General features: G+C 57.4%; 48 protein-coding genes and 1 pseudogene (1 of these 49 running past the window's edge). 28 read left to right on the top strand and 21 right to left on the bottom strand.

The genetic code is table 11. From position 1 onward, the window contains the following. Positions 1-100: the start of an ABC transporter ATP-binding protein/permease gene (locus tag NKH70_RS23080; protein ID WP_352719467.1), read on the bottom strand. The gene continues 1790 nt to the left of window position 1, outside the view; the window shows 100 of its 1890 coding nt (coding positions 1-100); it begins with the start codon at positions 98-100; its stop codon lies off the left edge, out of view. A 639-nt stretch (positions 101-739) separates the two neighbouring features. Here NKH70_RS23080 and NKH70_RS23075 point away from each other — a divergent pair. Beyond that, the gene (locus tag NKH70_RS23075) at positions 740-1174 is read left to right on the top strand and encodes a hypothetical protein (RefSeq protein ID WP_352977218.1); all 435 of its coding nucleotides are present in this window, start codon (positions 740-742) and stop codon (positions 1172-1174) included. 6 nt (positions 1175-1180) lie between these two features. On the opposite strand, the gene NKH70_RS23070 is transcribed toward NKH70_RS23075, so the two are convergent. After that, positions 1181-1858, bottom strand: coding sequence for a DsbA family oxidoreductase (locus NKH70_RS23070; protein WP_352977219.1), 678 nt, complete (start codon positions 1856-1858; stop codon positions 1181-1183). A 23-nt stretch (positions 1859-1881) separates the two neighbouring features. Next, positions 1882-3696: pseudogene (locus NKH70_RS23065) on the bottom strand (extracellular solute-binding protein). A 231-nt stretch (positions 3697-3927) separates the two neighbouring features. Between NKH70_RS23065 and NKH70_RS23060 the strand changes: the two are divergent. Next, positions 3928-4557: an invasion associated locus B family protein gene (locus NKH70_RS23060; protein ID WP_352977221.1), complete on the top strand. Its 630-nt coding sequence runs from the start codon at positions 3928-3930 to the stop codon at positions 4555-4557. A gap of 122 nt (positions 4558-4679) precedes the next feature. Here NKH70_RS23060 and hspQ read toward each other — a convergent pair whose 3' ends face one another. Further along, positions 4680-5003, bottom strand: coding sequence for a heat shock protein HspQ (gene hspQ, locus NKH70_RS23055; RefSeq protein WP_023675043.1), 324 nt, complete (start codon positions 5001-5003; stop codon positions 4680-4682). Positions 5004-5225: 222 nt separating this feature from the next. After that, on the bottom strand, positions 5226-6434 hold the full coding sequence (locus NKH70_RS23050; protein WP_352977222.1) for a UbiH/UbiF family hydroxylase: 1209 nt from the start codon (positions 6432-6434) through the stop codon (positions 5226-5228). A 103-nt stretch (positions 6435-6537) separates the two neighbouring features. Here NKH70_RS23050 and NKH70_RS23045 point away from each other — a divergent pair, with 103 nt between their 5' ends. The 8 genes from NKH70_RS23045 (at position 6538) to NKH70_RS23010 (ending at position 14759) form a co-directional block, all read left to right on the top strand. Further along, complete coding sequence (locus NKH70_RS23045) at positions 6538-7434, top strand: DUF2182 domain-containing protein (RefSeq protein WP_352977223.1); 897 nt, start codon at positions 6538-6540, stop codon at positions 7432-7434. Between the two features lie 13 nt (positions 7435-7447). Continuing rightward, the gene (locus tag NKH70_RS23040) at positions 7448-8062 is read left to right on the top strand and encodes a DUF1326 domain-containing protein (RefSeq protein ID WP_352914710.1); all 615 of its coding nucleotides are present in this window, start codon (positions 7448-7450) and stop codon (positions 8060-8062) included. Further along, positions 8059-8874 carry a phosphatidylcholine synthase gene (gene pcsA / locus NKH70_RS23035; RefSeq protein ID WP_352719475.1) on the top strand — a complete coding sequence of 272 codons (816 nt, stop codon included), beginning with the start codon at positions 8059-8061 and terminating at the stop codon, positions 8872-8874. The genes NKH70_RS23040 and pcsA overlap by 4 nt, the downstream gene beginning before the upstream one ends. Before the next feature lie 18 nt (positions 8875-8892). Beyond that, entirely contained in the window at positions 8893-9870 is a 978-nt protein-coding gene (locus NKH70_RS23030; RefSeq protein WP_352977224.1) for a quinone oxidoreductase family protein, read from the top strand. 152 nt (positions 9871-10022) lie between these two features. Continuing rightward, complete coding sequence (locus NKH70_RS23025; RefSeq protein WP_502908388.1) at positions 10023-11615, top strand: ABC transporter ATP-binding protein; 1593 nt, start codon at positions 10023-10025, stop codon at positions 11613-11615. Continuing rightward, positions 11612-12724 (top strand): ABC transporter permease, encoded by a 1113-nt coding sequence (locus NKH70_RS23020; RefSeq protein WP_352977226.1) that lies wholly within the window; start codon positions 11612-11614, stop codon positions 12722-12724. The genes NKH70_RS23025 and NKH70_RS23020 overlap by 4 nt, the downstream gene beginning before the upstream one ends. After that, positions 12724-13644 carry an ABC transporter permease gene (locus tag NKH70_RS23015; protein WP_352977227.1) on the top strand — a complete coding sequence of 307 codons (921 nt, stop codon included), beginning with the start codon at positions 12724-12726 and terminating at the stop codon, positions 13642-13644. The genes NKH70_RS23020 and NKH70_RS23015 overlap by 1 nt, the downstream gene beginning before the upstream one ends. 47 nt (positions 13645-13691) lie before the next feature. Continuing rightward, complete coding sequence (locus tag NKH70_RS23010; RefSeq protein ID WP_352719481.1) at positions 13692-14759, top strand: BMP family ABC transporter substrate-binding protein; 1068 nt, start codon at positions 13692-13694, stop codon at positions 14757-14759. Between the two features lie 66 nt (positions 14760-14825). On the opposite strand, the gene rimO is transcribed toward NKH70_RS23010, so the two are convergent. The 4 genes from rimO to NKH70_RS22990 form a co-directional block, all read right to left on the bottom strand. Further along, positions 14826-16139 (bottom strand): 30S ribosomal protein S12 methylthiotransferase RimO, encoded by a 1314-nt coding sequence (gene rimO / locus NKH70_RS23005; protein WP_352719482.1) that lies wholly within the window; start codon positions 16137-16139, stop codon positions 14826-14828. A 151-nt stretch (positions 16140-16290) separates the two neighbouring features. Continuing rightward, positions 16291-16950, bottom strand: a complete 660-nt coding sequence (locus NKH70_RS23000; RefSeq protein ID WP_292653611.1) for a TerC family protein — start codon at positions 16948-16950, stop codon at positions 16291-16293. 192 nt (positions 16951-17142) lie between these two features. Continuing rightward, positions 17143-17550, bottom strand: coding sequence for a DUF930 domain-containing protein (locus tag NKH70_RS22995; RefSeq protein WP_352466186.1), 408 nt, complete (start codon positions 17548-17550; stop codon positions 17143-17145). 212 nt (positions 17551-17762) lie between these two features. Continuing rightward, positions 17763-18104, bottom strand: coding sequence for a hypothetical protein (locus NKH70_RS22990; protein ID WP_353026080.1), 342 nt, complete (start codon positions 18102-18104; stop codon positions 17763-17765). 543 nt (positions 18105-18647) lie between these two features. On the opposite strand from NKH70_RS22990, the gene NKH70_RS22985 reads away from it, so the two are divergent. Continuing rightward, on the top strand, positions 18648-19313 hold the full coding sequence (locus tag NKH70_RS22985; RefSeq protein ID WP_353026078.1) for a hypothetical protein: 666 nt from the start codon (positions 18648-18650) through the stop codon (positions 19311-19313). A gap of 232 nt (positions 19314-19545) precedes the next feature. On the opposite strand, the gene NKH70_RS22980 is transcribed toward NKH70_RS22985, so the two are convergent. After that, positions 19546-20124: a hypothetical protein gene (locus tag NKH70_RS22980; protein WP_353026077.1), complete on the bottom strand. Its 579-nt coding sequence runs from the start codon at positions 20122-20124 to the stop codon at positions 19546-19548. Between NKH70_RS22980 and NKH70_RS22975 the strand changes: the two genes are divergently transcribed. Together NKH70_RS22975 and NKH70_RS22970 are read left to right on the top strand one after the other, a co-directional pair. After that, on the top strand, positions 20123-20284 hold the full coding sequence (locus tag NKH70_RS22975; protein ID WP_353026075.1) for a hypothetical protein: 162 nt from the start codon (positions 20123-20125) through the stop codon (positions 20282-20284). The genes NKH70_RS22980 and NKH70_RS22975 overlap by 2 nt on opposite strands. Continuing rightward, positions 20281-20565: a hypothetical protein gene (locus tag NKH70_RS22970; RefSeq protein WP_353026074.1), complete on the top strand. Its 285-nt coding sequence runs from the start codon at positions 20281-20283 to the stop codon at positions 20563-20565. The genes NKH70_RS22975 and NKH70_RS22970 overlap by 4 nt, the downstream gene beginning before the upstream one ends. 81 nt (positions 20566-20646) lie before the next feature. Here NKH70_RS22970 and NKH70_RS22965 read toward each other — a convergent pair whose 3' ends face one another. After that, the gene (locus tag NKH70_RS22965; RefSeq protein ID WP_353026072.1) at positions 20647-21582 is read right to left on the bottom strand and encodes an IS1595 family transposase; all 936 of its coding nucleotides are present in this window, start codon (positions 21580-21582) and stop codon (positions 20647-20649) included. Between the two features lie 68 nt (positions 21583-21650). Continuing rightward, complete coding sequence (locus NKH70_RS22960) at positions 21651-21935, bottom strand: hypothetical protein (RefSeq protein WP_353026070.1); 285 nt, start codon at positions 21933-21935, stop codon at positions 21651-21653. 423 nt (positions 21936-22358) lie between these two features. Between NKH70_RS22960 and NKH70_RS22955 the strand changes: the two genes are divergently transcribed. Then, positions 22359-22661, top strand: coding sequence for a hypothetical protein (locus NKH70_RS22955; RefSeq protein WP_353026068.1), 303 nt, complete (start codon positions 22359-22361; stop codon positions 22659-22661). Between the two features lie 450 nt (positions 22662-23111). Here NKH70_RS22955 and NKH70_RS22950 read toward each other — a convergent pair whose 3' ends face one another. The 3 genes from NKH70_RS22950 to NKH70_RS22940 form a co-directional block, all read right to left on the bottom strand. Continuing rightward, entirely contained in the window at positions 23112-24191 is a 1080-nt protein-coding gene (locus tag NKH70_RS22950; RefSeq protein WP_353026067.1) for an IS5 family transposase, read from the bottom strand. A gap of 3814 nt (positions 24192-28005) precedes the next feature. Continuing rightward, a complete protein-coding gene (locus NKH70_RS22945; protein WP_353026065.1) occupies positions 28006-28782 on the bottom strand; it encodes a VHL beta domain-containing protein in 777 nt (258 codons plus the stop codon). Between the two features lie 834 nt (positions 28783-29616). Further along, entirely contained in the window at positions 29617-29967 is a 351-nt protein-coding gene (locus NKH70_RS22940) for a hypothetical protein (RefSeq protein ID WP_353026064.1), read from the bottom strand. A gap of 1669 nt (positions 29968-31636) precedes the next feature. Between NKH70_RS22940 and NKH70_RS22935 the strand changes: the two genes are divergently transcribed. The 6 genes from NKH70_RS22935 (at position 31637) to NKH70_RS22910 (ending at position 40020) form a co-directional block, all read left to right on the top strand. Then, the gene (locus tag NKH70_RS22935; RefSeq protein ID WP_353026063.1) at positions 31637-32311 is read left to right on the top strand and encodes a hypothetical protein; all 675 of its coding nucleotides are present in this window, start codon (positions 31637-31639) and stop codon (positions 32309-32311) included. Positions 32312-33223: 912 nt separating this feature from the next. Then, on the top strand, positions 33224-34333 hold the full coding sequence (locus NKH70_RS22930) for a helix-turn-helix transcriptional regulator (RefSeq protein WP_353026061.1): 1110 nt from the start codon (positions 33224-33226) through the stop codon (positions 34331-34333). Between the two features lie 1010 nt (positions 34334-35343). Further along, on the top strand, positions 35344-35532 hold the full coding sequence (locus tag NKH70_RS22925) for a hypothetical protein (RefSeq protein ID WP_353026059.1): 189 nt from the start codon (positions 35344-35346) through the stop codon (positions 35530-35532). Positions 35533-35777: 245 nt separating this feature from the next. Then, entirely contained in the window at positions 35778-36512 is a 735-nt protein-coding gene (locus NKH70_RS22920) for an SH3 domain-containing protein (protein WP_353026058.1), read from the top strand. A gap of 1408 nt (positions 36513-37920) precedes the next feature. Then, positions 37921-38472: a DUF3624 family protein gene (locus tag NKH70_RS22915; protein ID WP_353026171.1), complete on the top strand. Its 552-nt coding sequence runs from the start codon at positions 37921-37923 to the stop codon at positions 38470-38472. Positions 38473-39726: 1254 nt separating this feature from the next. Next, positions 39727-40020: an ATP-dependent DNA ligase gene (locus NKH70_RS22910; RefSeq protein WP_353026056.1), complete on the top strand. Its 294-nt coding sequence runs from the start codon at positions 39727-39729 to the stop codon at positions 40018-40020. 30 nt (positions 40021-40050) lie between these two features. On the opposite strand, the gene NKH70_RS22905 is transcribed toward NKH70_RS22910, so the two are convergent. Then, positions 40051-40731, bottom strand: coding sequence for a recombinase family protein (locus NKH70_RS22905; RefSeq protein ID WP_353026055.1), 681 nt, complete (start codon positions 40729-40731; stop codon positions 40051-40053). A gap of 194 nt (positions 40732-40925) precedes the next feature. Between NKH70_RS22905 and NKH70_RS22900 the strand changes: the two genes are divergently transcribed. Together NKH70_RS22900 and NKH70_RS22895 are read left to right on the top strand one after the other, a co-directional pair. Then, a complete protein-coding gene (locus tag NKH70_RS22900) occupies positions 40926-41405 on the top strand; it encodes a TspO/MBR family protein (protein WP_353026054.1) in 480 nt (159 codons plus the stop codon). Between the two features lie 292 nt (positions 41406-41697). Further along, complete coding sequence (locus NKH70_RS22895) at positions 41698-41868, top strand: hypothetical protein (RefSeq protein WP_353026053.1); 171 nt, start codon at positions 41698-41700, stop codon at positions 41866-41868. A 51-nt stretch (positions 41869-41919) separates the two neighbouring features. Here the strand turns inward: NKH70_RS22895 and NKH70_RS22890 are convergent, their stop codons facing one another. From NKH70_RS22890 to NKH70_RS22870, 5 genes are all read right to left on the bottom strand, one after another. Continuing rightward, a complete protein-coding gene (locus NKH70_RS22890) occupies positions 41920-42195 on the bottom strand; it encodes a hypothetical protein (RefSeq protein WP_353026051.1) in 276 nt (91 codons plus the stop codon). Next, on the bottom strand, positions 42192-42338 hold the full coding sequence (locus tag NKH70_RS22885) for a hypothetical protein (protein WP_353026049.1): 147 nt from the start codon (positions 42336-42338) through the stop codon (positions 42192-42194). The genes NKH70_RS22890 and NKH70_RS22885 overlap by 4 nt, the downstream gene beginning before the upstream one ends. Positions 42339-42404: 66 nt before the next feature. After that, positions 42405-42620: a helix-turn-helix transcriptional regulator gene (locus NKH70_RS22880; RefSeq protein WP_353026047.1), complete on the bottom strand. Its 216-nt coding sequence runs from the start codon at positions 42618-42620 to the stop codon at positions 42405-42407. 127 nt (positions 42621-42747) lie between these two features. Next, on the bottom strand, positions 42748-44688 hold the full coding sequence (locus NKH70_RS22875; RefSeq protein WP_353026045.1) for a hypothetical protein: 1941 nt from the start codon (positions 44686-44688) through the stop codon (positions 42748-42750). Further along, positions 44681-45460 (bottom strand): hypothetical protein, encoded by a 780-nt coding sequence (locus tag NKH70_RS22870; RefSeq protein ID WP_353026044.1) that lies wholly within the window; start codon positions 45458-45460, stop codon positions 44681-44683. The genes NKH70_RS22875 and NKH70_RS22870 overlap by 8 nt, the downstream gene beginning before the upstream one ends. Positions 45461-45932: 472 nt before the next feature. On the opposite strand from NKH70_RS22870, the gene NKH70_RS22865 reads away from it, so the two are divergent. From NKH70_RS22865 to NKH70_RS22840, 6 genes are all read left to right on the top strand, one after another. Then, positions 45933-46448: a DUF2924 domain-containing protein gene (locus NKH70_RS22865; RefSeq protein WP_353026042.1), complete on the top strand. Its 516-nt coding sequence runs from the start codon at positions 45933-45935 to the stop codon at positions 46446-46448. Beyond that, positions 46445-47776, top strand: a complete 1332-nt coding sequence (locus NKH70_RS22860) for a recombinase family protein (RefSeq protein ID WP_353026041.1) — start codon at positions 46445-46447, stop codon at positions 47774-47776. The genes NKH70_RS22865 and NKH70_RS22860 overlap by 4 nt, the downstream gene beginning before the upstream one ends. Next, the gene (locus NKH70_RS22855; RefSeq protein ID WP_353026040.1) at positions 47773-48186 is read left to right on the top strand and encodes a ParB/RepB/Spo0J family partition protein; all 414 of its coding nucleotides are present in this window, start codon (positions 47773-47775) and stop codon (positions 48184-48186) included. Before NKH70_RS22860 ends, NKH70_RS22855 begins: the two co-directional genes overlap by 4 nt. Before the next feature lie 414 nt (positions 48187-48600). Next, a complete protein-coding gene (locus tag NKH70_RS22850; RefSeq protein ID WP_353026039.1) occupies positions 48601-51966 on the top strand; it encodes a helicase-related protein in 3366 nt (1121 codons plus the stop codon). A 4-nt stretch (positions 51967-51970) separates the two neighbouring features. Continuing rightward, positions 51971-55672, top strand: a complete 3702-nt coding sequence (locus NKH70_RS22845) for an Eco57I restriction-modification methylase domain-containing protein (RefSeq protein ID WP_353026037.1) — start codon at positions 51971-51973, stop codon at positions 55670-55672. Then, positions 55669-57339 carry an AAA family ATPase gene (locus tag NKH70_RS22840; protein ID WP_353026035.1) on the top strand — a complete coding sequence of 557 codons (1671 nt, stop codon included), beginning with the start codon at positions 55669-55671 and terminating at the stop codon, positions 57337-57339. Before NKH70_RS22845 ends, NKH70_RS22840 begins: the two co-directional genes overlap by 4 nt. Positions 57340-57671: the final 332 nt, after the last annotated feature.

Raw genomic sequence — 57671 nt, 5'->3', positions numbered from 1 at the left:
ACAGCGCGGTGACCAGCGCGATCACCAGCGTCAGCGTCCAGGCTTCCTTCCAACGGTCCGAGAACCAGTAGGCCCGCATCAGCCCCCAGAAGCTGCGCATCGACGATACGGGCGTCAGGGGCGACTGCCTTGCGGCACCGCGGAGCCATTTTTCCGATATTGAATGTCGCGTTGGTCTATCGACCCGAATCACTATCCCGCCCAAACGATTTTTCTTTTGTTACGGACAGTAACACCAATTGATCATTTTCCATTAGCTTTTCTCCGGCCGCAGGTGGCTTAGCTCGCGGGCCGTTGCAGTGGAGCAACAGAATGAATGATCGCGGCGTTAGGCTGTTACGTTTCGAGGGGTGGAATACCAACGCCATTTCAAGTAGTTACTTGCCTGCGCCGGAGCAAGTAGAGACCTTCCCCTAGGGAAGGTCTTCACACAGCTTTGTGAACATAGAAGCGCCGCCCAGCGGTCGATCTTCACAGCCTGAACCGATCTTCAGTCCGCCTTTACGGTCAGGTCCGACCTCGTCGGCGGCCAGAACGTGACCGTATGATTCGTGGTTGAAGCCGCCTTGTCAGGACCCCGTAATCGGCCAAGCACTGACTTTGCCGTTACAGTCAGGATGCAGACCAACATCGATCAGACCGTACTTTTTTAGAGCGCGCGCAAACTGCGTTTGACAAAGATGCGCTTCGGATCGAACCTGCCGGACGCATCCAGGTTTGAACCGGGGGGAAGTTCTTCATGCTTGCACGGACATTGTTTGTGGCGATGCTCGCAACGTTCGCCTGGCTGCCGCAAACATATGCCGGCAGCCAGACCGTTCCCGCAAACGCCGAGGGACAGATCGAGTTCAACACGCCGTCCGGCAATATTGGCTGCATCTACACGCCGAAGGGCGGCACCAGCACTTACGAGCCGCAGGATGGCGGACCGGAACTGAGCTGTTCGCGCGTCGAGCCCAGCTACGTCACCATCATCCTCGGCCCGAAAGGCCCGGCGACGCTGATCAAGAATCCGGGCGAGCAAGGCTGCTGCGGCGACGTCACCAAGCTGGCGTACGGCAATAGCTGGAGCAAGGGGCCGTTTTTCTGCCAGTCATCCACCAAGGGATTGACCTGCACCGGCAAGCATGGCCATGGCTTTTTCGTCAGCAAGGCCAAGGTGACGGTGCAATAGTCCGGCTCAGTTGGCCGTTTCCAGTTCGCCGCGTGCCTTGGCCGCGGCGACCTGGCGGAGTGCATCGGCAAGCGTATCGGCGTCCTGGGCGCCCATCACCGCATATTTGCCTTCAAGCAGAAAGCACGGCACGCCCGATATGCCCATGCGCGAAGCGGTGGCGATTTCGGTGCGCACCGCCTCGACATCCGCGTCGGTCGGCAGAAGCGTTTCGACCACGGAGGCATCCATGCCGGCCTCGCGGGCCGCTTCGATCAGCACGGCATGATCGCCGAGATTGGCGCCTTCCTCGAAATTCAGCTGGAACAGCCGGCGCACCAGCCGGTTCTGAACCGCCTCGCCGGCCGTCCCGGCCCAGCGAATGAGACGGTGCGCATCCAGCGTATTGGGCGCGACCTTGATGGCGTCGAAGGCGAAGGAAATCCCTTCAGCCTCGCCCAACGGCTCGATCCGGCCATGGATTTCGCGGATGCGTTGCTCGCTGCCGAATTTCGCCACCATGTAGTCGCGGCGGTTCTTGCCTTCGGGCGGAATCGTCGGGTCGAGCTGGAAGGGCCGCCAGCGTATGTGAACGTCGATGTCGACGGCGGCAATCGCCTTGTCGAGCCGTTTCTGGCCGATAAAGCACCAGGGGCACACCACGTCGGAGACCACATCGACGGTAATCGAGTTCTCGTCGTTCATCTTGATCTCCTGTTCTGAAGAGGTCACTTCGGTTTGCGCCACCAGGTCGGCAACTGATAACCGTATATGGGCGTCTTTTGCGGATGTTCCAGATAGTTCCAATAGGCAAGCCATTGCCGGTTGTTGTGCTGCGTCGGCACCATGTAATTGCCTGAGATCAGCAGCCGGTCGAGAACCCGGACAGCAGCGACATAGTCCTCCTTCGAGCGAGCTCTCAACATCGCCTCGATCGCCGCGTCCACTGCGGGGTCGGCGACACCCGCTAGGTTGAACGAGCCTTCCTTTTTTGCTGTCGACGACCCCCACCGCGCGCGTTGCTCGATACCGGGAGACAGCGAGCTGGCGCTAGAACCGATCAGCACGTCGAAATCGAGGCGCTGCTTGCGCGACTGGATCTGGTCGCCTTCGAGACTGCGGATGCTGACGCCAATTCCGAGCTTCGCCAGCGCGCGCTGGTAAATGGCGGCAAGACGCTCCTCGTCCTGTGAGGCGGTCAATATTTCGAAACCGAACGGCTTACTCTCGGGATCGAGCATCACACCGTCCTGCACGGTATAGCCTGCACTTTTCAATATCGCGAATGCCGCCTTCCGCACCGTGCGGTCCTGGCCGGAGCCGTCGGTGACGGGCGGCCTGTAGGTGCCGTCCATGACATCGGCAGGCACGCGGCCGGGGTAGGGCGCCAGCAGGGCTTTTTCCTGTTCGCTGGCCGGGTGGCCGAGCGCGGACAGCTCGGAATTCTGCCAAAAGCTCACGGTGCGCGTGTACTTGCCGGCGAACAGGTTCTTGTTGGCCCATTCGAAATCGTAGAGCATGCCGAGCGCACGCCGCACGACCGGATTGGAAAATTTCGGCAGCCGCGTGTTAAACAGGAAGCCGTTGACCACTGGCGGGATGCCGGTATCGAAGGTTTCGGCCATGACCTCGCCCCTGTGGAAAGCCGGAAAGTCGAGATCGCGCTCGCGTTTGACCGGGTCGCTGTCGTCGTCGATGGCGCAGATGCCTTTCTTGAACGCTTCCTGCTTGGCATTGGCGTTGAGGAAATATTCGATCGTGATCTGGTCGTAATTGTCGAAGCCGCGCTTGGATGGCACGTCCTTGCCCCAATAATCCGGATTGCGCTTGAACACGATGCGCTGGCCGGGCACCACTTGCGCCACCGTGTAAGGGCCGCTGCCGATCAAAGGCTTCAGCGTCGTCTTGTCGAAGGTCTCCTTGTTAAATGCGTGCTTCGGCAGGATCGGCGTCAGCGCGATGATAAATGGAGTCTCGCGGTTGGCATCGTCGTTGAAGGTGAACCGCACGCTGCGGTCGCCGGTCTTTTCGAGTTTGGCGATCATGCCCATACGGTCGCTGTAAGGCGGCCGGCCCTTCTCGGTGAAGACGTCATAGGTGAACAACACGTCTTCCGGCGTCACCGGCTCGCCATCCGACCATTTGGCCCTGGGATCGAGGTGGAATTCGATGCTCTTGCGCTCGGGATCCATGTCGGCGGTATCGGCGAGCAGGCCGTAGAGACTGAAGGCCTCGTCGTAATTGCGCTGCATCAACGGCTCGAAAACAAGATTGCCAAAGGCTTGATCCATCATGCCGCGCGCGGTGGTGCGCAGGCTTCTCAGGATGAACGGATTGAGATTGTCGAAGCTGCCGACGACGCATTAGGTAATGCTGCCGCCTTTCGGCGCGTCGGGATTGACGTAGTTGAAATGAGCATAGTCGGCCGGCAGCGCCGGCTCGCCCTGCATGGCAAGCGCGTGCTTCGGTTCCGACAGGGCCGGCTGCAGGGAAAGGCCGACAAACAAGATTGCGGCGATCAGCCAAACGACAACGCGGCCCATGACCGTCTCCTTCCCGATTCGATGCGCAGCATACATGAGCCGGTCGTGCACCGGCCAACCCCTTGACCCAATCCCTCGGCTAAGATTCACGAGGGCCGGGCTGGATTCGGCATCGCTTGCAGTGTAACACGCCGTCCGAAGTCATTCTGTTGCCTCATTTCGGCAACAGGTAGCTGGACCACACGGCATGAAAAAAGCCGGTCCCGGGATCATTTGAGAGGAATGCACGACATGACGAGCCTGAACAGCAACGCGTACCGCCTGTCGGTCATGGCCGCTGGCGTGGTCGGCATTCTCGGCGCCGGGATTCCCTCTGCTTCCGCGCAGCAGCAACAGCAGATTCCGCAAGGCTGGTTCAAGGCCTGCACCAAGCAGGAAGACGTCGACATCTGCAATGTCCAGAACATCACCACCGCCGGCAACGGCCAGCTCATCACCGGCGTCAGCCTGATCGAATTGAAGGGCAAGGTGAACCGCAAGGTGTTCCAGGTGACGGTTCCGACCGGCCGTCTGGTTCCTCCCGGCATCGGCCTCCAGATCGACGGCGGCAAGGCGCAGAAGCTCGACTATGTTATCTGTTTCCCGGATCGCTGCGTGGCGGAAGTGCCGCTGACCGATCAGCTCGTCGCATCCTTCAAGAAGGGTTCGGCGCTGACGCTCACCTCAGTCAATTTCCAGAACCAGCCAAACCCGATCAAGATTGCGCTCACCGGCTTCAGCGGCGCCTTCGACGGCCCGCCGCTGCAGCAGTCGGACATCGAGGACCGGCAGAAAAAGCTCCAGGAGTTCGTCGCCAAGAACAATCAGGATTTTGCCAAGAAGCTCAAGGAAGAGCAGGAAAAGGCGAAGGCCGCCAACTGATCGACGGGTTTTCGAACCAACAAAAAGCGGGGTTCATGCCCCGCTTTTTTCGTTTGGACCGGCCGTTTGTCGGGTCCAGCCATGTCTCTAGCCTGTCCCAGCCCAGCCAGATCCCGACTAAGTCAATGTCTCAATTGGTGCTTCGGCTCGTAGCGCCCGTCCGGCTTCTTGTCGAACATTTCACCAATCTGCGGATGCCGGACCGGTTCGCCCGACCGGTCCTCGAGTAAATTCTGCTCGGACACATAGGCGATGTATTCCGTTTCGGAATTCTCGGCGAGCAGATGATAGAAAGGCTGGTCCTTGCGCGGCCGCACGTCAGCGGGGATCGCCTCGTACCATTCGTCGGTATTGGCGAATTGCGGATCGACGTCGAAAATGACGCCGCGGAACGGAAACAGCCGGTGGCGAACCACCTGTCCGATCGAGAATTTGGCTGTCTTCATCGCACTCACCACTTGAACTTCTTGAACGCCACGCATCCTGAAACACGCAAGAAAACGCTCCAAGACTTTAGACTCTTACGCACCAATCCGGCAAAGATTCGCCCAGACCTTACGGTCGACATCGTCATTATTTGGCGCAGACGCCGCGTCAATTCAATCCCGATCCCCTTGATGCCGGGTTGAGCATCGCAAGATGCGGATCAAGGGCGGTGCCCAAGATCGCTATCGCGCAGCCGCTTTTCGCAATCCGCCAAAAAACGCCGCAAAACCGCTGCCGGGTCGAAGACCCTCGCGCATGAAAAACGCCCGCAACGGCGCAAACCCCTCAAGCGCGCCCAGGCCAGCGCTGCGCACCAGCTGAGCCGGCAGCATGTCGGAAAGCAACGACATGTTCAGCAGGTTGACCGCGCTGCTGCGCGCCAGAATGTCCGGCCGCCGCTTGAAATCATAGGCTGCAAGCGCCTGGACGGCGCCCGGGTCCGAGCGGTTTCTGCTTGCGGTACCGATCAGGTCGTCGATGTCCCGGATGCCGAGATTAAGGCCTTGCGCGCCGATTGGGGGAAACACGTGGGCGGCTTCGCCGACAAGGGCTACGCGGCGCTGCGCAAACCGCCACGGGCTCACCGCTGAAAGGGGGTAGACCTGCCGGCCGGGCTCAACCGACACGCGGCCCAGCATCGATTGCATCCGCTGTTCGACCCGCGTCGAAAGCTCGGCGTCGTCGAGTGCCGCAAGGTCCCTGGCGATATCGGGCTCGAGCACCCAGACAAGACTGGACCGGTTGCCGGGCAGGGGAACCTGTGTGAACGGACCGGTCTCGGTGTGGAATTCGGTCGAGGTGAAAGCATGGTCGCTGCGGTGACCGAAATTGAGCACCAGCGCCGCCTGCGGATAGGGTCGGACCGAGGTCCGGATGCCGGCTGCCTCGCGGGCCGGCGACTGACGGCCATCGGCGGCAACCGCCAACGACGCCTCAACCTCGCTGCCGTCGGCGAGAACGGCATGGGCATGGTCGGCATCGAGGCGCCATGCCTCCACCATCGACTTTCGCCATTCGATGCCCGAATGCGCGACAGCCTCGGCTAGCGTGCGGTTGAGAACGCTGTTGGGCAAGTTCAGCCCGAATTGCTCTTCGTTGATCTCGCTGGCGCGAAAGGTCACTGTCGGGCTGCGGATCAGCCGGTTGGTGGCGTCAACGATGCGCATCACCTTGAGCGGCGCTGCGTGCTGCCTGATTCCGTCAAAGATCCCGAGCCGTTCGAACATCTTCAGGGCAGGGTTCATCAAGGCTGTCGTCCGGCCGTCGGGGCCGGCTGCCTCGGGTCCGACGAGCGTCACGGGAAAGCCCGCCTCGGCAAAGCCAAGCGCCGCGATCAGCCCCGCAGGGCCGCTGCCGGCGACCAGTATCCGTGCTGTTTCCCGATGGTCCAAATTCGGCTTCCGAATTGCGAGGTGAGGCCTGTCCGACCTGCTGGTCCATATAGGTCAGGTGATGCGGCTTGATCAACGCGGCGATTCGGCCCATTCGGTTGCCATGACCGGCCAAAAAGACGATTTCAGCCACCTCGACGGTACCGGCCGCGCGATGGCGAGCGTTGCGCGCAGCCCTCGACTGACCGTGAGCGTTGTTGCCGGCATGGGCATCGCCCTTGCCTGGCTCCTTCTCGGCGCAATGGCAGTTCGAGGGGCGGTAAGCCGGCTCCCGGGCGCCGATGTACCCGGCGACGCCGTGCTGGAATATCTGCCGCAACTGCCGTTGCCGGATTTCCTCGCGCGTTTCTTCGCCCTCTGCCTTGCGCCGGCGCCGCTTCGCGCAAGCCTAGGCGCGCAAGGCGGGGCACTCACCGCGATGTGGCTGTTGATGGCTATCGCGACCATGCTGCCCTCCGCGGCGCCGATGATCCGCACCTATTGCGAGATCGCAGATACCGCCCGGATCAAGAGGGAGCCGGTCGTCCATCCGCTGATCCTGGTCGCTGGATATTTGAGCGTCTGGCTTGGCGCCTCGGCAATGTTGGCGGCCCTGACACTCGCAGTCGATGCATTCGCGTCATCCGGGCAGATGCTCGATCCGCTGGTTGGAATTGCCGGAGCAGCCGCGCTGTCGATCGCTGGTCTCTATCAGTTCAGCTGGCTGAAGGAAGCCTGTCTGGAGAAGTGCAGAAATCCGTTCTCGGTCCTGTTCGCCAACTGGAGCGCCAGGCCCATTCGCATTTTCCAGCTCGGCATGGAGCAGGGCCTGTGGTGCCTTGGATGCTGCTGGGCGCTGATGCTGGTAATGTTTGCCGTCGGTGTGATGAACGTGTTCTGGATGGCGCTGATCGGCCTGTTCAGCCTGGTCGAAAAACAGACGGCAGGCAATCTGCCGACGCGGTTGGGCGGTGCGATACTGCTTGTCTGGGCGGCCGCGCTACTAGTAGTCTCGGCATGAGGGGGAGAATTCGATGACAGATCAAAACTGGGCAATGAAGGGAGAGCTCGTCCTCTCCTGCAATTGCACGGTTTTTTGCCCTTGCGTTCTGTCGCTCGGCAGTCATCCGCCGACCGAGGGCTATTGCCAGACCTGGGCGGGGTTCCGCATCGATGCCGGCCATTTCGGCGAGGTCGACCTGTCCGGTCTCAATCTTGGGCTGATCATGGAAATCCCCGGTTATATGAGTCGCGGCAACTGGACGGCCGGTCTGTTCATCGACAAGCGCGCTTCGGTCTACGCTGTGAAAGCACTGACCAAGATCTTCACCGGCAAGGCTGGCGGAACCACATCGCTGCTCTCCATCCTGGTCGGAAAGTTCCTCGGCGCCGAGCAGGTGCCGATCACCTACGAGACGCGTGAGAAAACGCGCATCTTCCAGATACCGAAGATCATCGATGGCGCGGTGACGCCAATCACCGGCAAGGATCGCGACAAGGATACGGTCATCAGCAATTCGGAATACTGGATTGCGCCGGAAATCATCGTCGCCAAATCCGACAAGAGCAAAATGCGGGCCTTTGGCCGCAACTGGAACTTTGCCGGCCGTTCGGCCGAAATCTGCAAGCTGGACTGGCGGGGCCCGTGAGCAAGAAGACGACGGCCAGGAAAATCGCCGACCGGATTCCGCGGCCGAAGAAGAAAGTCACATGGCCGCAGGCGCGGGCGTTCTCGGTCCATCTCTTGACCGCGTCGGGCTCATTCCTGGCGTTTCTGTCGCTAGTGGCAGCAAGCGAGCAGCGCTGGACGGCGATGTTCTGGTGGCTGGGGCTGGCGCTTTTCGTCGACGGCATCGACGGGCCGATCGCCAGGAAGCTCGACGTCAAGGAAATCCTGCCGACATGGTCGGGCGAACTGCTCGACAACATCATCGACTACGTGACCTACGTGTTGATTCCGGCCTTCGCGCTCTATCAGCGCGGCTTCATGGGCGAGCGCCTGTCGTTCCTGTCGGCGGCGATAATCGTGGTGTCGAGCGCAATCTACTATGCCGATACCGGCATGAAGACGAAGGAGAATTTCTTCAAAGGCTTTCCGGTCGTCTGGAACATGGTGGTGTTCACGCTGTTCGTCATCGAACCAGGACAATGGGTTTCCTTCGCCATGGTCGTGGTGGCCGGCATTCTCACCTTCGTGCCGATCAATTTCATCCATCCGGTGCGGGTGAAGCGGCTGCGGCCAATCAATCTCGGCATGACGCTGCTTTGGTGCGCTTTCGGCGCGCTGGCGCTGGCCCAGGCCGCACTTGCCTCCTTCTACGACCAGATCGGCGTGCTGGGCGAGCAGGTCAGCGATTTCATCAAGATCGGGATTACGGTCACCGGGCTTTACCTCGCTTGCATCGGCGCTATCATGCAGTTCTTTCCAAATCTCGGCGCCAAGCCGGACAAGAAAGCCTGATCCGAAGAGAGCCTGAAAATGTCCAAAGCGATCCGCATCCATGCCCATGGCGGCCCGGAGGTCCTGACCTATGAGGATGCCGATCCCGGGCAGCCGGGCTCGGGACAGATCCTGGTCAAGCACACCGCGATCGGTCTCAATTTCATCGACGTCTATTATCGCTCGGGCCTTTATCCGCCGCAGGGCGGATTTCCGCTGATCCCCGGCGGCGAGGCGGCCGGCGTGGTTTTGGAGGTCGGCAAAGATGTCGATTGGCTCAAGCCCGGCGATCGCGTCGCCTATGCAGTGACCACCGGTGCCTATGCCGGGCAGCGCGTGATCGCCGCCGACCGCGTGGTGAAGGTGCCCGACGGCATCAGCGACGAACAGGCCGCGGCGATGATGCTGAAAGGCATGACCGCCGAGTATCTGTTGCGCCGTACCTTCAAAGTGAAGGCCGGCGATACGATCCTGTTCCACGCGGCGGCAGGCGGTGTTGGCCTGATCCTCGGCCAATGGGCCAAGCATCTCGGCGCGACGGTGATCGGCACCGCGAGTTCAACCGACAAGATCGAGCTCGCCAAGGCGCATGGCTTCGATCACGTGATCAACTATCGCGAACAGGATTTCGTCGCCGGCGTTGCCGCTATCACCGGTGGCAAGAAATGCGACGTTGTCTACGATTCGGTCGGCAACGACACATTTCCAGCCTCGCTCGATTGCCTGCGGCCGCTCGGCACTTTCGTCAGCTTCGGTCAATCGTCTGGGCCGATCCCGCCCTTCAGCATCTCTTTGCTGGCGCAGAAGGGCTCGCTGTTCGCAACGCGGCCGACGCTGTTCGTCTACAATGCCATGCGCGACGACCTCGAGGCTTCCGCCGCCGCATTGTTCGATGTGGTGCTCAGCGGCGCCGTCAAGATCAAGATCAACCAGCGTTACGCGCTCAGCGATGCGGGCAAGGCACATTCCGATCTTGAAGGGCGCAGGACCACCGGGACAACGATACTTATCCCTTGAGCGCCCGCAGTTTCGGCCCGCCGACGCCGCCGTTCTTGCGAACTGCTCTTTACCGCTTGAGTTTCCGCTGAAATTCTTGAAGCTCTTTCAAGTCGTGAGGCGCTTACCGTAGAGAGCAGGCCGCGCATACGATGTTTGCGGGAACACAGAACATGTCTGGCAAACCAGATGGAGGCACCGTGAGTGCAGATCAGGACGGCGCAAACCTGCTGGAGGTTCGCGGCCTCACAAAGATATTCGGCACGCTGACGGCGTGCGACCATGTCGATCTCAACATCGCCAAGGGCGAGATCCATGCGTTGCTTGGCGAGAACGGCGCCGGCAAGTCGACGCTGGTGAAAATGCTGTTTGGATCGCTGGAACCTAATTCCGGCGAGATTTTCTGGAATGGCCAGGCGGTCAGGATCACCAGCCCCGGCGCTGCAAAAAAGCTCGGCATCGGCATGGTTTTCCAGCATTTTTCGCTGTTCGAAGCGCTGACGGCGGCGGAGAATATCGCGCTGTCGCTGGATGACGGCTCGCCGATCAGCACGATCGCGGCCAAGGCGAGGGCGCTCTCCTACAGTTACGGCCTGCCTCTCGATCCGCTATCGCTGGTCGGTGATCTGTCGGTCGGCGAGCGCCAGCGTATCGAAATCATCCGCTGCCTGCTGCAGACGCCACAACTCATCATCCTCGACGAGCCGACTTCGGTGCTGACGCCGCAGGAGGCCGATAAGCTGTTCGAGACGCTCGAACGGCTGCGTTCGGAAGGAAAGTCTATCCTCTACATTTCGCACCGGCTGGAAGAGGTCAAACGCATCTGCGACCGCGCCACCGTGCTGCGTCACGGCAAGGTGGTCGGCCATTGCAATCCGCGCCAGGAAACCGCGTCTTCGTTGGCGCGGATGATGGTCGGCAACGAGGTGCAGGCCGTGGTGCGGGCGCCGGCCGAGGGTATCGAGACCGCGCCGGCGCTGCTTCAAATCCGCGAACTCACCCGCAAGCCGGCGACCCCGTTCTCGATCCCGCTCAGGAACATCAATCTCGAGGTCCGCGCCGGCGAGGTGATCGGCATTGCCGGTGTCGCCGGCAACGGCCAGGGCGAATTCTTCGAGTCCGTTTCCGGCGAGGTGCTGCAGCAGGATGCCGGCTCGGTCCGCATCCGTGGCAAGGATGCCGGGGGCCTCACCATCACCGGCAGGCGCCTGATGGGCGCTGCCTTCGTCCCGGAAGAGCGGCTCGGCCATGGCGCAGCACCACGCATGAAGCTTTCGGAGAACCTGCTTCTGTCGCGCCACGCCACCGATGGCAAGATCTTTGTCGGCGCCGGTGGAATGGTCAAGGGCGATGCGATCTATACCGCTGCCCAGCGCATCATAAAGGCGATGGACGTGCGCAAGAGCGCGCCGGATCCGGAGGCTGCGGCTCTTTCGGGCGGCAATCTGCAGAAATTCATCGTCGGCCGCGAACTCGACCGCCGGCCAAGCGTCATGGTGGTCAATCAGCCGACCTGGGGCGTCGACGCGGGTGCGGCGGCCCACATCCGCCAGGCACTGATCGAACTGGCACGCAGCGGCTCGGCGGTGCTGGTGATCAGCCAGGACCTCGACGAACTGTTCGAGATTTCCGATGCGATCACGGTCATGCACAATGGCGAATTGTCGAAGCCGCTGCCGATAGCTGAAGCGACATTCGAGAAGATCGGGCTGCTGATGGGCGGCGCCGAACCCGGGCATGCCGAACATACGCTGGAGACGGCTTGATGCGCCTCGAACTTGTAAAACGCCCGCAGCGCTCGATGCTGTTTTCGGCACTCTCGCCTTTCATCGCTTTCGTTTTGACGATCATTGCCGGTGCCATCATGTTCGCGCTGCTCGGCGTCAACCCGTTGACCGCGTTCCGCATCTACTTCATCGAACCGATCAGCCAGGTCTGGCAGCTGCATGAGCTGGCTATCAAGGCCACCCCTCTGATCCTGATCGCGGTCGGACTGTCGGTCTGCTACAAGGCCAACATCTGGAACATCGGCGCCGAAGGCCAGTTCATCCTGGGCGGGATTGTCGGCTCGATCTCCCCCGTGCTGTTTCCGCAGTTCGAAGGCCCATTGGTGCTGCCGCTGATGCTTCTTTTCGGCATGGTCGGTGGGGCCGCCTATGCTGCAATCCCGGCACTGCTGAAGACGCGCTTCAACACCAACGAGATCCTGACCAGCCTGATGCTGGTCTATGTCGCCCAGCTCTTCCTCGATTGGCTGGTACGCGGGCCGTGGCGCGATCCGCAGGGCCACGGTTTCCCGCAAACCATCCAGTTCAACGACTCGGCCATACTGCCGGAACTCCTTCCGGAATCCGGCCGGGCAAACTGGGGATTTGTCTTCGCGCTGGTCGCGGCGATACTGATCTGGATCCTGATGAGCCGTATGCTGAAAGGCTTCGAGGTCCGCGTGCTCGGCTCAAGCCCGAGGGCAGGGCGCTTCGCCGGGTTTGGCCTTAACCGCATGGTCTTCTTTGCCTTCCTGCTGTCGGGCGCACTGGCCGGACTTGCCGGGATTTCGGAGGTCTCGGGCGCCATCGGGCAGTTGCAGCCGGTGATCTCGCCCGGCTACGGATTTACCGCCATCATCGTCGCATTCCTCGGCCGGCTCAATCCGCTCGGCATCGTTGCCGCCGGCCTTGTGCTGGCGCTGACCTATCTCGGCGGCGAGGCGGTGCAAAGCGCGCTCGGCATCTCCGACAAGGTGGCGCGCGTGTTCCAGGGCATGCTGTTGTTCTTCGTGCTCGGCTGCGACACGCTCATTCACTATCGCATCCGCCTGATCGGCTTTGCTGCGCCGAAACTCGAGACAGTCCCGAAGCTGGAGGAAGCTCGCTGATGGACATCACCGTCAACATCCTTTTGACCATCGCGACGGCGGCGACGCCGCTGCTGATCGCGGCGATCGGCGAACTGGTGGTCGAACGTTCCGGTGTGCTCAATCTCGGCGTCGAAGGAATGATGATCATGGGTGCGGTTGGCGGCTTCGGCGCCGGCTATCTCACCGGCTCGCCGTGGATAGGGCTGTTGGCGGCAATTGCCATGGGGGCAGTGTTCTCGCTGCTGTTCGCCGTCATGACGCTGTCGCTGGCCACCAACCAGGTGGCAACCGGCCTGTCGCTGACACTGCTCGGCCTCGGTCTTTCCGGCATGATGGGGACGAATTTTGTCGGCCAGCCCGGCGAAAGGCTGCCAAACCTCGATATTCCCGGCCTGACCCCAATCCCGGTCATTGGCAGGCTGCTGTTCGGCCAGGATCCAATCTTCTACATCTCGATCGCGCTGACCGCCGCCGTGATGTGGTTCCTGTTCAAGACCCGCACCGGGCTCACGCTGCGCTCGATCGGCGACAGCCATGCATCCGCCCATGCGCTTGGCATCCACGTCATCCGCTACCGCTATCTCTCAGTGATTTTCGGCGGCGCTTGTGCCGGCCTTGCCGGCGGCCACCTGTCGCTGGTCTACACACCGCAATGGGTGGAGAACATGACCGCCGGCCGCGGCTGGATCGCGCTGGCTCTGGTCGTCTTCGCTTCCTGGCGGCCGTGGCGGGTGCTGGCCGGCGCCTATATTTTCGGCGCGGTCTGGATCGGCCAGCTTCATGCACAGGCATTCGGCATTCCGGTCCCCTCGCAACTGCTTTCTTCGCTGCCCTATCTGGCAACCATCGTGGTTCTCGTTCTAATCTCGCGCAACAAGCGTTTGACGATGATGAACACGCCGGCATCCTTGGGCCAGCCATTCGTTCCGGATCGTTGACAACAAAAAGACGGAAGCTCCAAGGCTTAACTCAGAGAGGTAACACAATGAAAAAACTGCTTATTGCCCTGATGGCGACGACGGCCGCATTGTCATTGGCGGCCTCAGCCCAGGCGGCGGACAAGCTGAAGGCCTGCTGGGTCTACACCGGCCCGATCGGCGATTTCGGCTACTCCTACCAGCACGACCAAGGCCGCCTCGAGGTGGAAAAGGCACTCGGCGACAAGGTCGAGACCGCCTATCTCGAAAACGTCTCCGAAGGCCCCGATGCCGATCGCGCCTTCGAGCGCCTGGCGCGCGAGGGATGCAAGATCATTTTCGGCACGTCCTTCGGCTTCATGGACCCGGAAGTGAAGATCGCCAAGAAATTTCCCAAGGTGATGTTCGAGCACGCCACCGGTTACAAGACGGCCGAAAATCTCGGCATCTACAATGCGCGTTTCTATGAAGGCCGCTACGTGCTTGGCCAGATCGCCGCCAAGCAATCGAAGTCGGGCGTCGCCGGCTACATCGTTTCCTTCCCGATCCCGGAAGTGGTGATGGGCATAAATTCCTTTATGCTCGGCGCACAGTCGATCAACCCGAACTTCAAGGCGAAGATCGTGTGGGTGAACTCCTGGTTCGATCCCGGCAAGGAGGCCGACGCTGCCAAAGCATTGTTCGACCAGGGCGCCGATATCATCGTCCAGCACACCGACTCGACCGCTGCCTTGCAGGTGGCTGAGGAGCGCAAGCTGCACGGCTTCGGCCAGTCCTCCGACATGATCAAGTTCGCGCCGCACGCGCAGCTGACCTCGCTGACCGACGAGTGGGGCCCGTACTACATTAGCCGGGTCCAGGCGGCGCTCGACGGCACCTGGAAGCCCGACAATGTCTGGCTCGGCATCAAGGACGGCGCCGTCAAGCTGGCGCCGTTCACCAACATGCCCGACGACGTGAAGGCGATGGCCGAGGCCACCACCAAGAAGATCGCCGACGGCTGGAACCCCTTCACCGGGCCGATCGCCAAGCAGGACGGCACACCGTGGCTGAAGGAAGGCGAGGTCGCGGACGACGGCACGCTGCTCGGCATGAATTTCTACGTGAAGGGCGTTGACGACAAGCTGCCGCAGTAAGCAGGCGAAAACAAATCGAACCAAAGGGCGCCTACGCGGCGCCCTTTTATTTTGGACTGAATGATATCAGACCGCCGAGCCGTAGAGGTCGTAAGCGTCGGCGCGGTCGATCTTGACCGTGACGATGTCGCCGGCGCGCAGTGGCCGCCGCGACTGGATATGGACCGAACCGTCGATTTCGGGCGCGTCGTATTTGGTCCGGCCCTTGGCCGAATTGCCATGCGCCTCGTCGATCAGGACCGGCAGGCGCTTGCCGATTTTCTTGGTGAGCTGCGTTGCCGAAATCTTCTGCTGGCGCTGCATGAAGCGATGCCAGCGGGCTTCCTTGATCTCCTGCGGCACTTGCTCGAGGCCGAGCCCGTTGGAGAGGGCGCCTCTGACCGGCTCGTATTTGAAACAGCCGGCGCGGTCGATCCTGGCCTCGTCCAGCCAGTCGAGCAGCATCTCGAAATCGTCATCCGTCTCGCCGGGGAAGCCGACGATGAAGGTGGAGCGGATGGCAAGGTCCGGGCAGACTTCGCGCCAGCCGCGAATGCGCTCGAGCGTCTTTTCGCCATGAGCGGGCCGGCGCATGTTCTTCAGCACCTGCGGCGAGGCGTGCTGGAACGGAATGTCGAGATAGGGAAGGATCTTGCCTTCGGCCATCAGTGGGATGACGTCTGCGACATGCGGGTAGGGATAGACATAGTGCATGCGCACCCAGACACCGAGCTTGCCCAGTTCTTCCGATAGATCGAGGAATTTCGCCCGCACTTCGCGATCGCCGAACATGCTGGCCTGGTATTTGATGTCGATGCCGTAGGCGCTGGTATCCTGCGAGATGACGAGGATCTCCTTGACCCCCGCCTTGGCCAGCTTCTCGGCTTCGCGCAACACGTCGGCGGCCGGCCGCGATACGAGGTCGCCACGCAGCGCCGGTATGATGCAGAAGGTGCAGCGGTTGTTGCAACCTTCCGAAATCTTGAGATACGCATAGTGGCGCGGCGTGAGCTTGACGCCCTGCGGCGGCAAAAGGTCGATGTAGGGATCGTGGCTCGGCGGTGCTGCCTCATGCACCGCCGCCATCACGCTCTCATAAGCTTGCGGGCCGGTGATGGCGAGGACGTTGGGATGTCTTTCACGGATGACGTCCGGCTCGGCGCCGAGGCAGCCGGTGACGATGACTTTTCCATTCTCCGAAAGTGCCGAGCCGATAGCGTTGAGCGATTCGTCGCGGGCCGAATCGAGGAAGCCACAGGTGTTGACGACGACCAGGTCGGCACCGTCGTGCTTGCGGGCGATCTCGTAGCCTTCGGCGCGCAGGCGCGTGATGATGCGCTCCGAATCCACAAGGGCTTTCGGGCATCCAAGACTGACGAAACTAACGCGAGGGGCGGACATCAAAGCTTTCCGGATTTTCAGGATTGGCGGCGCAGTATCACACTTGTCGGGGCATTGGTATGGGCAGCGGCTGCGGCGAAACGCAACCGCCAGTGTCGCCGAAGGCTCGCCGAAGCTGAAAGGCCGGCCGATGCGAATTCGAGTCGACGCGTCAGCTCACCGCACTGCTGACATGCGGCAAGACCTCCACCGCGCCACGGTAGATCATGTCGAGTGCGACATAGAAGATGATCAAAAGGCCGATATAGGCGATCCAGCGATGGCGGTGCAGGAGCTTGGCGATGAAGCTCGCGGCAAGGCCCATCAGCGCGATCGACAGGACGAGGCCTATCACCAGCACCTGGAAGTGATCGCGCGCTGCGCCGGCGACCGCCAGCACGTTGTCGAGCGACATCGACACGTCGGCGATGACGATCTGCAATGCTGCCTGACCCAAGGTCTTCTTGCGCGCCTTGCCGGCCACCATATCATCGCTGTTGATATCGGAATTGGACAACGCTTCGGTCGCCTCCACCTCGTCGGCATCGGACGTGCGCAGCTCGCGATACATCTTCCAGCACACCCACAGCAGCAAGATACCGCCGGCCAGCAGCAGGCCGACAATCTGCAGCAGGGTGACGGTGATCGCGGCAAAACCGATACGCAGCACCGTCGCCGCCACCACGCCGATGAGAATCGCTCTCTTGCGCTGCTCGACCGGCAAGCCCGCCGCGGCCAGGCCGATGACGATGGCGTTATCGCCTGCAAGCACGAGATCGATGGCGATGACCTGGAGCAGGGCAGAGAAGCCCGCGGCAGTGAAAATTTCCATCGACTGGAAGTCCCTTGCTGGTTGGCCGACCGTTCGCGTCGAATGCCTGGAGGGCCCTAACGTGTATGGTTCCCGGGCGTCAAGGGACTGGTTGGAACAAGGTCGGCAAACCGCCCGTTATTGCGGCAATATACAGAGTTTGCGACGATCGGCCCGAAACACCGGCAAAATGCGGCCACGGGTCGCGAATGCCTAGTTATAGAGATTGTATTTGGGCCAGTCGCTTTCCGGAATTTCATCACCGATCCGGTAGCGGAGCTGCAGGACTTCCATATGGTCCGGCGCTGTCTCGCATTTGAATTTCAGCCGGTACCATTGTCCTTTGCTACGAAACGCAGCACCCGGGCTCTTGATCGCATCGGCGCCCATTTCGGGCGTCGCAAAAGCGTAGGCGACGACACGATCGGCTTTGTATTTGTGGTCGTCGCGGGTAATCCGGTCGAGAATTTCGGCGTCGCATCGCTGCTCCAGCCGGGTTTGCGGATCGAGTTTCAGCAGGCCGGCGCGCAATGCGCTGTCCATCGCGCTGGCCGGCCAAGCCAGTATCATCCATGCGAGAACCGCAGAAAATAGTTTATTCATAGGCGGGAGAAGCATCATATTCGGGCGGAGAAATCAACCCGACGAAGCGCCAGCCGCCGGTCTGTCCGTGCTTGGCGCGGCGGGTGACAGTTTTCGCTTTGCGGCAGGTTGTTGATACCGTGAAAGAAGTGTTCGGTCGTTGAGCACCGCCACTCCGAATGATGGCGGGCACCGCTCGCCATCATCCATGCATTCGATAGTATTCATTCCCGATTGGGGATCAGGAGCGGCTACTTCATTCCGGCCAGTGCATTCACGTCGCCGCAGAACTCCGCGTAAGGCTTGCTCTGGGCCGCATCTTGGCATTCTCTCATCATCATGTTGCGCTGGGCTTTCGGCATGACCATGAAGACAACCTTGAATTCCGGCATCGGCTTCAGCGTTTTCATGCTGCTGTCGGTGTAGAATGGCCGGATGTTGTCGACCACATCGAGTGCGCCGGCGAATGCGGTGGCGCCCATGGCGGGCGGTGGTCCGCCTTGCGCCCGGAAACTCGACGTCGTGCGCGCAGGAACGAAGAAATTGGCTTCAAAATGGCGGAGGGAGTGAACCTGAAATCCAACCTTCTCCACTCACAAGTCGCAACCTGCCCGCACCGGCAAAAAAGGACGTCAGCACCATTGCGTCGGCCGGCGAGCATGCCCCACATTAATCGCGATCCGAATTGCCTGGCTCCTAACTCTCATCAGCCCGGCTCAAAGCCCTGTTAGGGTGAAAGCGGCACGATCGCCGCAGTATCTTGCATGTCGCGGCGAACAGCGGCAGCTGGACGCGGGAGGTCAAGTGGTCAAGTTCCCCCGAAGTGATCCGAATATCTACGCGCTGCATAATGGCGTCCCGCATTCTCATCTATAGCCCAAAACATTCCAAAGCACACACGAGGCGTGCCAGCTCAAGTCTTTGTCAATCAATTGCTTCGACCACACGTTGCGAACACCTGATGCCCGATTTCCTTCTTCTGCTTTGGCGTTTTCTTCTGCCGTGCCTACTCGGAAGCGCTATAGAGTGCCGGCCTCGTTGGCACCCAGACGATTTTTGTCAAGTGAACCGCTTCGTTTCCGACGAAATCCCGCTCTAGATGTGCTAAAGATCAAGGCTCCACGAGGGAGGGAACGATGGCTGAGCAGAAGGCTGGCAGAAGCAAGCAACTTTTCTTAGTGGCTGCTACGATTTTGCTTAGCAGTGGCGCAGCTATCGCAGCCGAACGGTTCTTTGTCTGTGATCGGTCCGTCGACGAATACGAAACGCCAGATGTTTCCGGCAGTGTACTCGGAACAATCGAAGCCGGAGTGCCTTTTTTTTATGACAACAGCGAGAGCTGGACAGACAGCACGCCGCATGACGCTACGGCTTGGAAAAAGGTCACCTACGGGTTTTTCCATTTCGGATGGGTCAAGGCGAATGACGTTTCAGAGTGCAGTCCGCTTGGCAATCAATCGACAGACGATCTGAAGGAGGGGTATAAATATAATCGGGGCCTTTGCAGCTCAGACGACATACATGAAGAAGATTTTGACGGAAACGTATTGGTGCTCAAGAAAGGAACAACGAGTTATAATATACCAATTCCGCTGCTGAGGGAGGTTGTTGACGCAGACGGACCTGTTGAATTTCGGTGCGCAAGAAGCAATTGCATTTCAGAGCAAGATCTTCTTCTCGGTCTACGCAGGTTGACGCGTTATGATGACAACAGCTGCGCCGGCGGCGACGATCACAATGCTGCTGCGACAGCCTTCATCTCAACTCTCACCGAGAAGCTACATGCTCAGAGCGCGCCCTAGGCGGCAATGTATTTGCACCGCTCAATGGGCAATTATCGGCTTGACGTACCAAGGTTCACAATGTCTACTGAGTCGCGACAGGCCGGCACTATCGAAGGGTATGGAGGACATGGCGTTTGGGTACCTGAAGGCATGAGCGCTCGCGACATCATGGAAGGCGCGCGAGCCTTGGAGCGTGAATTCGACATTCCACCTTTCCAATCACGGGACATGCTTCGCACTGCCTTCGCAGCTATCCATGCGGCAAAGCACTTGGCCACAGCGTCCGGATAAACCGGTCAACCTCTAACTCGAATTCAGTCATGCGATCGTAGATCAGTTCGAGTTCTATGCTCGAATAGCCAAACGTGGGCATGCCGGTGAGATCGTGTTTACGGCCTAGGTAGAGGGGCGGGCCGACGATAAATTGCGGGAGATTAGGGGAAGCCAAGGTCATTTTGCTTCTCCAGAACATGACGGGTCTGACATCCATCACGAGGCCGTGGGCAAACTCATTGCGCCGATCCGAAAACCCCCTTGCGGCAGTTGTTAGTTTGTCGAACTCCCCCTCCAGTTGTTGGCTTGGGAAATTGACAAACCATGCCTCCGCCACGCGCTGCAAACCAGCGAGCCGTTCCCGGAAAATCTTGCCGCCGCCGTATTCCTGTGTCTTCGCAAAACTTTGGTCGCCCACAAAAAGGCTGTACAACATTGCCAGTCCGAACTCGACAAACTCCCATTTGTCCAAAGCACGGCCTAGCGCTTCGAAGAGCGTTGAATCATCATGATCGCCCATGAGCGGAAATGACATTGGGTCCCAAGGATTGGACATGTCGAAAGCCCCAAAAGACAAAGACCAGGATAAGGCCGACCAGCGCCGCGACGATCTGGCTAAGCGCGTTTTGAATACGCCGCCGCAGCCCAAACATGGGAAGGGCGAAAAGAAGGCCCAACCGAAGTCCTCGAATGCTCAAAAGGAAAAGTCGAAATGACATTGGCGGCATTGGAAGAGGTCAAGCTCGGTGCCGCTAGACTGAGGGATCAAAGACATTTGGCGTCCGTTAGCGATCCAGCATTGAGGACATTGCAAATCCCCGCCGATGTCCGGTCGAAAGCTGTTGATGCGCTTAACCGAGAGGTTCGACGCATCAAGAGACGCCTGTATTTCGAGAACGCTAAGTTGCGCACGCTTAAGGTCTTTTTTCAGATTATGGCTGCGCTGTTGGTAGCCATTGCATACCTCTATCGCAGCCTGTCGCAGGCTTTCCGCTAAGCTTGTCATAAATCGTCCCTCCCGTCTGAAGGGAGAGGCTACTTCTTTTTGCGCTTGTTTAGGAGTCGCTTCGCTTTCTGCTTAAGCGTGACCGGCTTCGTTAGTCCGCCGATAGGTAAGGCGCTTCCCGACCATACCCTTGATGGCGCGTTCGCAGCGTTCGGTGTCAGTGACGCCAAGGCCGATGCGGTTGTTGTAGCGGTAGTCGAACTCGGCAAGGTAGCGGTGCAGATGGGCTTCGCTCACCTGATGATAGACGCCATTGATACCGCGCTTAAGGATCGAAAAGAAATTCTCAGCGGTGTTGATGTGCATGAAGCCGCCAAGGCGGGCATATTCATTCGCCGAATGGTTTACGGTGCCGTGGCTGGCGTATTCCTTGCCAAGCCTTGGGTACAGGGTGCTTTCGTCAGTCATAAGGGCACTGGCGCGATCGGCGGTCGTTACGATAATCGGACGCAAGGTTGCGGCGGTCACGTTGGCGACATGGAACGAGGCAACGCGCCCGTCGCGCTCGACCAGCGACAGAACGGCTTTCTTCGGGGCAGGCTCGCGATGTGCGCGGTTCTTTGCCTTGCCGCCAACATAGGCTTCGTCAGCCTCGACAACCTTGTTCTTGCCGCCAAGCGGACCAGACGACTTAGGATCGTCGCGCATGGCTTCACGCAGGCGATGGCAAAGGAACCAAGCGCTTTCGTAGGTGATGCCAAGCATGCGGTGCATCTGATGTGCGGACATGCCTTTCTTCGAAGAGGTCAACAGGTGCATCGCGGCAAGCCAAACGTTGATCTTGATATGGCTGCGCTCCATGAGCGTGCCGACGGTCACAGAGAACGGCTTGCGGCATTCCTTGCACTTGTAGACGCCCGGGCGCGTGGACTTGCCCATAAGCTTGGTGATGCGGTCGGGATTGGCATTGCCGCAATGAGGGCAGTTCGGACCATGCGGCCAATGAAGGCTTTCAAGGTGCTCGCGAGCCTTGTTTTCGTCAGTGTAGATCGGATCGGTGAGTTTCATGGGACTGCCTTTTGAATTGAAGCGATCCTATCAAGTAAGCCGTGGTACGTCAAGCCGATAATTGCCGCTCAATGGCTAACGAATGGCCCATCGACCTCGAACGCGCCAGGAAAAGTGCGGCTTGTCTGCTGACCCGACATTAGGAAAACTTGACCAGAGCCGAAACACATCTGCGCGCCCACGGCACAAGCGACCGACCAATAGACAGGATAGGGGCACTGATTTTGAAAGATATACCTTTGTCCTTCCGCGTGGATCATGGCGGCGCAGCTCGACGATTCATCGGCCAAAGACGGTGAGGCAGCCAGGAACATAGTCGCCGCAAGAAATTCCGCAATTTCCAATGTCTTCATCACCGGAGTCCTAGCTGGTTGCGACGAGAACTGCCCCCCTGTTGCGCCCTTGGGCCATCCCGCGATGTCCGACTGCCCGGGTCGAGATTGCTACCAAGGGGCGGAATTGGCAAGGGTGACGCAAATCTTCGGCGTCGGCCAGGCTCCGGATGAGAAAGCGGACTAAGGGCAGTTCCCCAAACAGCGCAGGGGCCGCCCTAAACAAGTCTTTCTCCCAGCTTTTCCTGTGCGACGGTTCGTCCCCATTGAGCTGATTTCCCCATAGTCCTTTCAAAATGGGACTATGATGACGGGAAGAGTATTGTCAGTCCCAAGAAAATAGGCAGATCGGTTAGGTGGCGGCATGCTAAAAAATGACCTTTGACAAACTTGAACGCCGCCGCAGTTATCAGGTGCGGCGCTGTTATTGGAGTAGGATAGGGTATGAAACGGTATGCTTTGTTCGCTTGCCTATCGGTCGCACTGATGGAAGGTGCAAGCTCATCAACTCATGCAGCGTCGGCCGATCAATCCAAACTGATCCTGAGGGTTGGCCAGGACATCTTCACCTCCAGCACTTCTGGCGCGTTTCATGACAAAGGTGCCGCCTGCGACCATGTGCTGCTCATGAATAAAGCGCTTTGTCTACAGAGGAATTTCTTCAACACGACAAGCGTCAAGTGCGAGTGTGAACAAGAGAGCGGTGGGACGTGGTCATGCATCGCGATCACGATTTGCCAAGACTGAAGCTGCCCCAAGTCTCGGTATTGGTGCCAGCGCACACGCCGCCGGCCTCCTCCAGTGGCTTGATTTCATCGTTCAGGTATCCGCCCGGTCCGACCTCAAGAGTCGGCCTTTCGGGCTGTCTTGGCAAGGACGAAGCGCTTAGCATATGAACGTCTACGCATTTTGGTCGTTTGAAACTGCTTCTCGACCGTTTTGCACTTACCATGGTTTGCGTTGACGCTCCTATCCTGCGCCCGGAACCGCTGAGCAAAAGTATTCCACATATCTACAATAAATTGGTATCATTTTATATCAGCTGGACACCTCGAACTACCGGCATTTCCAGAGGGAGTGGTGCGGCAATGAGGTTGTGAATAGTCTGACGCGCGGCAGTGGCTGGATTTCGGTCGTTGGGGCTGATGCTGGTTGCCGATTTCGGCATCGCGGCGGCGTTTTCCGCCGCTCTCGCCGTCATGCGAACGCAGTTCGCCCCTGGTGCCAAACGAAGCGGGTGAGATTGTAGGCGAGGTTGGCCATGCCGATCTTGGTGCGGGCGCGGGCGATGCCGATCGTGCGGACAAACAGGCCCATGCGGGATTTCTGCTGCGCGAAGACGTGCTCGACGAAAGCGCGGATCTTTGAGCGCCGGCCATTGGCCCGTGCCATCGCCTCGCTCATCGGCCGGCCTTTCGGCTTCTTGTGATGAATGTCGGAGACGTAGCCGTTCTTGTCCAGCCACGCCTCATTCTTCTTCGAGCGATAGGCGGTGTCGGCCCACACTGTCGAGCCGGTGTTGTTCTTGTCCAGCACGTTGCGAAGCTGCGCCCCGTCCCAGGCCGAGGCGCCGGTGACGTTCCAGCCGCGGATGAAGCCGTGCCGGCGATCGATCGAGGCATGGTTCTTGTAGCCGAAGGCGGGAACGGCGATATCGCGCTGCTTCGTCTTTCCCTCCTCGTCGGCCTTGGCCTTCGAGAACTTCACGGTCCAGCGCGCGTCCCGGTCCTTCTGGCGCAGCTTGGCTGGCTTCTTCTGCCACTCGTCCGGCACCTTTCCTGCCTTGATGTCGGCCTTTTCAGCATCGGAATTGCGTTGCTTCGGCGCCGCCACGATCGTGGCATCCACGATCTGGCCACCCATCGCCAGGTAACCGGCCTTGGTGAGGTGCTTGTCAAAACGGGCGAACAGCTTCTCCATCGCCCGGGCCTGCGTGAGGTGCTCCCTAAACAACCAGATCGTCTTGGCGTCGGGAACCTTGTCGCCGAGCCCCAACCCGAGGAAGCGCATGAAGGAAAGCCGGTCCTGGATCTGGAACTCGGCCTGATCGTCCGAGAGACTGTAGAGCGCCTGCAGAACCAGGACCTTGAACATCATCACTCCATCAAAGGGCGGCCGGCCGCCTTTGGCGCCATCGGAGCGCTTCAGCGCCTTGGCCAGCGGTTTCCGGAAAACCTCCCACGGCACCACCGCGTTCAGCTTCTCCAGTGGATCGCCGGCCTCGCTCAGCCGGACATAGCGCTCGTCAATATCCCAGAACCCAGCCTGGCCTCGCATCCAACGCCTCCGTGCAAATCACCAGGCGAAGTGAATCAAAATGCGTTCTCGATTGCTAGGTTTTTCGAGGTGTCCAGCTGAGTTGTCTTTCGTCTCGTAAATGGTTCATTCGTCGTTGCTGACTTTTCTGCCAGCTAGGACGAGGATCACCTGGACGCCGATGAGAACAGCGGCAATCGAGCACTATAACCGCTCATGTTGTTCGTCCAATCCTAACTCCTTTTGCAATTTTTTATCATCCGCCTCCCACTACCGTACTTATAGCCATTTCCCTCCTCGAGAGGGCGCAGACTCTACAAAAGCGCCAAGGATGCAAATGTGTTACGACAAGCACCAAATCTGGCGGCTTTGGAGAGTTTAGGCGCGCAAGGTTGCATTGCTCAATTCAGTCAATCGCCTTGGCAATTTCCCTCAGTTGCGGTATTAATACTTGGTTTGCACAACGGAATATAAAAACCGCCAAGGGAGGTAGACGATGCGATCCGCCGTGATAGTGGCAACTTCTTGTATCTCTTTGCTTTTTATCCTTTCGACCCCGATCCCTGCTACGGAGCTAAAGATGTGGACCCCTAACGAGATGGCATTCAATATGCCTGATCTAAAGGGCGTCTATGGCGGTAACTCTTTGATTTTCGTTGGGTCCAAATCGTGCACTAAGCCTGACGGAACAACCAGCGTCTGCGATAAGACATGCAACGCAGGCGAGACATTCTATGGTAACTGCGACTCTAACGGAAACGCTACCTGCGAATGCCGCAACAACTGACGCTCGCTTTGCGATGCAGGATTAGGCTGCATTCCCTAGCTGGCTGGGACAACTCTCGGACATGGGGTGCAAATACTAGGACGCTCAACCATTTGCATCCCACAGGATCGTTCGAAGACGCAAAGGCTGAATGGGCAGCGAGTTAGCAGGAGCCGACCGGGAAGTTCATTTCGCCAGGGGTGGCCATACCCCGATCTGTGCCAGGAATAGGGTCCGAAAGCAGGTGCAACGTGACAACCCCGAAAATACTTATAGAATTCCTTCGGCACGGGAAGTTGAGTTTAATGGCGAGATTTTTGCTGGGCTCCATGAATGCGCTGGCGCTTTTAGCGGCTTCGGTGAATTTTTCGCAAGGTTCCGAAGAAGTCTATTTGTCCTGCGACTTCAGATGCGAAAGCGGCAATTTATGTGACGGAGACTATGGGACCATAAACCATGCGCCGTTCACTATAAATCTCTTATTGAAAAGAATCTCCTCACCCGTTCCTGACTTTAACTGGCTATCATCTGAAGACACGGTATTCTCAATATCAGAAAGTGTCGCATCGGCAGAATGGCACGTTGTACATAAGCTCACGTCAGATGTCTCTATTTCCGATTTTCGAAGGCTAAGCATTAGTCGGACGGATCTATCGTTGCGATGGGATTTTCAGACCAATGATATTGGAACACAGAAATATGATTCTTACACGAAAATTGGTGAATGTACGTTAACAGAACCTAGATTTTGATACCAATGCAATGCAGGGTAGTTAAGCAGGGATGCTCCCAAGCGCAGGCGAACATGTTGTTAGCGCTAGAAACCTCCTCGAAATATGATCCTGCCGAGTTGCATCCGGTCTGCATCACGCGCTTGCATGAAGCCCACTGCTGATGGCGATATTCAGTGGGGATACCGACGACAATGTGACGGTCGTTGGTTGGTCACACGGGCGTGAAGGGTGAAGACTATGGCTCGCCGAACTCCAACGGCGTGTCTTTCGGCGGCGGCCGATTGCAACCGGTCAGAAATCGACACGACTGCAGATATAAACGAAAGCAGAATTCTGGCCGAAGGGAGCGTTTCTGGTCCAAACGGCGGCTTATACGTTCTCGATGACGATTAGTCGTATCGACGGCACTTACAAATCCCGACGTGCGACGCCGCTTCACTGACGAGAATCCGGCCGGAGGGAAGTTGCCGAATCGATCGAACGCGCCATTCGCGTCCACATCGATTATTCGAAGCGGAATTGGAAGGACAAGGCTCTCGTCCGCATTCAAGACCGGATGCGAAAATGAATTGACGGCAGGAGGCGACGGAGGACGGAGGGGCTGGAAGCGATGTGCGGCTTGAATCCGACAGGGGGGCTGATCAGCCCGGAACCGGACCAGTGGTGGCACAACCTGGAATGGAAGGCGGAAGCCAGCCGATTGTCCCGCTGCCCGCGCAACCGGCACCAGGGCCAGCTCAGACTGGGCCGCTCCGCGTGCTGCCCGCCGATGTCGCTCTCAAGCCAAACACTTTGCGTCGATAACGTAGAATAATACAACGAGCTCTAATTTAGTACCCGCTTATAGATTGCTGGATTGGCGGAATTGCCGTATGCTTCTAGGACTGCCGTGTTCAAGTCGTTGTTGAGCACGCGGGCCTTAATTTCAATCACCGCTTTTGAAAACACGGGAGGACAGTCATGTCGAAGTTTTTGTCGTACATAGCGCTATTGGCACTTGTCACCTTCTCTGGAGCCTATCTGCTACAGGGCACCAGCCCTGCACATGCCTGCGAATGCGAGGATGGAACGGGCTGCCAGAAAAACAGCGCAGGCGAGGCGTGCTCCGCTAAATGAGCGATCGCAAAATGTGCTGCACCACTCCAGCGCAGGCTGGAGGCCGGACGCATTGAACTTTGAAATCGTCGCGTCGGGTTCGGTAAATTGTTCCCGGCAGCTGTCAAATATGATGGAGGAGAAAATGCTTCGCCTATCAACTATTTTGCTAGTGTTGACGTTCTGCGGCACGTCGATTGCTAATGCTCTAGAGTGTACCAAGTCAGACGGATCTAAGTTTTTGTGCTGGTGTACTGACAAAGACGGTCAAGAGCAGCACGCAGCGAAATGCGCAGAGGGCAGCGGCGAAGGGACCGCTCAGTAGATTCGTCCTGAGCTGCAGGGGTTTCGTTAGGCGGCGGCAACGGACACCGGAGCTATTGTGTCGCGGTGGCGACCGGTCCCTTGGGTTGAATGCTGTCCATGCGCAGCACAGCCGACCGACACATGCCAATTTTATGCAATGAGGAAGGAGGACCATTATGACGAGTGTATCACACTTGAGCCGCGCGCTTGCGCTTTCAGCTTGCATTTCATTGGGGCTCACAACTTTGGCCCGTGCCGCGTGCGACGCTAGTACTGACGTTGCGAGCGACTGTCTCGACAATGTCACCGAAGCAGCAAAGGACGTCGTGGGTGCGGGTAGCGATGCCCAAAAATCCGAAAGCGTTGGCGAAGCGGTTGGAAATTGCATTCAATGTGCTGCCGAGTCACTTTCGGATCAAGTTCAACAATTGGGATCCGACCAAGATCAGTCGGAGTGATATTTTCGCGACATCTCGCTGGTGCATGACGCCAACCGGCAGCGACGATCATAATGCCGCTGCGACGGCCTTCGTCTCTTCGTCTCAACTCTCACTGAGAAGCTCAAGAAACGCCCAAGAGCATGGCGGTGTCTCAATGATGGCCCATCGACCTCGACGGCAAGAATGCGGCTGGTCTGCTCGCCCGAGATTAAGAAACCTGACCAGACCCGAAGACCCGAAGACATCTGCGCGCCGACAGCACAGGCGAACAGCCGACCGACCAGTAGACGGCATAGGGCATAGGCCACTGATTTTGGTAAATATACCTTTGTCCCTCCGCGTGGGTCATGGCGGCTCAGCTCGAGGATTCATCAGCCATAGACAGTGAGGTATCGAGGTATCCAGCTATCCAGCAGCACATGGCGGCACAAAGTGTTGCAAAGCCTATAGTCTTCGTCATCGCAGTCATCGATGCCAGGATTGGCACAGAGTCCCTACCAGCAAGAAAAACTTGAGTCATAGGTCAATGAATCTGGTTCGCCGGAACCATACCCGACGTGGAGGAGTGCTGTGAGCAGAAAATGGCAATCGTAGGATTGTCCTTTGTAGCTCAATTTATATGAGCTGCTCACCTGATCGTTTGCGCGTAAAGACGATAGCGCTTCCTCGGACAATCCGGTTTCCGTAACCGTCGGTGGTTCGTCAAAACCGCAAGCGTCGCCCTCATTTGCGCACGCCTGCAGCTGCTTGGCTGTAGCTGCAAGAAAAGGCGCAGCGGGACCAAACCCCTGCTGCCTTCCGCAACTAAGTTCGGTTGCCGTCATGCGAGAGCACGTCATCGCGGAAATCAGGGTCGAAAACATATAGTGGTCGGCAAGTGTGCCAGACGTGTCTGGCCGTAGGGCCTCGTTGATCAACGCCAGATCACGGCTGGTGCCTTTCTCAGGCAGAACAATTTCAAGGCAGTTTCCATTTTCGTCCGCGACCAACCAGGGGTGGGTGACGAAAGTGTTTATCTCAAGGGACTGACCAGGGCCCACGGTGCCATATGATTTGCGAGCCCCATAATAGTCGAGCCAATACAAGCTAGTCGTCATGCTGCTATTGTTTCGAAATTCGATAACGACCTTACGTTTATATGAGACCGAGTGACGGGAGCCTTCTTCGGAACAGGAGACCGGAGTCGCAGAGAAGCTCGGCCAGGTGCCTAAGAGTGTTACAACTAGGGTCCCCAAAAGCGCTGTCGTGATCCATCTCGCCAGATTGATCATGAAAGTAACCTCGTGCCTTGTCTTATTCGACGGGGTCGCGAAACACTTATCAAACCGGAGGGAAGCCTTCGGTTCACACAATATGCGCCCAAGCTAATACGATAACAATCCCGTCTCTCGCGCGTCCCGGGCATACAGTCTTGTGGTTGCACTGGGCGGTTGACGTGGCAGGCACCCGATCTCGAAAAAACGGGAAACCGAAATCTCGGCTCAGTTACGAGAGGATAAGGATAAGGCAATTTCCCGCCTATCTGCCCCCGCAACCGGCACCATGGCCAGCTCAGCCTCAGCGGCACCAGCACGGCTAGGCTGAACGCCGGTACAATCAGCGGGCAGATAGCCGACGCCTGTCTAGCCAGCTAGGGAATGTCCGCTTTTGGCGTGCTATGCCGCCGTCCTCGCAGAAGCCGGATTATGCCGGCTTGAACCTCGGGAGGTGGCCGGTCTCGATTTGCAACAACGGCGTTACGCAAGTGGCCGGTGCCTTGGGCCGCCATCCCCCATTCAGGCTCTCCACGCTCTTTCATGAGCGCCTACAGCCATGTCCGTTACTGACCACCGGATGAAGCCGCCTTCAAGAGCTCATCCCAAATGGGATTAAAACGGTCGCGCAACCGCTGGTCTGCAAGCAATTGCTTTTTGTATGGATCGGCTTCATCGGTGTCCGGAGCGCTATGAGCTCGGCCGGCGGGCCGTGCTCGAGCTCTCGAGCTCAAGGCCGTGGCCTGAGAACACCGTTTACGATCTAGGGATCATTCCCTGCTGCGACTAGATGGCCCCTTTGGCTTGTAAGTAGTACGTGTTCGGTGCCTGCTAGAGAGGCGGAGAAGTCTATCAATTGGGATGGCACGGCATGATTTTACGCATCTGCAAAACGGCGGCTTGTTGTTTGCTTTGTCTCATCTCCATATCGATGGCGAGAGCAGCGACTTTTGAGGGGTGGCAATGTGCCGCCGAGCAGCGGAACTGCGAGAAAGGATGTGGCCCCCCAAAGGCCTCCGACCCAGTGTATCCTCCGTGCTGGAAGGCCTGCGCAGCCGCCAGAAAATCCTGTTCAGAAGCGGCTCTGGCCAAAATGCGTCGGGAACTGGAGGCAGACAAAGCAAGCCGCGCATGCGATCCGGCAACCAATGCCGCCGCTGTGAAGGAAGCGCGCGAGGCGTTGAATAAGGTAAACAAGTTCATCACTCAATTGAAGTCTCTGGGACTTCCAGTTCCCTCGGCCTTGGTTGGCGCTGTAACCCACGCCGCGAGCGCCGGCGTGAATCTCGGGGAAGCTGCTGGCCAGGTGGACGCGGAGATTCAGAAGATTGTTAACAACAAAATGAAATTGTGCGCGGGCCTACCTGACGAACAGGTAGGAGAATGTGAAGCAAGAGTCGCTCGTCAATGGCAGGCTCGGAACGTGCAAGCTACCCTGGACTGGTCCAATACGCATTCTGTCTTTCGGCGTGCTGTCGACAGCCGTTGCCCAATTCAATAGCCGTTTGATGTTCGCGGAAAATCTTGCGTCTCGATGTCTGAGTGAAGGCGGACGCCATTTTGAAGGCGGAAACGGCCGCCCGCCCCGCTCAATGGCAGTTGCACTACGCAGCGGAGGCGATCACGTGAACAGCGGCGGTGGGAGCCACTACGATGAGCGCCAAGCCGCCGGCAGGACGCCAGGCGCGAACGAGGCCGAGCCATGGGTGCGGCACTGAGGGCACTCATCCTGTGCCTGGCACTCCTGGCTGCGTCACGTCCGCGCCAGTCGAACCTTTGGTGCGACAACCACCCGTGCCGATCGCGGCTGCTTTTGCCGTGATGACCCGGCCGGAACTCGAAGACATGAACCCGTAGTCTCTTGGCGTTAAATGGTGCGGAGGGAAGCTGTGATGCATGACGTTTTTGGATTTCGTCGGGATCAAGGAGCCCAGTTCTAGTTGCCGCCCTAGCGGGGGGCGTATTATCTCGACACCGCTACAAGATGAGGGAATGGTGCATCGCCAATCTGTGGTGCGCTTGCCGCCGCCTGTTGACGCTTCCGGGTGTGAGCTGTTCCCGACAGATCGGTCTGCGATGCCAGACTTGACAGGCGATACCAACGTGCTTGCCGTTGCGTAAGGAGCGATTCTGAAAAAGCGGAGATGATGGGCGTCGATGTTCTACTCGAAACAGCTCTTTCTCAGCCTGGGCCTTGCCTTATTGGTTAGGACCACTGGCGCTGCCTCACCCAGAGATCCATCGTCCGTGCACACTGCCTCCCCAAGTGACCAAGCGAGAGGGTAATTTTCAAATTCTGACAATCGTCAATAACTGCGGATTCAGAGTCAAGTACATCTTCCAAGTTACCTATGAAGGTCATTCGACTCGCTTGATGCCGGAAAGTGCGGGGAACCGACGGCTGGGAAGGGTGGTGGACATGGAAAGTTAGCCCCGGGCACTACGAGTGGGACGAGAAAAACATCATAATATGTTCGACTATCCGCAAGGCGACAGAATAGACGCATCAGACCGTCTATCTTATATATAATAATCTGCTAAAATGCCGCTTTGTGGCACCTGAGAAGGGAGAGGTAGGGGAGGCATTATGGAGGGATTTGCTGCAACGCTGCTGATCGGGCTGATCGCACCCAGCGGATCTATCCTGGACCGAGCCCCGCCCGGCGTAGCGCTGGTTCGCCAAGACATTTTTACTTTCTATACGTCTCACGCATTCAGTGATCAAAGCGCAGCCTGCGACCATGTGCTTACACTAGGCAAGCTCCAAGGCTCGTCAGCGAACCTCTTCAATACGACAAAGGTCGACAAATGTAACTAGGACAGCGATGGATCTTGGTCGTGTGTCGGCGTCGTAATATGCCAAGACTGACCCTTGCGCATCGAGGTCCAAATGGTTGTCTTCTGCAAATCTGCGCTGTCTTTCGGCTTAACCTGCGGGCTGCTCTTGCTGCTGGGTATGCGGGCTGAGGCTGACACCACCAGTATATTCGGGACTGGTGACGATAAGAAGATCGATGAGTTCCTGAAAAAATACAAAGACAAACGGTCGCCCGATATAAAAAAAGCAGAAAAATTCATTGCGTCGTTCGTTTGCGACGCTCCGACACGTGAATTCGATCGAATCCCGCCCGAGCCGCAATTATCTGGGTTCGAGAGCATCAAGAATGAATTCGCTGGATCAACCGAGAGATGGGTTTTTGACGAAGACCACACTTATATATTTCACAACGTTTTCAATGATTTCAAAGCGGATAAAAGTTATTATTATCGGTCAGAGGCCAACTACCGCGACCTGAATCCAAATATAAAGGTCGATGGCAACAAAATGCGTGTCGAATGTACTAATTCGGCGTGCTTCATGGTCCATCAATCTTACCACGACGGCGCGCATTTCGGTGAAATAAATATAAATGATGTCTTTCCGTTGGATGATTCCCCGACTACCTCTCAGACATATAAATTCTGTACTTCCGAGCGCGCCGAAAGAATAGCCAAGGCTTTGTCTTTCTTAATCAGTCAAAATGGCGGGAAAGAGTCCCCATTTTGAGCATTCGAAGCGGACAGGTTGCCAGTGTCGATCGCCAGCGGTGAGGGGCAGCGCAGTCTGTCGTATGCACGATGCTGGCGGTGGCGCACCTGAAGGCAAGCGGAACGGCAACTATCGCAACGGAGGCAGAACGAAACGCGCAATGGCGGCCTTGGCGGTTGTCCAGGCAATGGCGCGGATATGCCGGCAGACGATCAATGATCTACCGGATTAGCGTGAGACTTGTCGCCATGGTGCTCGCCGTCGCCTTCGCTGGCCATAGCAGGCGGTAAACGGCAAAAGGGCCTATTGCAAGTTTTCTAAACAGACCAATGGCACTCTGTTAGACGATAACTAGTGCGATCTATTTCGGCGAAACGAGATCGATGTTGGATGTTGGGGTCAGTTTGGACGGGCCGCGACATATCCATGACGAGAACCGAAACCTACAGGTCGGGGCGACGTAGTTTCGATGCGACCATGAAGGGTATCAATCGACTTAGGGAGAGCGGGATATCTTTTTCGGTCCTCTCTGTTATCGGGCCTCGCTCGATGGATGATCCGCGAGGACCTGTTCGAATTCTATAGGAACAACGGAATCAGGGACATATGCTTCAACATTGAGGAAATCGAAGGCGCAAGACGGAGTGGACGACACCACGACATGCACCCTCTGTTGCGTCGCCTGAGTTTGCTATCGCTCCTTGTGTTACGCCAATCTACGAACCTCACAATCAAGGCTAACAAAGTGACAAATTTCTCGCATGACCCAAGTGGGTCACGCGCCGAATGAGGGGAGTCATGCAAACGAATGGCGTGACGTTGCACCTGAAGAACTAGGCTTCCCGGGAAGCGGGCTACTCAAACATGGGAGAGCCAGATAGCGTTGAAACCTCTATAGCGCGAGAGCCCCGTTGCCTAGAGTGGATGGACATGATCCAAACTTTCAATCTGGATGCACTAAGCAATGCCTTCGTCGAAGCTGCGGTCGATCCGGCGCGCTGGGACGCGGCAATGGATGTAGCCGCCAAAGCCACGCGAAGCTTCGGGGCTATGCTTTTCGACATCAAGGGTCATTTGCCTAGTATACCGCGCAGTCGCGAAATGGGTCCATCGTTCGAGGCTTATGTTCGGGATGGCTGGATTGAACGGGACGAACGTTATAGCTTAGCCCCGCTCATGGTACGACGAGGGGTTGTTAGCGAACTTGACGTTCTGACACCCGAGGAGATTGCCAAGCGTCCGTACTATCAAGAATTTTTAGCCCCTTTCGGTTTGCGATGGTATGCGGGGGTAAAGGTATCGGCAGGCGATGAGTTGTGGTGTTTGTCCATTCAGCGGTCGATACAACAAGGACCTTTTTCAACATCTGAGATGCGGCTACTTGCGGAGCTCTCGAAGCGTTTGGGTTCGGCTGCTGCTCTCGCCAGAATGCTAAGCTTCGCAAGGGCGGAAGGTGCATTGGATGCCTTCAATGTGAGCGGCACGCCCGCAGTCCTGCTGGACCGAAACGCTGAGGTGATTCTCGTGAATGAGGCTGCCGACACGCTAATTCGTCGAGACCTTCGTCTGAGAGGTCGCCATCTCGCTTCTGTCAACAGGAATGCCACGGATGACTTAGAACGCGCATTGCACGCGCTGCTGCGAAACTCGACGCCAGCAGCAATGATGGCTCCGGTTCCGTTGCCACGCATCAGCGGCAGGCCACTTCTGGCCTATCCTTTGCGCCTTCCAAGAATTACATCGAACGCCCTCGCAAGTTGCCAAGCAGTTATCGTTCTTGTTGATCCGGATGTCTGTGCTCAACCGCCTGAGGTTGCCTTGCGAGCGTGCTTTGGGCTGACCTCTGCCGAGGCAAAGCTGGCGCATCGGATGTCTTCAGGCGAAGGTTTGGAAGCCGCAGCGGAACGGCTGAGAATATCCTACGAAACGGCAAGGAATCAGTTGAAGGCCATCTTTGCTAAGACTGACACTCATCGGCAGGCGGAATTGGTAGCTTTGCTTGCGAGACTACCAAATTCCACGAAAGTCGCTATTGCCTGACCCAATTGGGTCATGTGAGCTGCTGAAGATTCTGCAATACTCAATCGGAACTCGCGTCGTCTTGGCTCTTTTCCAGTGACACTGGTGAGTGCCTCCTAAGCTCTAAGGTTAAGGACAGTTCGTAATTAAAGAGTCTAGATCCGAACGCTAGCGATAGCAATCACTAATGGAGTAGGATTGATGGCGTATGCCATGCCAATGCTGATCAGGAGTATTAGCGTCTGTTTAAGTATATCAGGATTTGCGCTTGTTGGAATAACTTCCACCAGCGATGCTCAGAATCACACCGACAATCCTCCGCGAAATGGCCCCTATATCTCACCGTGCGATGGATCCAATAGTTGCAATACCGTCAACACTGGAAGCTGGGGGCCTAAACCTTCTGGAGGACTGCCCTCTAGCGGTCTTCCAGCCCCGCAGCCGCCCCCACCCGCGCCTCCTTCGGGCGGTTAAGTTTGTCTGCTGCAATGGACGAGGTGACAGGTGTGAGTCGAAAGCTTTACTTCAGTTGCGGCCCTGTGACGGTGGCGGCGCTCCTGTTGGCTTTGATAATTCTTGCTCAAGCCGACTTCCAGGCGAGGGCTGCCACGACATGCATTGTCAATGATCCTACTACCACCGCTCTGAACCTTCGCGCGACCCCGCGTGGCACTCTGCTTTCGACGATTCCGAATGGGCAAAGCGTAGAGGTCCAACAGGTCAAAAATGACAATCGTGGGCTACCTTGGGCAAGGCTGAAAAGTCCGCATGGCTGGGTTTATGCCAATTATCTAGATTGTAGCAACGCTATGCCTGTTCGCCCCAACAAGTCCTCCTTCGACGCGGTGATGGAGTTAGCGCGGACTAGATGTACCATGCCCCTGTTTCTCCCCAAGGCGTCTGGAATCCTCTGCGGGAGGGAGGGCGGTTATGATGTCGTGTGCCGACAAAGCGACGGGGGCAACGACCTTCTCGGAGGCATCTTTGTCGCAGATCAGTGCATTAGGGAGTGTGCAGCCGGAGACTGTGGAATGTCGAACGTCGAGATCGTCGGCAGCGTTAGGGCCGAGGACAGTTACGTCGATGAGCGGCCATGGTACCAAGAGTTCAGTTTTTCGGCACGAGAGATCGGGTTTTTCTGCAAGGCCAGCTTTAGCCGGATCGACGGTGACTTCTACAGTGTTTCCACGATGGTCGCATGCCAGGCGCGTCGCGAGTGAATAGCCCTACTACACCTGCGCTGCCAAGGGTCGTTGTTAGGCTCCAACTGAAGGCAATCTTCGCCAAAACTGAAACGCATCGGCAGGCGGAGTTGGTCGCGTTGCTTGCTAGATTAGTATGTACCGCTCAAACCGCGGCCGCATGACCCATCTGGGTCATGCGGGCCAGTGATGAGCCTGCAACAATCCGATCAGTGCTCGGAGCGCCTAAAGAGAAGGCGGTTTTTGGAGTCCAGGTCGTGACAATGTCGAACGTCATTGGAAGAAAAACGCTACTTCACCAAATTCCTGCGACCTTATTCATTTGTGCTGTCGTTGTTCCGGCGGTGCTGCCAGCAAATGGAGCTGAAGCACCGGCTATCGGCTCAACCTGTATCGTCAGTGACCCCAATGAGCCGACCTTAAATCTCCGGGCAGTCCCGAGAGGCAAGAAGTTAGGTGTTCTTCCGAATGGGCAGAGTGTCACGATCTCCATGATTCAGAACGATGATCGGGGCTTGCCATGGGCGCGAATTCCAGGCGGCTGGGTTTACGCCAATTTTTTGAATTGCCGCAACGTCCAACTGAATAATGACCACCCTATTACTTCAGCAACGTTGGACTCTGGCGTTGTCGGGTTATCCTGTAGTGGATACGAAAGCTGTATGAGATTTTCTAATAGTGACAACAAAGACGTATGCACTGGGATTGGGTATAAATCAACGACGGACAAAATTGACCAAACGATGCAGGTTTTAATAAATACCTCCTCGAACATAGCTGCTATTGATAAATTTGGCTCGGGTGGGTTTCACTGGACGGTCAGAAGTTCAACACTGAGGTACGATATAGGTGGCGAGGGCCTCCAATACAATATTGATCGCGTATCTGGAAAGATGTCGGGATTCTATAGCATAGGAAAGTTAGCCGAAGACGGTGCTGAACTTAATGTCTGGTTCTTTGGGTCGTGCGAGAGGATTTCGATTGACCCCAAATTCTAATTGACGGGATCATTTGGGAAGCGGTCAGGGGATTTGGTCAGTATGAGCTGGACGGGGAAAACCGCTATTACGAAATTGATCGGTATCTAGAGTTATACAAGGATACTTTGATGTTGGAAGTGCTGGACAAGGGCCAGTCACGTATTAGTCGTTCGAACCAGTGGTATCATGCACCATCTCAACGAGGCCAATTCTGCAACAATGGCTGTGTCGGTATCGTCATCACCGTGACCGGTCGGAGCACCAAAAATTCAACGGAGGTCGAGGTGTTAGAATCTCTAGAGTGGGTGCGTCGGTCGGCGATAACGCTTCCATTACTGTTGCTTGCACCTTTTACTCATGCGGAAGGTGCAAGAACCTTATGTGATTGCTTGTGTGATATCAGGCCAGATTACAACCAGTGCGCGATTTACGATAAAAGTGGAATCCCAATTGACTGGATTGGTCCCCCTGAGCAGCCTCTGCCTGAGCAGCCAGTAGACGCGCGCTGGTCCCTGGCTTCGATTGTCACAGGCAGCGGGTCACGATGAGACGCGGTTTGTTCAAACGAAGAATTGACCCGACTGATCGTTTCAATGTAACCGCCTATAAAATCGAAGGAATGCGCCAATCGCTGTCCTCAGCTCGACAAGTCTTCATATTTAAACTTCGCGCCAGAACAAAAGTGCAATACGTTTTACTTGGTGCGCAGACGTCGACGACACCACTTGGCACACGTTTCATGTCCCACAATACGCTCTATGATGGCGGTTGCGAGTCCGACGATTAAGGGACTTGCTCATAACCCAAACGGGTCAGGCGTGGTCGTTGCTGAGCGGCTAATATCTTGCGTCACGAGATTCGGACTCACCGCCAAGATGAACCAAATCCAAGGAGGAGGTAGGATGGTTCGATCATGGGTAGCAGGTTTACTGGTAACACCGCCCCGGCAGTCAAAGCAGGGGGGCGGAACAGGGCAGTGGTACGACATTATGATGAGACTGTGGCCAGGAGCGCTTGGGCGACGGAGAGCAAGAGGACCGGCATGAAATGGCGGCTTTTCAATTGGGCTATAGCTTTGAACTGTATGTTGAGTGCGGCATTCTTGCCATCCGCGACGTTAGCCCAACAGAGCGGAACTCACTATGCGACCAGCGTTGCGACGGTTGGATCAATTCCTTGGCAAAATCCACGCAGTGCTTGGGGCCGGCGTTTGACTTTAACTGTGTCTGACAGGCGGTGGTATCCCCCCGGTTGCCGAAACAAGAGAAGTTTTGCGGCCTGCGCGTATGAACATAAGGGCTGCGATCTCACTGGACAGGCGTGCGCAGCAATATGCTCTGGTTTGTGCGACGACCCCTAAACGCATCAGAAACATGCCTTGAGCAATCCGTGAGTGAATTTGGCACATCTAAATAAACATCAGCTGATGGGAGTAGATGCTATGAGCGAACAACGATTGCAGGCTGGACACTGGTCCGTCAAGTTTCTCTACGATATAGGAAGATGCCCAAAATGCATGCGTCAGTCATTCCTCGCATCCTGCATTGGTTGGTTAGCCGCTGGGATTACCTATGGATCGGGGTTCGTTACAAGTGCTGGCCCGATCTTGCACTGTTCCGTCGCGCTTGCGTTGCTCTTGTCAGGTCTTTGGCTGCTGCACCTAGTTGTATATGCGATTCGCTACTCCCTGCGGCAAACGAAGTTGCAGTCCCCGTCAGCGAAGGCTGGCGAGTATTCCCCTCTTCGGAGGTCTTTCATCGCAAATTTCTCGACTGCCTTCGCGAGCCTGGCGATTATGACCACTTTGCCGAGGATAAAGGAGTTGGAGACGCCCAAAAAGGATAGGGGTACGCAACTGGCGATGAATTGCTACGATGGCCAATGCGGCCAAGGCACTTTCTGTTGCCAATGGGGGGACAGCTCATGGTGCTGCCAGGACGGCACATCGTGTGACAGTAGTAACCACGCATGTTTTTAATTCGTGCAGAAGGAAGGGGGACGCAAATGCGGTCATGATTTCACACCACAGCTCTGGTGAACCTCGGAGGACAAGATGCGAAGCTTTCTTTTTGGCCGTCTTGGCAATTGCCACATTTGCATCAGGCAGGCGTTTTTAGCTGCCGCGGCCCTTTGGGCCTTTGTGTTAATTGCGATATCGCTAGGACAGACAAGCGCCGCAATCTACTTGGCCGCGGCATCATTTATGCTGACTTTCCTGTGGGCCGGACATATGATCGCATTTCTGTTTCGCATTCGGCTCCCGCGCAATGAACGGTTCGACGTTAGTCGACGCTCTAGTTTTTTGTTGATGGGGAGAGGTTTGTCCGCAGCGGCACTTATTTCCTTTTTCCCGCACCAGGCTCGCGCCCAATCGTATGGGGGATGTGGCAACGACGACTGCGACCCATGTTTCCGACCATTTTGGGGATCAGATGGAGGCGGTCGAGTTTGTTGGCGTTGCCATAGCTGTGGCAACGACTGTGGTGGGCAGACCTGCTAGTGCAACTCCACCTTTGGGCGCAGAGGTCAGCGCCCAAAGCGGCGATTGGGATGGCACCCGAGTGGGTGAAGGAGCGTCGTTTGACAAGATCCTTTGGCCTGAAGCTCATTCTTTTGTTGGCTTGCTTGCCGCACCATCCCAAGCTCAGCAGCTGCCTATCGTAGGCTTCGACCCAAACTTCGGGCCGATATGCCGGGGACCTATCGGTCCTGGCCCATGCGCCCAAGTCCAGCTATACATTCAGCAGCATGGCGGGCAGGCCTCGGAGCCTGGCTTACCACCGCTTCAGCAGATTGGGGTTGACGCAAACGGTGGACCTATCTGTGCGGGCCCCTTGGGCCTGGGCGTTGCGCTGCTGTTGCGCAGTATCTACAGCAAATGTACGGACAGCGTCCCCCACCGGTTGTACAGGCGAACGTGCCTGAACCTATGCAGATTGGTTTCGATCCCCGCTTTGGGCGCAGGTCCGTTGGGACCTGGCCCTTGCGCTGCCGTCCAGGCATACCTACTGCGGCCTTCGGCGCAGTCCCAGCAGCCGGTGACCGATCTGAACCAAGTACAAGTTGCGAATAGCGCTTCGGAGGGGTCTAGATCCGATGTGCAGTGCACCGGTTGGCCAAGAGCCCTGTTCGCTCCTGCAACAGGAAATTGTTGATTCCGGACGCGGACTGACGATTCCAAAATTAGAAGTTTTGTCGCAGGGGACAGTCGCTTGATGCGCTTAGTGAGGCGGTGGTCACCAACGCGGGCGGCCTGCCCGACTACGACGCGCTGCAGAAGGCCGTCCACAGCGATCCCTACGCCATGATCCTCGGCGCCTTCGACATCATGTATTTGGACGGCCACGACCTGCGCGACGTCGGCTGCAAGGCACGCCGCGAGATCCTGTTCGGCATCATCAAGCCCAACAGCCGCATCCAGTTCAGCGAAGCCATCCCCGGCGATCCCACGGCGATCTTCTATCTCGCCGATCAGGTTGGTCTGGAGGGGATCGTCTCCAAACGCGTAGGATGCTCGCATCTGTGATCTAGGCCAGATCCAGCAAATTCCCGCCTATTAAAGCTGGGCAGCAGCTTGCCGCGCGAGAACGTTGCGCACATTCGAGACCTGCCATTGGCCATTGCGCGCTGCGCGGACGCCGCGATTATTCAAGGCGATTGCCAGGCCACGCAGGCTGGTGATGCCGGAGCGCTGAATGGATGCGATGATTGGCAGCACGGTCTGCGCAAACCGGTCGGCTTCTTCGATCGACATCTTCCGACCCTTCGCCGCAGCTTCGGCGGTGTTGGTCGGATTGCCGAGCTTTATGCTCATCCTGCGTGAGGCGAGGGCGGCTTTGGTACGCTCCGAGATCAATCGACGCTCCTTTTCGGCCAAAGCGGCGTAAAGGTGCAGCATAAACGGGTCGGCGTCAGCGCCGAGTTCGGCGACGATGAACGGAACGCGCTGAACCATCAGTCCGGCAATGAAGGCGACATCTCGGGAGAGGCGATCGAGCTTGGCCACCACGACCGGGCATTTGGCGTGGCGGGCGAGGGCGAGGGCGGCTGTCAGTTGTGGCCGCCGATCGAGGGCATCCGCACCCTTTCCGGTCTCGATCTCGGTAAACTCCTGGAGGATGATCATTCCCTCGGCCTCGGCAAAGCGGGCAACGGCGACGCGCTGGGCCTCGATGCCCAAGCCTGAACGTCCTTGTCGCTGTGTCGAAACCCGATAGTAGGCGACCGCGCGCGGCATGTTGCTAATTCCTGGGGTGTTCAAACTGCAAACCACCGTTTGCAGTGTGCTCGCCGGCCCCATCAAGGCAAGTTCTTTCTGGTCTTAGCCGGGTAGGCTTTGTCGCCGCGCAACATATGGGTTTGCGACTGCGGCGGTGAAACTTCGCCGACCCCTCCAGCGTTACTGCGTCTCTGTTCAACACAAGGGGCATCATGATCAATCCGGGGACGAGCACGCTTCTTCTCATTCTGGCGGCTATCGTGCCGGTCGCGGCGGCGGCAATTGCCGGCAATCTCGCTACCATTCCCAACGTACCGACATGGTACGCCCACCTGACCAAACCCTCTTTCAACCCACCGAATTCGGTATTTGCCCCGGTGTGGACGACGCTGTACCTGATGATGGCCTATGCTTTCTATCGCGTGCTGAAAGCTAACGCCGACTGGATCAGCTTTGCGGTGGCGATCTTTCTAATTCAGATCACGCTCAACGCGGCCTGGTCGTGGGTGTTCTTTTCATTCCACAGCCCGCGAGGTGGCCTCGTGGTCATCACGCTTCTCTGGCTTGCGATCGTCCTAACCATCCTGGCGTTCTGGCAGATTGATCCGACGGCCTCGATGCTACTTTGGCCTTACCTGTTGTGGGTCAGCTTCGCGGCAGCATTGAACTGGGAAATCGATCGACTCAACTGACGCTATTTTGGAATGTGCGACGACCACCTTGCACTGAGGAGGGCTTGGGGTGGTTTCTTGAAGTTCAGGCCCTAGTACCCGGTGACCTCGGAGCGCGACTGATGTGCCACTCGAGCAAGGCATCCTGATCGTCTTCGTCGTCCTCGGCATAGGGTGCCTCGTAGGCGACGCACATCAGCAACTCATGTCTGGCCTGGGGAAATAGCCTGCGCACCGTTCAGGTTCGCTGACGCGAAGTCTTGAGCGTGCTCAGCCGGTGTCCTATAGGCCACTCTGACTAATGGGGTTCAACATGCACGAAAAACTGTCAGCTCTCTCAAAACGTCTCAAGGACGAGCAGCGCGATCTACTTCTCGCCGCCGCCGAGCAGGAGACAATACCGAGCGCCAGCACGATTCAACCAGTGGCCATGCTTGAGCTCAATATCGCTGCCATTGAGAATACCCTCGCCGACGAAAAATGATCCGAGCGGGGAAATGAGCGGACCAGCCGTCCGACGAACCGGGCGTGCCACCTACAGGAGCTTCATATCTTCATAGGTGGTGACGAAGGTCACTGATGTGTCCAGTTTTCCCCCCAGCTCATGGATGGAGGTCTCCTTCCAGCGCGCCCTGGTCTTCAGCCAGAAAATTGCTGCAGTGACGGCCTCCCGACCTTCACCGGTCGCCTTGCGGTAGAGGCTTTCGGCGACCCGGGCGTTCCTCCTTGCCAGGAAGAGGGGGGCACGATCTTCCATCTCCGTATTTGTCGCCCGCCGCCTCCTTGTGGGGCTAGTCTGATAAATGGTCATTTGCCCCTCCCGGAGGAGAAGGCCAGTTCGGCAATTGCGACGGCGAGCGGCACGGATAACAGGTAGCGCGCGACAAGCAGGCGAACTTGCAGTTCGACCTCAGTTGTCCTATTGATTTCGGGGTCATCTTTGCCGACCAGCATCGTGACATCGGCCCGGTGGGCGCCTACCAGCGCTGCCGGGTCTTTACATTTGGAATACATCGCCGGTCACCCCCACGAACCGATTATCGACGAATGGGTCTCGGCGCGGCGCCGGCGTTCATAGGTCTCGATATCGTTGAGCGAGTAGACGATCCGGCCGCCAAGCTTGTGATAGTTGGGCCCAGTCTTCTTCCAGCGCCAGCGTTCGAGCGTTCGCGGGCTTACTCGAAAGCGACGGGCGACTTCTTCCTGGCAGAGGTAAACGGGGGAAGCATCTGGCATTGCAAGCTCCTGAGCGGGGGCTTCGCATCGTTGCGCTGGAGCGCTAGCGGAAGCTGTTTCGATCCCAGAAGTTGGCAGCAGTTCGCCGATTTGAGATATGTTCGGCCACTAAGAATGTCGTGACGTTTCAGGCGGTGCCGGCGCCCGAATTTGCCGGGTTTTGCGATGGAGTCGTGACGCCGGAATTAAAATGTCGTGACGTCTTGGCCTGGCTAAGCTGCCGCCGATCCACGAGCAGCAGAAAGGGGTTGAGTCGATATCCAGTCCAGGTCCTGCTCTGGATGACGTCCTCTAGGTCGAGCGTGTAACCAGCTTTGGCCTCGAACTCCCTTTCGAGCTTTTTGCGAGTTCGGGTGACTATCTGCCGAAGGGTTTCCTCTTCACAATGCAGATGGCGGCAAAGCGCTTCTTTAGACACATAGGTATGCCCCGAATGCTCAAGATCAGCCTCAAACTGCTCGGCCAGCCGCGATATTAGCTCAGCCAGTCTGCCATTCAGACTGATTGAGTTGTCGAACAGGATTTTCGACCCACCTTCATCCAGTGCGAAAACTATCCTACGAGATGGAACCGGCTTCGCGTCTGCCGCAGCTTGGGATTCAGCCGGCGGTTCTTGCCGACCGGTATCGTAGAACGACCCGTTGGCCAGCGGACTACGGAGTAACCCCAACAACGACGTCTCAGGGAGGTCGAGCACCGCGCCGAGCGTGGCATGCTGTCGAAGCTTTTCGTCGACGACGCCAACTATCTCGCTGCCGTAGCGCTGATGCAATGAGAAGATGCTGCTCGCCGCGGCATCCGGGCTTTCCCCGATATCGGTCAACGCCCTGTAAACCTGGCCATTGTTCGACATGAAGTCCTGCTGCGACATGGCGGCCAGCTTCTGCGCCCGGCATAGGTGGGCCTCGACCATCGTCAGGTCGCGGCCGTCCTGGTGGGCGCCGAGAAAAAGATCTCGCTCGTAAGTGCCTATGGGCTCAAATAGGCCAGCTGCTGCGACTGCATATTGCCGTTCAACACATTGGGAACAGTAACCACACTGCCGGCCCGACATCGACATTTCGCGAATGTTTGCGCAACTTGTCGTCAGCCCAATCAGATCCGAAAGATGGTTCCGATTGATACTCCTGACCACGTCCGCCTTGGTCTTCCATAGGAAAGGATTCTCGAAGCTAACCGGTGTATCTAGCAGCAAGGAAAAGAGACGGCTGAAGTAGGAGAGGGTCCGCGGATGCGTTGTCCGGCTCGCCCGTGTGCCGACTACGTGCTGGGCCATAGGCAGATTGAAGCTGGTGATGCCGTTCTCGCAGAACTGGACGCTGCTGCATCCAAACATCCGGGCGTAGGCCATACCAAGTGATGCGAACAGAAATGACCGTAGCCGCTGCGAATGTTCGACAGGCTCTGCCTGGTGTCCTCTCCGAACCCAGACCGGGGCATAGAAGGTCTGGCCCTTGCGGGTACGTTGTCCGATCTCATGAGCAAGTTGGTTCTGCTTGCCGACGACCAAGGTGGCGCTTGAATGCGTCACCAGCACGGCACTGCAGTTCCTGCCGATAACGCTCTCGGAAACTCCCGCAAGCGAGTCCAGCCCACCGGAGAAAAGGATTACCTGGTCGGGCCGGATGGTCTGGGCCACGGAATCGTTAAATCCGAGATAGAGCTGGGCTCCCTCAGGCCTACCAGCATGGGTGAATTCGAACGCAAATTCATCCCCAGAGAGAAAGGACAGGCCCTCCAAAAGAGCATCTTTAACTTCCCTGCTGTTCCACAGCGCTTCGTTGCGCACCGGAATGCGAAAGCGCAGCCGCCTTTGCCACTCTGCGCCGATCTCGCGGCTGTCATCCTTCACGCGCGGGACCAACCTGTCCGCCGAGAAGACATAGGCCGCGATCTCCAGAACATCAGCCAGGGGATCGGGGATCTCATCGAGGAGCGGCGCGCTGACCGATCCGGGATCAAATCGGACCCTCTTCTTCTCATCGGCGGCTGGTGAGATATCGAGTTCGAGAACCCTTGCTGCCTTGCCTGCAGGCGCACCACCGCAGGCAATGAAAGTGTCATGCATGTCCGCTCTCGCGGCGGCGCAGCTCATCACGGATCTTGCCGGCGGCGACATGGACGAAACGCCCCGCCTTGTCGCGGTCAATGCCGCCTTCGAAGTTTTGTTTGGAAAACCATTCGGCGGCGAAATTCTTGATGATGCCGGACGCCTCGCGGCAGTGCTGGTCGAGGGCAGCTTCGAACTTCCTATGATCGGCCACGCTGGAGAAGCGCCGGCTGGCGCCCACATGATTCGAGAGCTCCCGGTGGAGGTAGAAATTGAGGTGGCTTTGCGTAAGGCGAGCGAAGAACTCCCGCGCGAGAACAGCAAACTGTTTTGCGTTGGCAAAGCCGGCGGTGACCGTCTTCACCCGGTCCCGATCCATCCCAAAAAGATCCGACACGTCGCGACCGACGACTGCGTGTAGGCTTTCCACCGCACAGACCTGCGCGATTTCGCCATAGTCGCTGCGCGGCCCCTTCTTCGAAGTGAACCGGTCGATTGCGTCCATCATGGCGGCCCCGATCTCGACGAGAGATGGATGGTCACTTACGACCAGCCCCAGGCCTCTGAGTGCGCCCGCGAAGCTTCTGCTGGCGGCGGCAAGCGGTATCTGCGTCAAGAGGTAGAATGTCTGGCGTACTGTTGCGTCGTCAGCCGCGTCGATCATGCTGCGGTCGGCGGCGCGGGCGGATGCGGCAGCTATATCTTCCATCAAGGCCCCGCCACTAAGAAGGGTCACGACGTGGCGCCACTCCTTCGTCCGTGGAAGATGAGGCAGGAGCTGGTGGCCCAAGGCATTTCCTCGCGACGGGCTCGCAGCAGGCCCGACCCCAACTTTTCGCCGCAAATGTTAGCGGTCCATGAAGGTGATCTAGCCAATTTTATGGACTAGCTGATTCGGTGGTCGAGGCCGTCGATAGGTGGTCCTCAGGCCACTTTTGCTTTTGTTTTCGCATCGCTGCGCACCATCCCCCACACCGCTGGAGCAGAGTTGGAGACCGGCTAACGTCCCTATCCATGAGCAGGCACAAACCCACCGGCAATAATACGTGGTCTGGCCGGAGCGGAGCGGGCTATAATGCCCTCTCCCCAGATCGCATGAGCGCCGCAGAGCGCCTCGATGAACTAGCCGCCCTCCTGGCCGCGGGCCTGGTTCGGCTACGGGCGCGACAGTCAAGCAGACAATGTGCAGAGCGCGAAAAGACTTCAGTCGACTTCAGGACCACGGAGAGCGTGTGTCGGGACCACTCGCAAGGGGAGTTCCGATGACAAAATTCTCTACTGAAAGCAGCAGGGTTGAGACGGCCAACTCAGGACTTTACCACGATCCCAACGTGCTGGGCCGGCTGGCGGCGCTGAAGACGATGCCAACGCCGGAGCTGAAGGCACAATGGCGCGACCTCTTCGATCGAGAGCCGCCTCCGTATAACCGGCGTTTCCTCGAAAGCCGGCTTGCCTATCGCATCCAGGAACTCGCCTTCGGCGGGCTGAAGCCGGAAACGGTCGAGCGGCTGAAGGCGCTTGGCGAGGAGTTCGATGGCGGCAACATCGCGGTCCGGCGCATCCGCGGTGCCGACCGGCCGATTGCCGGCACGCAACTGCTCCGTGAATGGCAAGGCGTTGAGCAGACCGTCACGGTGCTAACTGACGGCTACGAATGGCAGGGCAGGCCATACCAGTCATTGTCCTCCGTTGCCTTAGCCATCACCGGGACGCGCTGGAATGGCTGGCTGTTCTTCGGGTTGAGGAACCATCGCGGCAAGGCGAGGGGCCGGTCATGAGTATGGCAGACTTCAAGCCAATCGTTCGCAAGCTGCGCTGCGCTGTTTACACTCGCAAGTCCAGCGAGGAGGGACTCGATATGGAGTTCAACTCGCTCGATGCCCAGCGCGAAGCCTGCGAGGCCTTTGTGGCCAGCCAGAAGGCCCTAGGATGGGTTTTGGTGCCCGACCGCTACGATGATGGCGGTATCTCCGGAGCGACGCTGGAACGGCCTGCCTTGAAGCGCCTGCTGCTCGACATGGACGTGGGCCTGGTCGACGTGGTCGTGGTCTACAAGATCGATCGGCTGTCACGCTCGCTCATGGACTTCTCGCGGTTGGTCGAGGCCTTCGATGCCAACGACGTCACCTTCGTCTCGGTGACCCAGAGTTTTAATACCACCACCTCGATGGGCAGGCTGACCCTCAACATCCTGTTGTCCTTCGCCCAGTTCGAACGTGAGGTGATTGGTGAACGCATCCGCGACAAGTTCGCCGCGTCGCGCAAGCGCGGCATGTGGATGGGTGGCTGGACGCCGCTCGGCTATGAGGTGAGGGACCGCAAGCTGGTCATCAACGAAGCCGAGGCAGCAACCGTCCGCATGGTGTTCGAACGATTTGTCTCGATCGGCTCGGCGACAACGCTTTCCAGGAGTTTCACAGCCGAGGGGATTTTGACGCGTCAGGGCAAGCCGCTGGACAAAGGCGTGATCTACAAGCTGCTCAACAACCCAGTCTATGTCGGCGAGGCCGTTCACAAGGGCACCTCTTACGAAGGCGAGCACGAGGCCATTATCAGTCGCGGGCTCTGGAACAAGGTGCAGGCTATACTGTCCGATGGTTCGAGGAAGCGGGGCGCCAAAACCCGGGCCCAGACACCAGCGCTGCTCAAGGGGCTGCTCTTTGGGCCGACCGGATGTGCGATGTCGCCGACCCACACGCGCAAGGACGGCAAGCTGTATCGTTATTACGTCAGCCAATCGGTGTTGAAGCAGGGAGCTAATGCCTGCCCGGTCGGGCGCTTGCCAGCAGCTGAGATCGAGGCAGCCGTGATCGATCAGTTGCGCATCCTCATTCGCAGCCCGGAAATCATCGTAGCCATCTGGAAGGCAGCCCGCGAACAAGATGTTGGTAATATTGAAGGCGAGGTGAGGGCGGCATTGCTCGACCTCGATCCGCTCTGGAACGAACTGTTCCCGGCTGAGCAGGCGCGCATTGTCCAGCTTCTGGTCGAGCGCGTGGATGTTGCAACCGACGGGATCTCGATCTGCCTCAGGACTGACGGGCTCACAAGCATGATACAAGACTTGCGCCGGCCAGCAGCCAATCGCCTCGGAGAAGCCGCATGAACGCCGCGGTCGAGGTCAGCGCCGACGGCAGCAGGCTGACGGTGAAGCTGCCACTGACTGTCCGCAAACGGGGCGGCAGGAAGGTCGTGATTGCCCCGCACGGCGCGATCATCAAGTCGCCGCGGCCCCGGGTCGACAACACGCTGGTGAAGGCAATAGCGAGGGCCTATCGCTGGCAGCGGATGCTGGAGGAGGGGGCACATGCCTCCATGCGGGATTTAGCAGCGGCCGAACACATCAGCCCAACGTATATCTCACGGCTGCTGCGGCTCACGCTACTCGATCCACAAATCGTAGAGGCCGTGCTGGATCGACGGCACCCCGAAGCGGCCACTCAGGAACTGCTGTTCCAGCCATTGCCCGACGTGTGGTGGTCGCAGCAGCAGATTGTGTGTGCGACAGGGGCGTAGGGCCGAGCTGCGCCGCCCTGAGCCGACATTCTCTAGTGCAAATTCAGGGCGGATATCAGGGTCGCTGAGGCGGGTTTCCTCGGAGCGGTCCTCAACAGCTATACGTCCCAATCACCGAGGACATGCCCTACCGGTTCTAATTACTTGTAATGCCGCTTAAAGGTTTCGAGTGGCCCGCATTATTGTCAATTGAGGCCAAATTGACCAAATGAGATCGACTTATAGGAGCGGGATTCGTATTCAGGTCCCAAGGGCGAAAAAACGAAACTGCGATTCGGACGTCTGCCTACGCCATGCCGGTAACTGTGGTTAAACACGGGTGAGCCGTTGTGGTCGTGCTCGCGATCGAGCAATACGAGCAACTGAAGGCGCTGGACACAGCGAAATCTCGGACTGTCGAGTGGAGGCAACAGAGTGAAAGTCACCGTCAACAACTCGGGCCTGCGCGACAACCACAGTCGTGGTACAGTCGCAGAATTCTTGAAGGCCAAGATTCAACCGGGCTCGGCACTATCCGTCGTTTCGGCGTATTTCACCATCTACGCTTACGACGCTCTCAAGCAACCATTGAACAACATCGAGCATCTCGATTTTCTCTTCGGCGAACCTTCCTTCGTAAATCGTCTGGATCCCGCCAAGACGGAAAAGAAGAAGTTCGCCATTGATGGTGAAGGCTTGGAACTTGCTAATAAGCTCCAGCAGAAACGCGTGGCCAAGGAGTGCGCCGATTGGATCGAGCACAAGGTGGACATAAAGACTATCAAACAATCGAACCTGCTTCACGGAAAGATGTACCATGTTGCCTCCGGTGGTGTGGAAGACGCAATTCTTGGCAGCTCGAATTTCACAGTACGCGGGCTAGGGCTGGGAAATGACGGGAATAATATCGAGCTGAACCTTGTTGTTGACAGCAATCGTGACCGCCGTGAGATGAAGCAATGGTTTGACGAAATTTGGCAAGACGACAGATTGGTCAAAGACGTTAAACAGGAGGTTCTTCTATATCTGAGAAAGCTTTACGCGAATCATCCACCACAATTCATTTACTACTTAACTCTATTCCACCTCTTCCGTGACTACCTCGACGGCACGCGCGATGTAGACGACAACCTCCGCCGGGTGGCGCTTCCAGACACTCACATCTGGCGGACGCTCTTCTCCTTCCAGAAGGATGGCGCCAAAGCGGCCATCAACAAGATCCTGGACTACAATGGTTGCATCCTTGCCGATAGCGTTGGACTTGGTAAGACCTATACCGCGCTAGCCGTCATCAAATATTTTGAGTTGCGGAACGAGCGCGTCCTGGTCCTCTGTCCGAAGAAACTGAGCCGAAACTGGTCAATTTTCCGAAACCCTAGCGCCCTCAATCCCTTTTCGGACGACAAGTTCCGTTTCGACGTCATCCATCATACCGACCTCTCCCGCGAGTCTGGCGCGGTTAACGGGATTCATTTGGACTCGCTCAATTGGGGCGCCTACGATCTTGTGGTCATCGATGAATCCCACAATTTCAGAAACAACAAGCTCGCCACCCAACGTCCCGGCGAGCCGGAAAAGCGCAGTCGCTATCAGCGACTGATGGAAGACATTATTTCAGATGGAGTGAAAACCAAGGTGCTGCTTCTCTCGGCTACGCCGGTGAACAACCAATTGGCCGATCTCCGCAACCAGATATCCTTTATTGCCGGGGGTGACGTAGCTCGAAATGGCGCTGCCGACGCAGCATTTGTGGGGAAACTCAACATCGTCTCGGTGAGGGAAACATCCCGTCAGGCGCAAACGCACTTCACCAATTGGGCAAGGAGGCCTCCCGATCAGCGGAAGACCCGCGACCTCATCGCAGCAATAGGTGGTGATTTTTTCAGGCTCCTCGACGGCCTCAGCATCGCCCGCTCGCGTCGGCAGATCGCGAGCTACTACGCTGGCGAGATGAAGCAACTCGGTGGCTTCCCCCGTCGCCCGCGTCCGAAGGCTATTCACGCACCAATTGATTTGGAGCAGCGATTCCTCTCGTTCGAACAACTTGACGGGGAAATCAGCGCGCTGCGTCTGGCCCTCTATCATCCTACCAGCTTTCTCCGAGAAGACCTGCCCGAAAAGCTGCTCACCGCTTATGACAACAGAATTCTCGGGGGCTTCACGCAAGAGGGCCGCGAGCGCATTCTCATTGCAATGATGAAGGTCAACTTTCTGAAACGCCTCGAAAGTTCCGTAGATTCCTTCCGTCTTACTCTCCAACGCACCATCGCCAAGATCGACGCCTTGGAGAAACGAATCGTCGTCTTCGAAAGCCAACTCGATGGAAACCCCGAGATCGACTACGACTCACTAACGCCGGATCTTTTCGAAGACCCTGATTTCGACAGCGAAGACTTCACCATCGGTGGCCGCCGTCGCATTCATCTCGCTCATCTTAAGTTGCCGGAATGGCTCAAATCAGTTCGCAATGATCGGACCCAGCTCCAGTTTCTCTTGGAGAAAACCCAATCAGTCACACCTAGGCGCGATGGAAAACTTGCGGAGATCAAGGCGCTCATTGAAGCCAAGGTCCGCCAGCCCACTGTTAACCGCGATGGCAAGGCCAATCGCAAGGTTCTCGTTTTTACCGCGTTCGCCGATACAGCTCGTTATCTTTATGAACACCTCGGGGCGTGGGCCCGCAACGATCTCAAGATTCACACCGGCCTCGTATGCGGGGACGGGGGGAACGCAGCGTCGTTGGGGCGCACTGACTACGACGACATCCTCACGAACTTCTCGCCTGTTGCCAAGCGCCGGGCGGATCAGAGTGTACGCTTTCCAGAACAGCACGAGGAAATCGACCTGCTTATTGCCACCGACTGCATCAGCGAGGGGCAGAACCTTCAAGACTGCGATCTCCTTATCAACTACGATATCCATTGGAACCCGGTCCGGATCATCCAGCGCTTCGGCCGCATTGACCGTATCGGCTCGCGCAATGCCACCGTGCAGCTTGTCAACTTTTGGCCCGTGTCCGACCTTGACCATTATCTTGGAGTCAAATTGCGGGTCGAAGCCCGGATGGCGCTTGTGGACCTGGCCGCCTCGCAAACTGACAATCTGCTCGATGCTGACCAGCTTGAAGACCTCATCAAAGAGGACTTGCTATTCCGCAACCGCCAACTCACGCGCCTTAAAGACGAAGTCCTCGATCTCGAGGATCTCGATGGCTCGGTTTCGCTAACCGATTTTTCGCTTGACGAGTTCAGACTTGACCTCCTCCGCTACCTCGAAGCCAACCGTGCCGAATTAGAGGAGGCGGGTGAGGGCCTCTACGCCGTCGTACCGCCCAAGGAAGATCTTTTCGTCAAAGCGCGTCCGGGCGCCATTTTCTGTCTACGCCAGCGCACAACAGCCGAGTCCCCCTCGTCCGCCAAATCGGCCGACTCCTCCAGGCTAAACCCACTGGCGCCCTACTATCTGGTCTACGTTCACGACGACGGCACGGTCCGCTTCAGCTTCGCCCAGCCAAAGGAAACCATGCTTCTCTTGCGCGATCTCGCTGCCAGTGAACCGTACGCCTTCGAGAGACTCTACGATCTCTTTGACCAGCGCACAAAGGATGGCACCGACATGAGCCACTACAGTGGTCTCCTGCAACAGGCCCTCGCCTCCGTCGAGCGCACGTTCCAGAGGCGCGCTGCCGCCTCCCTCCTTTCCAGCCGCAATGCTGTATTGCCAACCGCTGGGGACGTACCGACCTCCAAAGGCGACGACTTCGACCTCGTCACCTGGCTTGTAATCCTTGGACCCGAGTAACTGTATGCCCGCCGACACAGACCATCGATCCGCTATCGCCGCTGTCCTTGGCGAATTTCAAGCACGTCCAGTGGCGCAGGCCGCTCGCAGCCTGCTGGCCGAGCTTGGCTACACATCCGACCGTACCATCCATCTGTCCAATTCAAGCCCCCAGGCTTTTCGCGAGTTCATCCGCGCTAACGGTCCGGATGTGCCCTTCAGCGAAGCGAAGGCTCTCTACTCCGACTGGAGGTCGGCCGATCTTCTGTTCCAACTCACCGATGAGGAGCTCTCAGGCAATCGGAGCCTGTTCCAGGAAACCGCCGTCAATCCGGGCCTCCTGCGCTCCTACCTCTTTTTTGCAATTGAGCTTACCGGTGACAATTATGCTCGCGGCCAGCTTACCGGTATCGCCAGGCAGATTAACCGCGTCTTCCCCATGCCTGTCATGGTTCTTATCAAGCATCTCGCGGAAAAGCGGCCTGTTCTTTCCATAGCATTGATCAATCGTCGTCAGAACAAGCGCGACGCCGCCAAGGATGTGCTTGGCAAGGTCACAATCATCCGCGACATCTCACTCGCCGAACCGCATCGCGGGCATCTCGATATACTCGATTCATTTGCTGTCCCGAATCTGGTTCACCCAAAGCGGCTCCCCATTGATAACTTCGATAGCCTCCACTCCGCTTGGGAGGAGATCTTCAATGTAGAACTTCTCAACAGGCGCTTCTACCGTGAGCTGGCCAATTGGTATTTCTGGGCGCTTCCGCAGGTTGAGTTCCCTAACGACATCGAAAAGGACGCAGAGAGACGCCGCGCGACCTCCCTCATCCGCATGTTAACGCGTCTCATATTTTGCTGGTTCCTGAAGGAAAAAGGTCTCATCCCGGAGAACCTATTTGTCGAAGCCGAACTGGCGAAGATACTGAAAGACCTCGACCCCAACGGCTGCGCTTACCATCAGGCGGTCCTGCAAAACCTGTTCTTCGCCACGCTCAACCAGCGCATGGGGAAGGACAAAAATGGCCAACCTTACCGCGGCTTCGCCCGTGACGAGGGCTTGGAGAAGAACCGCTCGACCTACGGCGTCGACACTCTGTACCGGTACGAGGAGCACTTCCGAGACCCAACCACCGCTCTCGACAATTTCGCCGACGTGCCTTTCCTCAACGGTGGGCTTTTCGAATGTCTCGACCGGACCGATGAGGCAACTGGCAAGAAGCTCTACCTCGACGGCTTCTCCCGGAACGAAAAGAAGCGGCCGAGCGTCCCAAACCGTCTTTTTTTTGCCGGAGAACAGACCGCAGACCTCTCCGACGCGTACGGGGAACCTCGGCGTCGCACCGAGCGCGTCCGCGGTCTGCTCCGCATCCTGCACTCCTACAAATTCACGATAGTCGAGAACACGCCCATCGATCAGGAAATCGCTCTCGATCCCGAACTGCTCGGCCAGGTTTTCGAAAACCTGCTCGCCTCATACAATGAGGAAACCAAGACCACTGCCCGCAAGCAGACTGGGTCGTTCTACACCCCGCGCCCAATCGTCGAATACATGGTGGATGAGTCGCTCAAGGCACACCTTGCCGGTGCGCTGGTCACGGTCGGCATGTCCGGGGAGGAAGCCCGGGCCGGGCTTAATATCCTCTTCGCCTACACCGAGCGTGAGCACGCATTCTCCGAACGCGAAGCCGCCGCTCTGCTTGATGCTATCCATACCTGCAAAATTCTCGATCCCGCTTGCGGTTCTGGCGCCTTCCCGATGGGGATGCTGCAAAAACTCGTTTACATCATCCACAAACTCGACCCTGACAACGCGCGATGGATGCAGCTCCAGATCGACGCCGCTGCCAAGATTCCCGACTCCTCCGCCCGCGATGCTGCCATCGCCGCTATCGAACGCGACTTCGCTGACAATGAGGACGACTTCGGTCGCAAGCTCTATCTCATCGAGAACTGCCTTTACGGCGTGGACATCCAGCCCATCGCCATCCAGATCTCCAAGCTCCGGTTCTTCATCTCTCTCATCTGTGACCAGCGTACCAGCCGCACAAAGAAGGAAAATCACGGCATCCGCCCTCTGCCCAACCTCGAAACAAAGTTCGTGGCCGCAGACACGCTGATTGGGCTGCCAGAGGCAGAGCAACTGGCCCTCGCGCCACGTCGTGTTTCCCAGATTGAGGCCGAGATAGAGAGTCTTTACCACCGCTACTTTGCCATTCAGCGCCGCGACCAGAAACTTGCAATCCAACGAAAGACCAGGGATCTCCGCCAGGAACTGGGAAAAGTTCTGGCCGGGAGCCTTATGGCTCCTAAGAAGGCCCAACACGTCGCCGATTGGAATCCGTTCGACCCGCAGGCGAGCTCCGACTTCTTCGACCCGCACTGGATGTTCGGACGCTCGCTGGAAGAAGGATTTGATATTGTGGTTGGAAATCCGCCATACGTCTTTGGCGGAAATACTGGTATTTCCGCCAAAGATAAGGATCTATATAGGAAGCTCTACGTTTCCGGCTCCGGAAAAACTAATCTGTTCGTTATTTTTATCGAGCGCGGCATCCAACTCTTGAAGCAAGGCGGGTTCCTTTCATACATTATCCCGAACACACTGCTTCGAGTGACTTCCTACTACTCGACAAGAAAACTCATCCTGAACAAGGCGTGCATTGATGAGATTATAGATTTGGATGTGGGAGTCTTTAATCAAGTAACCGCCTCCACAATTGTGATCCGTCTCCGCAACCAGACACCAGAATCTAATCGTAACACTATTATCAGGCATGGCTTGGATGACGATCGCCCAAAGCAATTCCGGCAATTGAGCTGGAATGCAAAGGGCAACATCATCGACATCTTTTCATCGCAGCGAGATCGCGAGATTCTTGACCAGCTTGCGGTCGGAACCGTGCCATTGGGCGATCTGTGCCTCCGCATCCGATTCGGTGTCGTCGTATCGGGGAACCTCTCCGAGGTCGTCAGTGATCGAAAGCACGGAAGTGCATGGAAACCGTTTCTCGAAGGTGACGAGATTGCTCCATACGCAATAAACTATCGGGGGCGCTTTCTACACTACGACAGCTCACTACTTCATCGCAGTCGAACTCCGGATGTGTTCGAGACACGGAAAATAGTGATCCAGCGGATTACTGGCGGGCAAACTCCACTCAAAGCCGCTTTAGATGAGCAGGAGTTCTACAACAAAGAGTCGATCCTGAACCTCATCTTAAGTCAACGTTATGTGGCCATGTACGGGTTCATACTAGCTCTCCTGAACTCCAAAACGGCGAATTGGTTCTATAGAAAGAGATTTACCAACGCCTCCAAGCTGACGGTCAATCTATCGAAAGAATATGTTGGACAAATTCCTGTTCCAATTCCCAGAGATGTCGAGGTTGCTACCTTCGACAAGCTAATTTATCTATTGATGCTTGCTAAGCGAAGCAATGCATTGGCCCCGGTTCAGTTTCTTATAGACCTAACCGAAGCTTGCGTCATGGAGTGCTACTTCCGCGAGCATATGGCGGAGCTTAACCTGCTCTTTCTCGACGATCTCGCTCCGCACCTTGTTGCCTACAACCCCGAAGCCAGCGAGGCGAAGCAGCTCGACTTCCTTGCAGGCCTTCACCGCACCCTCGACGCCCCGTCATCGAAGATCCGCAACCGCCTCATTCGCCTCACCGCCGACAGCCCGGATCTGCTCGCGGTTATCAAAGCCGAGGGCAAGGTATGAAGTCCCAGCTACACCGCATCGAAATCCGTAACTTCAAGGCTTTCCGTGAGTTTGCCCTCGACCTCGAAGGCCGCCACCTTCTCGTTTACGGCTCGAACGGCTCCGGCAAATCCTCGCTCTATTGGGCGCTTTACACGTTCCTGCAAAGCGCCAAGAAGCCCACACCGAGCGTCAGTAAATACTTCGATGCCGCCGATGCACAGAACTTGCTCAACATTCATGAGCAGGATGAAGCCACGCCCATGCCTGGAGAGATCGCGCTGTCTCTGCGTGATGTCGCCACAAAAAATGTTACCACTTATCGGATCAGCCAAACGGTTCACGGCACCCACAAGCAGCCCGACATCCTCAAGGGCGACCTCGCAAGCGATTTCATCACATACCGCTTTTTCTTCGGCTTCTCACACTTCCGAAACTCCGAGAACTTCAACATCTGGCCGCTGTTCGAAAAGGAAATCTTGCCGTTTTGCGTAAGTACGGGTGGACAGGTGCCGCTCGACATGTGGATGAGGATACACGGTGGCAACCCAAACCCTTCGGGTGCCCGGGGCCTTGGTGGGAGAACATCCTACGAAGCTTTTCGGAAGAAAACCGAGGCTTTCGCTGCTGTGTTGCCGGGAATCGTGGATGCGATCAGTACAGAGGCGCAACGGTTCTACGACAAACATTTCGCAGCTGACGACCCAGCGGAAGTCAAGCTGAAACTGGGCGTTACCACTCTGCCATCATTCAAAGGCACGAACCAGAACAATAGGCAGTTCACCATTCCAGTTATCGAGTTCGGCATCCAGGTCGGTGGCAAGACCGTCACCCGTCCGCAGAGCTTCCTCAACGAGGCCAAGCTGACGCAGCTTGCCCTATGTGTTCGCTTCGCCGCTTCGCTCGTCAACTTGCACGAGTCCGACCTCAAACTCCTCGTGCTCGACGACCTCCTCGTCAGCCTCGACATGAGTAACCGGATGAAGGTTGTTGAAATCCTTTTGTCCGACACGTTCACTGGCTACCAGAAGATCATCCTTACGCACGAACTTGGTCTCTTCCAGGAGTTCCGCCGCAAGGTCGGAGCAAGCCATCCGGAATGGTGTTTTCTTCGCCTCCAGGGAAGTGCCGCAAAGAGCATCGGCGGCAAGTCAGAAAAAACGGAAATGCAAAGGGCCGAGGAGTATCTACATGGACATGCTCTTGATGAAGCTGCCCTTTGCCTCAGGAAAGCCGCGGAAGATATGGCAAGGCGTTGGCGTGAATGGGTAGATAAGAAATCGGTACCTCCCGGTACATTCTATTCGCTTACCGAGAACTTGCGCGCCGCCAAAAATCGCCTCGTCACCGAACTACCCTTGGACATCCTAGAGAAAGTCGTTGAGTCCACTCCAAAAGCCCATCGCACCTTGCTGGTTGCGACCGATGACACCGACGTTGACGGAAATGTCGCTCTGGATGCCGCAACTAAAGGAATACTGAAGTCGAAGCGAAATCGCTTGAGACAAGCATTTACAGGTGACCATGACGAACGAATGCGCCGGATCAGGCTGATCGACGAAATCCTTGCCTGCACCGAACGCGTGCTCAATCCAGCCGCTCATTCTGGGGCTACGCCACTTTATGAGAAGGAGGTTCAGGACGCACTCAAGTTGATCAAAGACCTTGAGGTTTCGCTCAGTCCATAAGGCGCCGTGGCGCGCTTGGAATGTCCGAGTTCAGATTGCGAGATTGCTGTGCCCAGTTTGATCCCAGCATAGATCGATGAACCGAGCACAATTGCGAAATGGTACACAGCCCACACCGGCGTAAGCTGCTGAAATCGTTACGTACACACGCTGTGAACCAAATGCGGCTAGTTCACAGGTTCGGAGAATATCTGCCCAGAGAGACCAGCGTAAGCGTCGTTTAGAACGCGGCAGGTTCACAGCTTCCGTAAGCGCGAATTTCCCCGCACCTTTTGCTGTTGAGTGCTCTGATGCATGAGGTGTCCACCAAAATAGGTGGACACCTTGTGATG

The organism is Mesorhizobium sp. M0991 (genome assembly GCF_040318915.1).
Classification (GTDB): Bacteria; Pseudomonadota; Alphaproteobacteria; order Rhizobiales; family Rhizobiaceae; genus Mesorhizobium.
Note: the sequence above shows the minus strand (reverse complement) of the source record. Positions and strands in the feature narration are given on the sequence as shown.

Bases quoted from the DNA above. Each gene is read 5' to 3' on its own strand.
- NKH70_RS23075 (WP_352977218.1), top strand. From the start codon at position 740: ATGCTTGCACGGACATTGTTTGTGGCGATGCTCGCAACGTTCGCCTGG.
- NKH70_RS23070 (WP_352977219.1), bottom strand. From the start codon at position 1,858: ATGAACGACGAGAACTCGATTACCGTCGATGTGGTCTCCGACGTGGTG.
- NKH70_RS23060 (WP_352977221.1), top strand. From the start codon at position 3,928: ATGACGAGCCTGAACAGCAACGCGTACCGCCTGTCGGTCATGGCCGCT.
- hspQ (WP_023675043.1), bottom strand. From the start codon at position 5,003: ATGAAGACAGCCAAATTCTCGATCGGACAGGTGGTTCGCCACCGGCTG.
- NKH70_RS23045 (WP_352977223.1), top strand. From the start codon at position 6,538: ATGACCGGCCAAAAAGACGATTTCAGCCACCTCGACGGTACCGGCCGC.
- NKH70_RS23040 (WP_352914710.1), top strand. From the start codon at position 7,448: ATGACAGATCAAAACTGGGCAATGAAGGGAGAGCTCGTCCTCTCCTGC.
- NKH70_RS23030 (WP_352977224.1), top strand. From the start codon at position 8,893: ATGTCCAAAGCGATCCGCATCCATGCCCATGGCGGCCCGGAGGTCCTG.
- NKH70_RS23025 (WP_502908388.1), top strand. From the start codon at position 10,023: ATGTCTGGCAAACCAGATGGAGGCACCGTGAGTGCAGATCAGGACGGC.
- NKH70_RS23015 (WP_352977227.1), top strand. From the start codon at position 12,724: ATGGACATCACCGTCAACATCCTTTTGACCATCGCGACGGCGGCGACG.
- NKH70_RS23010 (WP_352719481.1), top strand. From the start codon at position 13,692: ATGAAAAAACTGCTTATTGCCCTGATGGCGACGACGGCCGCATTGTCA.
- rimO (WP_352719482.1), bottom strand. From the start codon at position 16,139: ATGTCCGCCCCTCGCGTTAGTTTCGTCAGTCTTGGATGCCCGAAAGCC.
- NKH70_RS23000 (WP_292653611.1), bottom strand. From the start codon at position 16,950: ATGGAAATTTTCACTGCCGCGGGCTTCTCTGCCCTGCTCCAGGTCATC.
- NKH70_RS22995 (WP_352466186.1), bottom strand. From the start codon at position 17,550: ATGATGCTTCTCCCGCCTATGAATAAACTATTTTCTGCGGTTCTCGCA.
- NKH70_RS22985 (WP_353026078.1), top strand. From the start codon at position 18,648: ATGGCTGAGCAGAAGGCTGGCAGAAGCAAGCAACTTTTCTTAGTGGCT.
- NKH70_RS22975 (WP_353026075.1), top strand. From the start codon at position 20,123: ATGTCGAAAGCCCCAAAAGACAAAGACCAGGATAAGGCCGACCAGCGC.
- NKH70_RS22980 (WP_353026077.1), bottom strand. From the start codon at position 20,124: ATGTCCAATCCTTGGGACCCAATGTCATTTCCGCTCATGGGCGATCAT.
- NKH70_RS22970 (WP_353026074.1), top strand. From the start codon at position 20,281: ATGACATTGGCGGCATTGGAAGAGGTCAAGCTCGGTGCCGCTAGACTG.
- NKH70_RS22965 (WP_353026072.1), bottom strand. From the start codon at position 21,582: ATGAAACTCACCGATCCGATCTACACTGACGAAAACAAGGCTCGCGAG.
- NKH70_RS22960 (WP_353026070.1), bottom strand. From the start codon at position 21,935: ATGAAGACATTGGAAATTGCGGAATTTCTTGCGGCGACTATGTTCCTG.
- NKH70_RS22955 (WP_353026068.1), top strand. From the start codon at position 22,359: ATGAAACGGTATGCTTTGTTCGCTTGCCTATCGGTCGCACTGATGGAA.
- NKH70_RS22950 (WP_353026067.1), bottom strand. From the start codon at position 24,191: ATGCGAGGCCAGGCTGGGTTCTGGGATATTGACGAGCGCTATGTCCGG.
- NKH70_RS22945 (WP_353026065.1), bottom strand. From the start codon at position 28,782: ATGATCAATCTGGCGAGATGGATCACGACAGCGCTTTTGGGGACCCTA.
- NKH70_RS22940 (WP_353026064.1), bottom strand. From the start codon at position 29,967: ATGAACTTGTTTACCTTATTCAACGCCTCGCGCGCTTCCTTCACAGCG.
- NKH70_RS22930 (WP_353026061.1), top strand. From the start codon at position 33,224: ATGATCCAAACTTTCAATCTGGATGCACTAAGCAATGCCTTCGTCGAA.
- NKH70_RS22925 (WP_353026059.1), top strand. From the start codon at position 35,344: ATGTCGAACGTCGAGATCGTCGGCAGCGTTAGGGCCGAGGACAGTTAC.
- NKH70_RS22920 (WP_353026058.1), top strand. From the start codon at position 35,778: ATGTCGAACGTCATTGGAAGAAAAACGCTACTTCACCAAATTCCTGCG.
- NKH70_RS22915 (WP_353026171.1), top strand. From the start codon at position 37,921: ATGGGAGTAGATGCTATGAGCGAACAACGATTGCAGGCTGGACACTGG.
- NKH70_RS22905 (WP_353026055.1), bottom strand. From the start codon at position 40,731: ATGCCGCGCGCGGTCGCCTACTATCGGGTTTCGACACAGCGACAAGGA.
- NKH70_RS22900 (WP_353026054.1), top strand. From the start codon at position 40,926: ATGATCAATCCGGGGACGAGCACGCTTCTTCTCATTCTGGCGGCTATC.
- NKH70_RS22895 (WP_353026053.1), top strand. From the start codon at position 41,698: ATGCACGAAAAACTGTCAGCTCTCTCAAAACGTCTCAAGGACGAGCAG.
- NKH70_RS22890 (WP_353026051.1), bottom strand. From the start codon at position 42,195: ATGACCATTTATCAGACTAGCCCCACAAGGAGGCGGCGGGCGACAAAT.
- NKH70_RS22885 (WP_353026049.1), bottom strand. From the start codon at position 42,338: ATGCTGGTCGGCAAAGATGACCCCGAAATCAATAGGACAACTGAGGTC.
- NKH70_RS22880 (WP_353026047.1), bottom strand. From the start codon at position 42,620: ATGCCAGATGCTTCCCCCGTTTACCTCTGCCAGGAAGAAGTCGCCCGT.
- NKH70_RS22875 (WP_353026045.1), bottom strand. From the start codon at position 44,688: ATGCATGACACTTTCATTGCCTGCGGTGGTGCGCCTGCAGGCAAGGCA.
- NKH70_RS22865 (WP_353026042.1), top strand. From the start codon at position 45,933: ATGACAAAATTCTCTACTGAAAGCAGCAGGGTTGAGACGGCCAACTCA.
- NKH70_RS22860 (WP_353026041.1), top strand. From the start codon at position 46,445: ATGAGTATGGCAGACTTCAAGCCAATCGTTCGCAAGCTGCGCTGCGCT.
- NKH70_RS22855 (WP_353026040.1), top strand. From the start codon at position 47,773: ATGAACGCCGCGGTCGAGGTCAGCGCCGACGGCAGCAGGCTGACGGTG.
- NKH70_RS22845 (WP_353026037.1), top strand. From the start codon at position 51,971: ATGCCCGCCGACACAGACCATCGATCCGCTATCGCCGCTGTCCTTGGC.
- NKH70_RS22840 (WP_353026035.1), top strand. From the start codon at position 55,669: ATGAAGTCCCAGCTACACCGCATCGAAATCCGTAACTTCAAGGCTTTC.